The 55,608-nt window shown below is 64.7% G+C and carries 53 protein-coding genes, 1 tRNA gene and 1 pseudogene (2 of these 55 running past the window's edge); 23 read left to right on the top strand and 32 right to left on the bottom strand.

What is annotated here, in order from left to right; genetic code table 11:
- The 3 genes in view from A6723_RS20720 to A6723_RS20710 are tightly spaced (at most 11 nt apart) and all read right to left on the bottom strand, a layout consistent with a single transcriptional unit that may run on beyond the window.
- Window positions 1–899, bottom strand: the 5' portion of a protein-coding gene (locus A6723_RS20720; protein ID WP_054910767.1) for a lipoprotein-releasing ABC transporter permease subunit. Its footprint begins 349 nt before the window's first position; 899 of the gene's 1,248 nt are visible here — the first part of the coding sequence; it begins with the start codon at window positions 897–899; its stop codon lies off the left edge, out of view.
- A gap of 11 nt (window positions 900–910) precedes the next feature.
- A complete protein-coding gene (gene lolD / locus A6723_RS20715) occupies window positions 911–1,600 on the bottom strand; it encodes a lipoprotein-releasing ABC transporter ATP-binding protein LolD (RefSeq protein WP_024766679.1) in 690 nt (229 codons plus the stop codon).
- Entirely contained in the window at window positions 1,593–2,846 is a 1,254-nt protein-coding gene (locus A6723_RS20710; protein ID WP_045211653.1) for a lipoprotein-releasing ABC transporter permease subunit, read from the bottom strand. Before A6723_RS20710 ends, lolD begins: the two co-directional genes overlap by 8 nt.
- 124 nt (window positions 2,847–2,970) lie before the next feature.
- On the opposite strand from A6723_RS20710, the gene A6723_RS20705 reads away from it, so the two are divergent.
- Genes A6723_RS20705 through A6723_RS20695 form a run of 3 tightly spaced genes read left to right on the top strand, consistent with a single transcriptional unit; the run spans window position 2,971 to window position 4,594 of the window.
- Window positions 2,971–3,546 carry a PilZ domain-containing protein gene (locus A6723_RS20705; RefSeq protein WP_064979852.1) on the top strand — a complete coding sequence of 192 codons (576 nt, stop codon included), beginning with the start codon at window positions 2,971–2,973 and terminating at the stop codon, window positions 3,544–3,546.
- On the top strand, window positions 3,543–3,875 hold the full coding sequence (locus A6723_RS20700) for a hypothetical protein (RefSeq protein WP_054911329.1): 333 nt from the start codon (window positions 3,543–3,545) through the stop codon (window positions 3,873–3,875). The genes A6723_RS20705 and A6723_RS20700 overlap by 4 nt, the downstream gene beginning before the upstream one ends.
- Complete coding sequence (locus A6723_RS20695) at window positions 3,872–4,594, top strand: glycerophosphodiester phosphodiesterase (RefSeq protein ID WP_024766683.1); 723 nt, start codon at window positions 3,872–3,874, stop codon at window positions 4,592–4,594. Before A6723_RS20700 ends, A6723_RS20695 begins: the two co-directional genes overlap by 4 nt.
- Before the next feature lie 42 nt (window positions 4,595–4,636).
- Here the strand turns inward: A6723_RS20695 and sthA are convergent, their stop codons facing one another.
- From sthA to A6723_RS20675, 4 genes and pseudogenes are all read right to left on the bottom strand, one after another.
- Window positions 4,637–6,031, bottom strand: a complete 1,395-nt coding sequence (gene sthA / locus A6723_RS20690) for a Si-specific NAD(P)(+) transhydrogenase (RefSeq protein WP_024766684.1) — start codon at window positions 6,029–6,031, stop codon at window positions 4,637–4,639.
- A gap of 211 nt (window positions 6,032–6,242) precedes the next feature.
- Window positions 6,243–7,262, bottom strand: a complete 1,020-nt coding sequence (locus A6723_RS20685) for an FAD:protein FMN transferase (RefSeq protein WP_054911313.1) — start codon at window positions 7,260–7,262, stop codon at window positions 6,243–6,245.
- A 163-nt stretch (window positions 7,263–7,425) separates the two neighbouring features.
- Window positions 7,426–8,784 (bottom strand): annotated as a pseudogene (locus A6723_RS20680) (amino acid permease); the annotation flags it as partial.
- A 108-nt stretch (window positions 8,785–8,892) separates the two neighbouring features.
- On the bottom strand, window positions 8,893–10,359 hold the full coding sequence (locus A6723_RS20675; protein ID WP_037007634.1) for a glyceraldehyde-3-phosphate dehydrogenase: 1,467 nt from the start codon (window positions 10,357–10,359) through the stop codon (window positions 8,893–8,895).
- Window positions 10,360–10,499: 140 nt separating this feature from the next.
- Between A6723_RS20675 and mfd the strand changes: the two genes are divergently transcribed.
- The gene (mfd, locus tag A6723_RS20670) at window positions 10,500–13,964 is read left to right on the top strand and encodes a transcription-repair coupling factor (RefSeq protein WP_064979851.1); all 3,465 of its coding nucleotides are present in this window, start codon (window positions 10,500–10,502) and stop codon (window positions 13,962–13,964) included.
- Window positions 13,965–13,976: 12 nt separating this feature from the next.
- A complete protein-coding gene (locus tag A6723_RS20665) occupies window positions 13,977–14,636 on the top strand; it encodes a CsiV family protein (protein ID WP_054910430.1) in 660 nt (219 codons plus the stop codon).
- 135 nt (window positions 14,637–14,771) lie between these two features.
- On the opposite strand, the gene A6723_RS20660 is transcribed toward A6723_RS20665, so the two are convergent.
- From A6723_RS20660 to A6723_RS20645, 4 genes are read right to left on the bottom strand one after another with little or no spacing between them, the layout of a single operon-like run.
- Complete coding sequence (locus A6723_RS20660) at window positions 14,772–15,509, bottom strand: S-methyl-5'-thioinosine phosphorylase (RefSeq protein WP_054910431.1); 738 nt, start codon at window positions 15,507–15,509, stop codon at window positions 14,772–14,774.
- 9 nt (window positions 15,510–15,518) lie between these two features.
- The gene (nagZ, locus tag A6723_RS20655; RefSeq protein WP_054910432.1) at window positions 15,519–16,517 is read right to left on the bottom strand and encodes a beta-N-acetylhexosaminidase; all 999 of its coding nucleotides are present in this window, start codon (window positions 16,515–16,517) and stop codon (window positions 15,519–15,521) included.
- Between the two features lie 11 nt (window positions 16,518–16,528).
- A complete protein-coding gene (locus A6723_RS20650) occupies window positions 16,529–17,053 on the bottom strand; it encodes a L,D-transpeptidase (protein ID WP_054910433.1) in 525 nt (174 codons plus the stop codon).
- 57 nt (window positions 17,054–17,110) lie between these two features.
- Complete coding sequence (locus A6723_RS20645; RefSeq protein ID WP_054910434.1) at window positions 17,111–17,827, bottom strand: TetR/AcrR family transcriptional regulator; 717 nt, start codon at window positions 17,825–17,827, stop codon at window positions 17,111–17,113.
- Window positions 17,828–18,077: 250 nt separating this feature from the next.
- On the opposite strand from A6723_RS20645, the gene lexA reads away from it, so the two are divergent.
- Both lexA and sulA read left to right on the top strand, forming a co-directional pair.
- A complete protein-coding gene (gene lexA / locus A6723_RS20640; RefSeq protein ID WP_026079098.1) occupies window positions 18,078–18,692 on the top strand; it encodes a transcriptional repressor LexA in 615 nt (204 codons plus the stop codon).
- Window positions 18,693–18,705: 13 nt separating this feature from the next.
- On the top strand, window positions 18,706–19,179 hold the full coding sequence (gene sulA, locus A6723_RS20635) for an SOS-induced cell division inhibitor SulA (RefSeq protein WP_054910435.1): 474 nt from the start codon (window positions 18,706–18,708) through the stop codon (window positions 19,177–19,179).
- Between the two features lie 44 nt (window positions 19,180–19,223).
- Here sulA and A6723_RS20630 read toward each other — a convergent pair whose 3' ends face one another.
- The 6 genes from A6723_RS20630 to fadB form a co-directional block, all read right to left on the bottom strand.
- Entirely contained in the window at window positions 19,224–19,463 is a 240-nt protein-coding gene (locus A6723_RS20630; RefSeq protein WP_024766857.1) for a hypothetical protein, read from the bottom strand.
- A gap of 107 nt (window positions 19,464–19,570) precedes the next feature.
- Window positions 19,571–20,092: a DUF6586 family protein gene (locus tag A6723_RS20625; protein WP_054910436.1), complete on the bottom strand. Its 522-nt coding sequence runs from the start codon at window positions 20,090–20,092 to the stop codon at window positions 19,571–19,573.
- A gap of 67 nt (window positions 20,093–20,159) precedes the next feature.
- Window positions 20,160–22,766, bottom strand: coding sequence for a type I DNA topoisomerase (topA, locus tag A6723_RS20620; protein ID WP_054910437.1), 2,607 nt, complete (start codon window positions 22,764–22,766; stop codon window positions 20,160–20,162).
- A gap of 92 nt (window positions 22,767–22,858) precedes the next feature.
- Window positions 22,859–23,122: a DUF1653 domain-containing protein gene (locus A6723_RS20615; RefSeq protein ID WP_054910438.1), complete on the bottom strand. Its 264-nt coding sequence runs from the start codon at window positions 23,120–23,122 to the stop codon at window positions 22,859–22,861.
- 123 nt (window positions 23,123–23,245) lie between these two features.
- Window positions 23,246–24,421 (bottom strand): acetyl-CoA C-acyltransferase FadA, encoded by a 1,176-nt coding sequence (gene fadA, locus A6723_RS20610; protein ID WP_054910439.1) that lies wholly within the window; start codon window positions 24,419–24,421, stop codon window positions 23,246–23,248.
- Window positions 24,422–24,451: 30 nt separating this feature from the next.
- A complete protein-coding gene (fadB, locus tag A6723_RS20605; RefSeq protein ID WP_024766852.1) occupies window positions 24,452–26,599 on the bottom strand; it encodes a fatty acid oxidation complex subunit alpha FadB in 2,148 nt (715 codons plus the stop codon).
- A gap of 475 nt (window positions 26,600–27,074) precedes the next feature.
- On the opposite strand from fadB, the gene A6723_RS20600 reads away from it, so the two are divergent.
- Window positions 27,075–27,881 carry a hypothetical protein gene (locus A6723_RS20600; RefSeq protein ID WP_054910440.1) on the top strand — a complete coding sequence of 269 codons (807 nt, stop codon included), beginning with the start codon at window positions 27,075–27,077 and terminating at the stop codon, window positions 27,879–27,881.
- A gap of 5 nt (window positions 27,882–27,886) precedes the next feature.
- On the opposite strand, the gene A6723_RS20595 is transcribed toward A6723_RS20600, so the two are convergent.
- Window positions 27,887–28,321 (bottom strand): hypothetical protein, encoded by a 435-nt coding sequence (locus A6723_RS20595; RefSeq protein ID WP_054910441.1) that lies wholly within the window; start codon window positions 28,319–28,321, stop codon window positions 27,887–27,889.
- 81 nt (window positions 28,322–28,402) lie between these two features.
- Between A6723_RS20595 and A6723_RS20590 the strand changes: the two genes are divergently transcribed.
- Window positions 28,403–28,843, top strand: coding sequence for a universal stress protein (locus A6723_RS20590; protein ID WP_024766849.1), 441 nt, complete (start codon window positions 28,403–28,405; stop codon window positions 28,841–28,843).
- Between the two features lie 44 nt (window positions 28,844–28,887).
- On the opposite strand, the gene A6723_RS20585 is transcribed toward A6723_RS20590, so the two are convergent.
- Together A6723_RS20585 and A6723_RS20580 are read right to left on the bottom strand one after the other, a co-directional pair.
- Complete coding sequence (locus tag A6723_RS20585; RefSeq protein ID WP_054910442.1) at window positions 28,888–29,574, bottom strand: hypothetical protein; 687 nt, start codon at window positions 29,572–29,574, stop codon at window positions 28,888–28,890.
- Between the two features lie 62 nt (window positions 29,575–29,636).
- Window positions 29,637–31,550 carry an ATP-binding cassette domain-containing protein gene (locus A6723_RS20580; protein WP_054910443.1) on the bottom strand — a complete coding sequence of 638 codons (1,914 nt, stop codon included), beginning with the start codon at window positions 31,548–31,550 and terminating at the stop codon, window positions 29,637–29,639.
- 207 nt (window positions 31,551–31,757) lie between these two features.
- Here A6723_RS20580 and A6723_RS20575 point away from each other — a divergent pair, with 207 nt between their 5' ends.
- A complete protein-coding gene (locus A6723_RS20575; protein ID WP_054910444.1) occupies window positions 31,758–33,683 on the top strand; it encodes a transglycosylase SLT domain-containing protein in 1,926 nt (641 codons plus the stop codon).
- Between the two features lie 63 nt (window positions 33,684–33,746).
- Window positions 33,747–34,127: a lysozyme inhibitor LprI family protein gene (locus A6723_RS20570; protein WP_054910445.1), complete on the top strand. Its 381-nt coding sequence runs from the start codon at window positions 33,747–33,749 to the stop codon at window positions 34,125–34,127.
- Window positions 34,128–34,298: 171 nt separating this feature from the next.
- Here A6723_RS20570 and A6723_RS20565 read toward each other — a convergent pair whose 3' ends face one another.
- The 6 genes from A6723_RS20565 to A6723_RS20540 all read right to left on the bottom strand — a co-directional run bounded on the left by A6723_RS20565 (window position 34,299) and on the right by A6723_RS20540 (window position 42,119).
- On the bottom strand, window positions 34,299–35,108 hold the full coding sequence (locus tag A6723_RS20565) for an MOSC domain-containing protein (RefSeq protein ID WP_054910446.1): 810 nt from the start codon (window positions 35,106–35,108) through the stop codon (window positions 34,299–34,301).
- Between the two features lie 179 nt (window positions 35,109–35,287).
- On the bottom strand, window positions 35,288–36,217 hold the full coding sequence (locus tag A6723_RS20560) for a chemotaxis protein CheV (protein ID WP_024766843.1): 930 nt from the start codon (window positions 36,215–36,217) through the stop codon (window positions 35,288–35,290).
- Between the two features lie 113 nt (window positions 36,218–36,330).
- Complete coding sequence (gene yegS, locus A6723_RS20555) at window positions 36,331–37,254, bottom strand: lipid kinase YegS (protein WP_054910447.1); 924 nt, start codon at window positions 37,252–37,254, stop codon at window positions 36,331–36,333.
- Window positions 37,255–37,356: 102 nt separating this feature from the next.
- The gene (locus tag A6723_RS20550) at window positions 37,357–38,916 is read right to left on the bottom strand and encodes an FGGY-family carbohydrate kinase (RefSeq protein ID WP_054910448.1); all 1,560 of its coding nucleotides are present in this window, start codon (window positions 38,914–38,916) and stop codon (window positions 37,357–37,359) included.
- 25 nt (window positions 38,917–38,941) lie between these two features.
- The gene (locus A6723_RS20545) at window positions 38,942–40,519 is read right to left on the bottom strand and encodes a glycerol-3-phosphate dehydrogenase/oxidase (RefSeq protein ID WP_054910449.1); all 1,578 of its coding nucleotides are present in this window, start codon (window positions 40,517–40,519) and stop codon (window positions 38,942–38,944) included.
- 4 nt (window positions 40,520–40,523) lie between these two features.
- Window positions 40,524–42,119 (bottom strand): FAD-binding oxidoreductase, encoded by a 1,596-nt coding sequence (locus A6723_RS20540; RefSeq protein WP_054910450.1) that lies wholly within the window; start codon window positions 42,117–42,119, stop codon window positions 40,524–40,526.
- 156 nt (window positions 42,120–42,275) lie between these two features.
- Here A6723_RS20540 and A6723_RS20535 point away from each other — a divergent pair, with 156 nt between their 5' ends.
- Window positions 42,276–43,304: an AraC family transcriptional regulator gene (locus A6723_RS20535; protein ID WP_054910451.1), complete on the top strand. Its 1,029-nt coding sequence runs from the start codon at window positions 42,276–42,278 to the stop codon at window positions 43,302–43,304.
- A gap of 211 nt (window positions 43,305–43,515) precedes the next feature.
- Here the strand turns inward: A6723_RS20535 and glp are convergent, their stop codons facing one another.
- Both glp and moaB read right to left on the bottom strand, forming a co-directional pair.
- Window positions 43,516–44,730: a gephyrin-like molybdotransferase Glp gene (gene glp, locus A6723_RS20530; RefSeq protein ID WP_054910452.1), complete on the bottom strand. Its 1,215-nt coding sequence runs from the start codon at window positions 44,728–44,730 to the stop codon at window positions 43,516–43,518.
- A complete protein-coding gene (gene moaB / locus A6723_RS20525) occupies window positions 44,727–45,266 on the bottom strand; it encodes a molybdenum cofactor biosynthesis protein B (protein ID WP_054910453.1) in 540 nt (179 codons plus the stop codon). The genes glp and moaB overlap by 4 nt, the downstream gene beginning before the upstream one ends.
- Before the next feature lie 70 nt (window positions 45,267–45,336).
- Here moaB and mobA point away from each other — a divergent pair, with 70 nt between their 5' ends.
- The 3 genes from mobA (at window position 45,337) to A6723_RS20510 (ending at window position 46,448) form a co-directional block, all read left to right on the top strand.
- Window positions 45,337–45,924 carry a molybdenum cofactor guanylyltransferase MobA gene (gene mobA, locus A6723_RS20520; RefSeq protein ID WP_054910454.1) on the top strand — a complete coding sequence of 196 codons (588 nt, stop codon included), beginning with the start codon at window positions 45,337–45,339 and terminating at the stop codon, window positions 45,922–45,924.
- A 91-nt stretch (window positions 45,925–46,015) separates the two neighbouring features.
- The gene (locus A6723_RS20515) at window positions 46,016–46,237 is read left to right on the top strand and encodes a YgdI/YgdR family lipoprotein (RefSeq protein ID WP_017519306.1); all 222 of its coding nucleotides are present in this window, start codon (window positions 46,016–46,018) and stop codon (window positions 46,235–46,237) included.
- A 134-nt stretch (window positions 46,238–46,371) separates the two neighbouring features.
- Window positions 46,372–46,448, top strand: a tRNA-Pro gene (locus A6723_RS20510).
- Window positions 46,449–46,562: 114 nt separating this feature from the next.
- Here the strand turns inward: A6723_RS20510 and A6723_RS20505 are convergent.
- The 3 genes from A6723_RS20505 to A6723_RS20495 are packed head-to-tail and all read right to left on the bottom strand — an operon-like array spanning window position 46,563 to window position 48,316.
- The gene (locus A6723_RS20505; RefSeq protein WP_054910455.1) at window positions 46,563–47,438 is read right to left on the bottom strand and encodes an NAD(P)-dependent oxidoreductase; all 876 of its coding nucleotides are present in this window, start codon (window positions 47,436–47,438) and stop codon (window positions 46,563–46,565) included.
- A gap of 52 nt (window positions 47,439–47,490) precedes the next feature.
- Window positions 47,491–47,730, bottom strand: coding sequence for a glutaredoxin family protein (locus A6723_RS20500; RefSeq protein ID WP_054910456.1), 240 nt, complete (start codon window positions 47,728–47,730; stop codon window positions 47,491–47,493).
- A gap of 28 nt (window positions 47,731–47,758) precedes the next feature.
- On the bottom strand, window positions 47,759–48,316 hold the full coding sequence (locus tag A6723_RS20495) for a TetR/AcrR family transcriptional regulator (protein ID WP_024765068.1): 558 nt from the start codon (window positions 48,314–48,316) through the stop codon (window positions 47,759–47,761).
- Window positions 48,317–48,493: 177 nt separating this feature from the next.
- Here A6723_RS20495 and A6723_RS20490 point away from each other — a divergent pair, with 177 nt between their 5' ends.
- The 3 genes from A6723_RS20490 (at window position 48,494) to A6723_RS20480 (ending at window position 51,463) form a co-directional block, all read left to right on the top strand.
- Window positions 48,494–49,090, top strand: coding sequence for a glutathione S-transferase family protein (locus A6723_RS20490; protein WP_054910457.1), 597 nt, complete (start codon window positions 48,494–48,496; stop codon window positions 49,088–49,090).
- 59 nt (window positions 49,091–49,149) lie between these two features.
- Window positions 49,150–50,016, top strand: coding sequence for an MBL fold metallo-hydrolase (locus A6723_RS20485; RefSeq protein ID WP_082450841.1), 867 nt, complete (start codon window positions 49,150–49,152; stop codon window positions 50,014–50,016).
- Window positions 50,017–50,191: 175 nt separating this feature from the next.
- On the top strand, window positions 50,192–51,463 hold the full coding sequence (locus A6723_RS20480) for an OprD family porin (RefSeq protein ID WP_054910458.1): 1,272 nt from the start codon (window positions 50,192–50,194) through the stop codon (window positions 51,461–51,463).
- A gap of 138 nt (window positions 51,464–51,601) precedes the next feature.
- On the opposite strand, the gene A6723_RS20475 is transcribed toward A6723_RS20480, so the two are convergent.
- The gene (locus A6723_RS20475; protein WP_054910459.1) at window positions 51,602–52,810 is read right to left on the bottom strand and encodes an ammonium transporter; all 1,209 of its coding nucleotides are present in this window, start codon (window positions 52,808–52,810) and stop codon (window positions 51,602–51,604) included.
- Window positions 52,811–53,203: 393 nt separating this feature from the next.
- Between A6723_RS20475 and A6723_RS20470 the strand changes: the two genes are divergently transcribed.
- The 5 genes from A6723_RS20470 to A6723_RS20450 all read left to right on the top strand — a co-directional run.
- The gene (locus A6723_RS20470; RefSeq protein ID WP_045211754.1) at window positions 53,204–53,521 is read left to right on the top strand and encodes a YqjD family protein; all 318 of its coding nucleotides are present in this window, start codon (window positions 53,204–53,206) and stop codon (window positions 53,519–53,521) included.
- 15 nt (window positions 53,522–53,536) lie between these two features.
- Complete coding sequence (locus A6723_RS20465; protein ID WP_089285716.1) at window positions 53,537–53,917, top strand: phage holin family protein; 381 nt, start codon at window positions 53,537–53,539, stop codon at window positions 53,915–53,917.
- Window positions 53,914–54,258 carry a hypothetical protein gene (locus A6723_RS20460; protein ID WP_054910461.1) on the top strand — a complete coding sequence of 115 codons (345 nt, stop codon included), beginning with the start codon at window positions 53,914–53,916 and terminating at the stop codon, window positions 54,256–54,258. Before A6723_RS20465 ends, A6723_RS20460 begins: the two co-directional genes overlap by 4 nt.
- Before the next feature lie 82 nt (window positions 54,259–54,340).
- Window positions 54,341–55,507 carry an EAL domain-containing protein gene (locus A6723_RS20455; protein ID WP_054910462.1) on the top strand — a complete coding sequence of 389 codons (1,167 nt, stop codon included), beginning with the start codon at window positions 54,341–54,343 and terminating at the stop codon, window positions 55,505–55,507.
- 69 nt (window positions 55,508–55,576) lie between these two features.
- On the top strand, window positions 55,577–55,608 hold the 5' end (the start) of the coding sequence (locus A6723_RS20450) for a deoxyguanosinetriphosphate triphosphohydrolase (RefSeq protein ID WP_054910463.1). Its footprint extends 1,300 nt past the window's final position; only the first 32 of its 1,332 coding nucleotides appear in the window; its start codon is at window positions 55,577–55,579; its stop codon lies beyond the right edge, outside the window.

Genomic DNA, 55,608 nt, shown 5'->3' with positions numbered 1-55,608 from the left:
CGTTTGTCAGCCACCACCATGATCAGTGTGGCGATGATGTTGAAGGCGGCGACCGCAACGATCAGCAACAACAGCAGGCCGATCATGGTCTTTTCCATCTTCATCGCACTGAACAGGCTGCCCTGGGTGTGAGTCCAGTCCACCGAGCGGTAGTCGTCGCCCAACTGTTTGGCGATGGCCGCACCGACTTCCGGCGCCTGGAACAGGTCTTTCAGGGCGATGCGCACACTCTGTACCTGGCCCGGTTGCCAGCGCAGCAGGCTGGCGGCGTCGTCTACGTGGATCAGCGCCAGGGTGCTGTCCAGCTCGGCGCCGACCTTGAAGATACCGACCACGTTCAGGCGCTGCATGCGCGGGGTGATTCCGCCGGGCGCCGTGCTCGGCTCCGGCACGATCAGCAGCAGGCTGTCGCCGACATTGACGTGGAAGCGCCGCGCGGTGATCTCGCCGATCACCACGCCGAACTCGGTAGCCTTGAGGTCGTCCAGGCTGCCTCGAACCATGTGCTGGCCGATGATCGACACCTGGGTTTCCAGCGCCGGGTCGACGCCGTCCACCTCGATGGGCTGCATCATCCCCTTATAGGAGAGCATGCCGTCGACCTCGGTGTAGGGCACCGCGCCGACGATCTTCGGGTTCTGCTTCGCCACCTCGGCCACATGCTGCCAGTCGTCCAGCGGACCGCTGGTCTTCTGCAGCACGGCATGGGGGACCATGCCGAGGATCCGCGAGCGCATTTCCTTCTGGAAGCCATTCATCACCGAGAGCACCACAATCATTGCCAGCACGCCCAGGGCGAGGCCGATCATCGAGGTCAGGGAAATGAACGAGATGTAGTGGTTGCGCCGCTTGGCCCGGGTGTAGCGGGTGCCGATGAAGACGGACAGGGGTCTGAACATTCCGGTATCCCTCAGGCGGCGACCAGCCGACCCTCCTCCAGGCGCAGCACACGGTCCATCTGCTGGGCGAGGTGGGTGTCGTGGGTCACCACCAGGAAGGCGGTGCGCAGGGACTGCGACAGCTCCAGCATCAGCTCCTGGATACCGTGGGCGGTGTGCTGGTCGAGGTTGCCGGTGGGCTCGTCGAGCAGCACCAGCTTGGGCGTGTTGACCAGGGCGCGGGCGATGGCCACGCGCTGGCGCTCGCCGCCAGACAGCTCCGATGGCTTGTGGCTCAGGCGATGCCCCAGGCCCACGCGCTCCAGCAACGCCGTGGCGCGCTGACGTGCCTCGGGGATCGGCGTCTTGCCGATCAGCAGCGGCATGCAGACGTTCTCCAGCGCGGTGAACTCCGGCAGCAGGTGGTGGAACTGGTAGACGAAGCCCAGCGCGCGGTTGCGCAGCAGGCCGCGCTGCTTCTCGTTCAGCGCCGACAGTTGCTCGCCGGCCAGCCAGACGCTGCCCGTGCTGGGCGTATCGAGGCCGCCAAGCATGTTCAGCAGGGTGCTCTTGCCCGAGCCGGAGCTGCCGACGATGGCCACGCGCTCGCCGGGCAGCAGTTCCAGCTGCACGTTGGACAGCACTTCGACCGACTGCGGGCCTTCCTCGTAACGCTTGCCGAGGTCGCGGCAGCTCAGGACGGCCTGATCGTTGTTACTCATAACGCAATGCCTCCGCGGGCTGGGTGCGCGCCGCACGCCAGGCCGGATACAGGGTGGCGAAGAAACTCAGGATCAGCGCGGCGCTGCACACCAGGATCACGTCCTCGCTCATCAGTTGCGAGGGTAGGTAATCGATGAAATAGACGTCCGCGTTGAGGAATTTGTGGCCCAGCAACCGCTCCAGCAGGGCGATGGCCGAGCTGACGTTGAGCGCCGCGAGGATACCCAGCACGCCGCCGATGAAGGTGCCGATGACACCGATCACCGTGCCCTGGACCATGAAGGTCGCCATGATTTGCCCCGGCGTGGCGCCCAGGGTGCGCAGGATGGCGATGTCGGCCTTCTTGTCGGTGACGACCATCACCAGGGTGGAAATGATGTTGAACGCGGCGACCGCGACGATCAGCAACAGCAGCAGGCCGATCATGGATTTCTCCATGCGGATGGCCTGGTACAGGTTGCCGTGGCTGCGGGTCCAGTCGCGGGCGAAGTAGTCGTTGCCCTTCAGGGTGCGGGCAATTTCCCAGGCAGTGCGCGGCGCCTGGAACAGGTCGTCGAGCTTCAGGCGCAGGCCTTCGACCTGGCCTTCCTTGAGGCGGCGCATGCGCGCCGCGTCGTCGATGTGGACCATGGCGACGTAGCCGTCCAGCTCGCCGGCGCCGACGTGGAAGGTGCCGACTACGGTGAAGCGCTTCATGCGCGGGAACATACCCGCCGGCGTGACCGAGACTTCCGGAGCGATGAAGGTGACCTTGTCGCCCAGCTTCACGCCGAGGTTCTTCGCCGCCTTGTCGCCGATCAGGATGCCGAACTCGCCGGGCTTGAGGCTCTGCAGCGAACCTTCCTGGAAGAACTGGTCGATGATCGAGACCTTGCTCTCCTCGTTCGGGTCGACGGCGTTGATCAGCACCTTCTGCACTGTGCCGCCGGCGCTGAGCAGGCCCTGCATCTGAATGAAGGGCGCGACCTCCAGCACGTTGGGGTGCTGCGTCTTGATCTGCCCGGCGATGCCTTGCCAGTCGGAAATCGGCTGGTAGGACTCGACCGTGGCGTGGGGCACCATGCCCAGCACGCGGGTACGCATCTCATGGTCGAAGCCGTTCATCACGGACAGAACCACGATCATCACCACCACGCCCAGCGCGAGTCCGATCATGGAGGTGAGCGAAATGAAGGAAACGAAGTGGCTGCGGCGTTTGGCGCGTGTGTAGCGCGTTCCGATGTAGACGGAAAGTGGTCTGAACATGAGGGGCCGATTGAGAAGATGAAGAGTGCGTCGAGCGTCAGATCCTTCTGGCGTGCGACTTCCGTGTGGCGAGGCCGGGCAGGCGGCTTTACACTCAGACCATCACTGCCGCCGTGGGTTCGCCATGTCCACTCCAGACGCGGATAACCGCCGCGAATACTATCGTATTGAAGATACGCTCGCATTGGAATTTCGCCCGCTGCGCGAGGACGAAATCCAGTCGCAAGAAGTGCTTCAGGATGATTCCGCGCTGTTCAATCTGCTCAGCGACCTGCACCTGGCCGACTTCGAGTCGCAGCACCTGCTGCGTCATATTCACGAACGCGACCGCCCCCTGGCCAGCTATCTCAAGGTGATGAACAAGCGCATCGACCTGATCGCCCAGGCGCTCACCCAGAGCCTGCTCAGCGAGATCGGCCCGGCGCGCCGGGTGACGCTGTCCGAAGGCGGCATCAACTTCCGCGATGCCCAGCCGCTCCCGGTCGGCCAGGACCTGGCGCTGAAGATCGTCCTGCTACCCCACGGCCTGGGCCTGCTGCTGCGCGCGAAGGTCACCCACTGCCAACAGCAAGCCGAGGGCGACTACGAGATCGGCACCGAATTCGAGATGCTCGGCGACGCCCCGCGTCAGCTGCTGGCTCGTCACATCCTCCAGCGCCAGGCACTGGAGCGCCGGCAGGCCAAGGCCCGCGAAGAATGAAAAAACGCATCTGCTTGCGCTACCTGCTGCTCCTGTTGAGCCTTGTCACCCCGCTGCCACTGCTGGCCGATACCCTCTCGATACCCGTGGGCGACCAGGGCGATCCGCATATCGTGCTGCCGAACCGCGGCGAGAGCCAAAAGGCCGTGCTGGAACGCTTCGGATTGCCGGACGAGGAACACCCGGCGGTGGGCAAGCCACCGATCACCCGCTGGGACTACCGCGAATTCAGCGTCTATTTCGAGAGCGGGGTGGTGGTCGATGCCGTCCGCCAGCACCGCTCGCAGTACCTCAAGGACCTTTCACCGACTCCCAAGGAGCCCCAGTGACTCTGATCTATGGCCATCGCGGCGCCAAAGGCGAAGCACCGGAAAACACCCTGAACAGCTTCCTGCACTGCCTGGAGCACGGCGTGAAGCGTTGTGAGCTGGACCTGCACCTGTCCCGCGACGGCGAGCTGATGGTCATCCACGACCCGACGCTCAAGCGCACTACCGGTCGCCGCGGCAAGGTCTCCGAGCAACTGGCGGATGACCTGGTGACCATGGACGCCCGCGAAGGCGGCCCCGGCTGGTTGCGCCCCTGCCCGATCCCGCGCCTGGCGGAGCTGTTCGAGCGTTGCGAGTTCGAACACTGGCAGCTGGAAGTCAAAAGCGCGTCGAAGGATCGTGCCAGCCGCACGGTACAAGCGATCCACCAGTTGGTGGGCCGTTTCGGTCTGCGCGACCGGATTACCGTGACATCGAGCTCGCGCACGGTGCTGCGCGCGCTGGAGGAACTGGCGCCGGACCTGTCACGCGGGCTGGTGGCCGAATACGCCTGGCTCGACCCACTGAAGGTCGCCGCGCACTACGGCTGCGATCTGCTGGCGCTGAACTGGATGCTGTGCACCCCGGAGCGCCTGCTGAAAGCGCAGAAGCAGGGGCTGCATGTGTCGGTCTGGACGGTCAACGAGCCGGCCCTGATGCGCCGGCTCGCCGATTTTGGCGTGGATAGCCTGATCACAGACTTTCCCGGTTTGGCCACTGCCACGATCGGGAATCGCTGAGCAGGTTCCCCCCGACCGGCTCAGGCCGCCGGTCGGGGTATTTCAAAAAATCCGGTTCAGGCCGTCGAACGCCGCTACGCGGTAGGCTTCGGCCATGGTCGGATAGTTGAAGGTGGTGTTGACGAAGTACTTCAGGGTGTTCAACTCACCCGGCTGGTTCATGATCGCCTGGCCGATGTGGACGATCTCCGAAGCCTGGTCGCCGAAGCAATGCACGCCGAGGATCTCCAGGGTCTCGCGGTGGAACAGGATCTTCAGCATGCCTACCGGCTCGTTGGAGATCTGCGCGCGGGCCATGCCCTTGAAGAAGGCCTTGCCTACCTCGTAGGGAATCTTCGCGACCGTCAGTTCCTGCTCATTCTTGCCGATGGAGCTGATCTCCGGAATGGTGTAGATGCCGGTCGGCACGTCATTCACAAAGCGCCAGCCATCGTGCTCGACGATGTTGCCGGCGGCGGAACGGCCCTGGTCGTAAGCGGCGCTGGCCAGGCTCGGCCAGCCGATCACGTCGCCCGCGGCATAGATGTTCGAGACCGAAGTACGGTAGTTCTCGTCCGTCTCGATCTGGCCGCGACTGTTGACCTTGATGCCGATATTTTCCAGGCCCAGGCGATCGGTGTTGCCGGTACGGCCGTTGCACCACAGCAGGGCATCCGCCTTGATCTTCTTGCCGGACTTCAGGTGCAGGATCACCCCGTTGTCCAGGCCTTCCACGCGCTCGTATTCCTCGTTGTGACGGATCAGCACGTTGTTGTTGCGCAGGTGATAGCTCAGCGCATCGGAGATCTCGTCGTCGAGGAAGCTGAGCAACTGGTCGCGGGTGTCGATCAGGTCTACCAGCACACCCAGGCCACTGAAGATCGAGGCGTACTCGCAGCCGATCACGCCGGCTCCGTAGATGATCAGGCGGCGCGGGGTGTGGCTCAGCGAGAGGATGGTGTCGCTGTCGTAGACGCGCGGGTGATTGAAGTTGATGTCCGAGGGACGATACGGGCGCGAACCGGTGGCGATGACGAACTGGTCGGCCACCAGGCGCTCCACGGCGCCGCTGGGCGTCACGACTTCGACAGTGCGCTCATCGACGAAGCTGGCGGTGCCGTTGAACATGTCGATGCGGTTGCGCGCGTAGTAGCCGGTGCGCGAGGAAACCTGCTTGGAGATCACCCGCTCGGCGCTTTTCAGTACGTCCGGGAAGGAGAACCAGCGCGGCTCGCCGATCTGGCGGAACATCGGGTTGGTGTTGAACTCGATGATCTGCTTCACCGAGTGACGCAGCGCCTTGGACGGGATGGTGCCCAGGTGCGTGCAGTTGCCGCCGACCACGCGACGGCTGTCCACCACCGCCAGCTTGCGCCCGTACTTGGAGGCGTTCATCGCCGCCCCCTCGCCTGCCGGGCCCGTGCCGAGAATCACCACGTCGTAGTTGTAGACAGCCATGCGTACTCCTTCAGAACAGGCCGGGGCGCCCGCTTGGCGCTCCCGGCGAAGCCCCGGCACCACATGCGCCGAGGCGGATCGAAATCATTGGCGCAGCTTAGCCCTGCGGCAAAAGGCTGCACATTAGCGGTTGGTCGGCAGGTAGGCGAATTTTGCCGCCACTACAAGCCTTGCCCCTCACTGCGGGCCGCCATCATGCCCGCCGAAGCTTTCATTCAGGCGACGGAAACAGCGCTTCGAAGCGCGGCGTCGCGCGGGTCACGAAACCTTCGCCCTGGCGCACGATGAAGAAAGCTGCCAGCCCGTTGCGCTCGGCAAAGGTATAGCCCTCCTCCGGCCCCAGCACCATCAACAGGGTCGACAGGCCATCGGCCCGCAGCGCCTGTGCATCGGCCACTGTGACCGCCGCCAGCGAGTGCCTGACCGGCGTGCCGCTGCGCGGATCGAAGGTGTGCGAGTAGCGCTGCCCACCTTCCTCGAAATAATTGCGGTAGTCGCCCGAGGTGGACAGGCCGAAACCATCCACCGCCACCGAGCGCTCCACCTGCCGCTCGCGCTCGCCGCTGGGCACTTCCAGGGCAATGCGCCAGGGCGTGCCGTCCGGCTTGCGGCCCACGGCCCTGAGTTCTCCGGTGATCTCCACCAGATAGTCGGTCAGCCCTATCTCGGCCAGGCGCGCACTGACCTTGTCCACCGCATAGCCCGCAACGATGCTGTCGAAGTCCAACTGTGCATTGACGTCCTTGCACAGCTGCTCGCCCTCCAGGCGCAGATGCTGATGGCCAACGCGGGCGCGTTCACGCTGCAGATCGGCCGGGGCCGGTACCTGCTCGCGGCGCGACTGCGGGCCGAAGCCCCACAGGTTCATCAGCGGCTCGACGGTCAGGTCGAAGGCGCCTCCGCTCTGTTGCGACAGCTCCTCGCCATAGCGCCAGAGCTTGAGCATGTCCGCCGGCAAAGCCATACAGGCGCCGGCCGGCAGGGCATTGAAGCGGGAGACCACGGAATCGTCGCGGTAGGTAGAGAACTGCTCGTCGAGGCTGGCCAGAATCGTATCGACCTCCGCCTTGAGCTTCGCAGCGTCCGGCGCCTTGCCGGTGGGCACGTATTGCACCGTGTAGCTGCTGCCCATGGTCGGGCCGCCGAAGCGTTCGATGGACTGCCCGCAGCCAGTCAAGGTCGCGACCAGTAGCACGATCAACAGGCTTGCACGGGACAAGGTCTTCTCCATCAGCCGGCAGGCGCGCGGCGCCGGGCATTCTACCGCAAGCACCCCGCCGCACTGTTTCCGCTGTGGCAAAGGTGCATTACCAAAAGAAAACGGGAGCCGAAGCTCCCGTTCCTCAACCGGCTCAGGCGTCAGCCTTGGCCGGGGACTTGCGCTTGAACAGGAAATAGCAGGCGCCCATCAGCACGATCCACACCGGGATCGCATACACCGACACGTCGATGCCAGGGATCTGCAGCATGATGCCCAGGATGAACACCACGAAGGCCAGGCACAGCCAGTTGCCGAAGGGGTACCACAGCGCGCGGAAGAACGGCTGCACACCCTTGGCCGCCATGGCCTTGCGGAACTTCATGTGGGCCAGGCTGATCATCGCCCAGTTGATCACCAGCGCGGCGACCACCAGGGACATCAGCAGCTCCAGCGCCTGGTGCGGGATCACGTAGTTGACCACGACGCACGCCAGGGTGATGAAGGCCGACACGCCAATGGCCAGCAGCGGTACGCCACGGTCATCGACCTTGGCGAAGGCGCGCGGCGCGTCGCCCTGCTCGGCCAGGCCGTAGAGCATGCGGCTGTTGCAGTACACGCAGCTGTTGTAGACCGACAGCGCGGCGGTGAGCACCACGAAGTTCAGGATGTTCGCCGCGTACTCACTGCCCAGCAGCGAGAAGACCTTCACGAACGGGCTGCCGCTGTAGGGGTCACCAGCGCTGTTGATGCTCTGCAGCAGGGCATCCCACGGGTACAGCGAGAGCAGCACGGCCAGGGCGCCGATGTAGAAGATCAGGATTCGATAGATGACCTGGTTGATCGCCTTGGGGATCACCTTCTTCGGCTCGGAGGCTTCGGCGGCGGTGATACCGACCAGCTCCAGACCACCGAAGGAGAACATGATGATCGCCAGGACCATGATCAGCCCCTTCCAGCCATTGGGGAAGAAGCCGCCGTGGGCCCACAGGTTGCTCACCGAGGCCTGCGGGCCGCCGGTGCCGCTGACCAGCAGCCAGACGCCGAGCAGGATCATGCCGATGATGGCGACGACCTTGATGATCGCGAACCAGAACTCGGTTTCGCCGAAAGCCTTCACGTTGAACAGGTTGATGGCGTTGATCAGCACGAAGAACACGGCCGCCGTCGCCCAGGTCGGGAAGTCCGGCCACCAGAACTGGATGTACTTGCCGACCGCGGTCAGCTCCGACATGCCCACCAGGATGTACAGCACCCAGTAGTTCCAGCCCGACATGAAGCCGGCGAAACCACCCCAGTACTTGTGCGCAAAGTGGCTGAAGGAACCGGCGACAGGCTCCTCGACGATCATCTCGCCCAGCTGGCGCATGATCAGGAACGCGATGAAGCCGCCGATGGCGTAGCCGAGGATCATCGACGGGCCGGCGGATTGCAGGACGCCGGCCGAGCCCAGGAACAGGCCGGTACCGATGGCGCCGCCGAGGGCGATCAGCTGGATGTGGCGGTTCTTCAGACCGCGCTTCAGCTCGCCTTCATGCAGATGTTGTCCATCCATTTGAAGTCTTTCCAGGTTCAGGAATTGGCAGATTTTATTGATGATTATGGTGGAGCCAGTAACGAAAAACGGGAGCCCGAGAGCTCCCGTTTATCTAGACCGCCTGGATCAGCGCGGGAAAGCCGGCGGGTTCACGCCAGCCATGTCTTCCATCACGCGGACGACCTGGCAGCTGTAGCCGAACTCGTTGTCGTACCACACGTACAGGACGACGCGGTTGTCGTTGGCGATGGTCGCTTCGGCATCGACGACGCCCGCGTGGCGAGAGCCGACGAAGTCGGTGGAGACCACTTCCTGGGAAGCAACGAAGTCGATCTGCTTCTGCAGGTCCGAGTGCATGGCCATCTGGCGCAGGTACTCGTTGATCTCTTCGCGGGTGGTGGCCTTTTCCAGGTTCAGGTTCAGGATCGCCATGGAGACGTTCGGCGTCGGAACGCGGATGGCGTTGCCGGTCAGCTTGCCCTTCAGAACCGGCAGAGCCTTGGCGGCAGCAGTCGCGGCGCCAGTTTCGGTGATCACCATGTTCAGCGGCGCAGCGCGGCCACGGCGGCTGCCCTTGTGGAAGTTGTCGATCAGGTTCTGGTCGTTGGTGAACGAGTGAACGGTTTCGACGTGGCCGTTGACGATGCCGTACTGGTCGTTGACGGCTTTCAGCACCGGCACGATGGCGTTGGTGGTGCAGGAAGCGGCGGAAACGATCTTGTCGTCAGCGGTGATATCGCCATGGTTGATGCCATGCACGACGTTCTTCAGCGCGCCCTTGCCCGGAGCGGTGAGGATCACGCGGTCGATACCCGGGCACTTCAGGTGCTGGCCCAGGCCTTCGGCGTCACGCCACTTGCCGGTGTTGTCGACCAGCAGGGCTTTCTTGATGCCGTACTGGGTGTAGTCGATCGACGCCGGGTCGTTGGAGTAGATCACCTGGATCAGGTTGCCGTTGGCAGTGATGGTGTTGTGTTCTTCGTCGATGGTGATGGTGCCATCGAACGGACCATGCACGGAGTCGCGACGCAGCAGGCTGGCGCGCTTGACCAGATCGTTCTCGGCGCCCTTGCGGACGACGATGGCGCGCAGGCGCAGGCCGTCGCCACCACCGGTCTTCTCGATGAGGATGCGCGCCAGCAGGCGGCCGATACGACCGAAGCCGTACAGGACGACGTCGGTGCCTTCGCGAGCGCCGCCGTTCTGCTTGCCGACCACGTCGGCCAGCTCGTCCTTGGTGAACTGCTCGATGCTGCGACCGTTACCTTCGGCCTTGAACTTGGCAACCATCTTGCCCAGGTCGACGGAAGCGGCGCCCAGCTTGAGCTCGCTCATCGCCTTGAGGATCGGGAAAGTGTCGTGAACCGACAGCCCGCCTTCTTCGGCCAGGCGGTGACGGGCGAAACGGTGCGCTTTGAGAATCGCGATCACCGAACGGTTGATCAGGCCACGGCCGTAGATCGAGGTCACCACGTTGTTGTTACGGTAGAGTTGGCCGATCAGCGGAATCATGGCTTCCGCGAGGGCTTCACGATCGATCCACTCACCGAGACACTGGTCGGGCTTCTGGGTCACGGGCAATACCTTCCACATGTAGGAGAAGAAAAAAGGGGCTACATTATGACGGCGTGAACAATCGCCGGCAATCCGCAGCGGTCGTATGACTGACATCCGTCAATCGGGATAGTTACAATCCGACCGGTCAAATCCCTCGACCGGAGCCACGAACGCCCGTGTCCGTATTGCGTATCCCTAAATTGCCGACAGCTGCCGGCAAGCAATCCTGGGGCAACCTCCCCGGGGCCGCCCTGAGCCTGGCCATCGCTGAAGCGGCCGGCCCAGCCAAACGTTTCACCCTGTTGCTGACCGCCGACAGCCAGAGCGCCGAGCGCCTGGAGCAGGAGCTGCGCTTCTTTGCGCCAGACCTGCCGGTTCTGCAGCTGCCGGACTGGGAAACCCTGCCTTACGACGTCTTCTCGCCGCACCAGGACATCATCTCCCAGCGCGTCGCCGCCCTTTATCAACTGCCCGAACTGCGCCGCGGCGTGCTGGTGGTGCCCATCACCACCGCCCTGCACCGTCTGGCGCCGGCCAAGTTCCTGCTTGGCAGCAGCCTGGTGCTGGACGTCGGCCAGAAGCTTGACGTCGAGCAGATGCGCAGCCGCTTCGAGGCCGCCGGCTATCGCTGTGTAGATACCGTCTACGAACACGGCGAGTTCGCCGTGCGCGGCGCGCTGATCGACCTGTTCCCCATGGGCAGCGAACTGCCCTACCGGATCGACCTGTTCGACGACGAAATCGAGACGCTTCGTACCTTCGATCCGGAAACCCAGCGCTCCATCGACAAGGTGGAGAGCATTCGCCTGCTGCCGGCGCGCGAGTTCCCGCTGCGCAAGGAAGCGGTGACCGGCTTCCGCGGCCGCTTCCGCGAGCGCTTCGACGTCGACTACCGCCGTTGCCCGATCTACCAGGACCTGGCCAGCGGCCTGACACCTGCCGGCATCGAGTACTACATCCCGCTGTTCTTCGAAGATGGCGAGACATCGACGCTGTTCGACTACCTGCCCCAGGACACCCAGGTGTTCTCCCTGCCGGGCATCGAAACCGCCGCCGAGCAGTTCTGGACCGACGTACGCAACCGCTACGAAGACCGCCGCTACGACCCGGAGCGCCCGCTGCTGCCGCCCGCTGAAGTCTTCCTGCCGGTAGAGGACTGCTTCGCCCGTCTGAAGAACTGGCCGCGCGTGGTGGTCAGCCCCGAGCCCATCGAGACCGGCGTCGGACGCGAGCGCTTCCCTGCCGAGCCGCTGCCGGAGCTGGCCATCGAGGCCAAGGCCACCGAGCCGCTGGCGCGCCTGCGCCAATTCATCGAGCAGTTCGACGGACGCATCCTCTTCACCGCCGAATCCGCCGGCCGCCGCGAAGTGCTGCTGGAACTGCTGGCGCGGCTGAAGCTGCGCCCGATCGAGGTCGAAGGCTGGCCGGGCTTCCTGGCGCACAAGGACCGCCTGGCGATCACCATCGCACCGATGGACGAAGGCCTGCTGCTGGACGCCGACAAGGGCCAGCCGGGCATCGCCCTGGTGGCCGAGAGCCCGCTGTTCGGCCAGCGCGTCATGCAGCGTCGGCGCCGCGAGAAGACCCGCGACGGTGGCGAGAACGTCATCAAGAACCTCACCGAGCTGCGCGAAGGCGCGCCGGTGGTGCACATCGACCACGGCGTCGGCCGCTACATGGGCCTGATCACCCTGGAGATCGACGGCCAGAACGCCGAATTCCTCGCCCTGCAATACGCCGATGAAGCCAAGCTTTACGTGCCGGTGGCCAACCTGCACCTGATCGCCCGCTACACCGGCAGCGACGATGCCCTGGCGCCGTTGCACAAGCTGGGTTCGGAAACCTGGCAGAAGGCCAAGCGCAAGGCCGCCGAACAGGTCCGCGACGTCGCCGCCGAACTGCTCGACATCTATGCCCGCCGCGCCGCGCGCAAGGGCTACGCCTTCAAGGACCCGCAGGTCGACTACGCCACCTTCTCCGCCGGCTTCCCCTTCGAGGAAACCCCGGACCAGCAGACCGCCATCGAAGCGGTGGTCGCCGACATGCTCTCGGAAAAGCCGATGGACCGCCTGGTTTGCGGCGACGTGGGCTTCGGCAAGACCGAAGTGGCCATGCGCGCGGCCTTCGTCGCGGTGCACAGCGGCAAACAGGTCGCCGTGCTGGTGCCCACCACCCTCCTCGCCCAACAGCACTACAACAGCTTCCGCGACCGCTTTGCTGACTGGCCGGTAACGGTCGAGGTGATGAGCCGCTTCAAGTCCGCCAAGGAAGTCGAAGGCGCCGTAGGTCAGCTCGCCGAGGGCAAGGTCGACATCGTCATCGGCACCCACAAACTGTTGCAGGACGATGTGAAGTTCAAGAACCTCGGCCTGGTCATCATCGACGAAGAGCACCGCTTCGGCGTGCGCCAGAAGGAGCAGCTCAAGGCGCTGCGCAGCGAGGTGGACATCCTCACCCTCACCGCCACGCCGATCCCGCGCACACTGAACATGGCGGTCGCCGGCATGCGTGACCTGTCGATCATCGCCACGCCACCGGCGCGCCGGTTGTCCGTGCGCACCTTCGTCATGGAAGAGCAGAAGTCGGTGATCAAGGAAGCCCTGCTGCGCGAACTGCTGCGCGGCGGCCAGGTGTACTTCCTGCACAACGAAGTGAAGACCATCGAGAAGTGCGCCCGCGACCTGGCGGAGCTGGTTCCCGAAGCGCGCATCGGCATCGGCCACGGGCAGATGAACGAGCGCGACCTGGAACGGGTGATGAGCGACTTCTACCACAAGCGCTTCAACGTGCTGGTGGCCTCGACCATCATCGAGACCGGCATCGACGTGCCCAGCGCCAACACCATCCTCATCGAGCGCGCCGACAAATTCGGCCTGGCCCAGCTGCACCAGCTGCGCGGCCGGGTCGGCCGCAGCCACCACCAGGCCTACGCCTATCTGCTCACCCCGCCACGCAAGCAGATGACCCCGGACGCCGAGAAGCGCCTGGAAGCCATCGCCAACGCCCAGGACCTCGGCGCCGGCTTCGTGCTGGCCACGCATGACCTGGAGATCCGCGGCGCCGGCGAACTGCTCGGCGATGGCCAGAGCGGGCAGATCCAGGCGGTGGGCTTCACCCTCTATATGGAAATGCTCGAGCGCGCGGTGAAGGCAATCCGCAAGGGCGAGCAGCCAAACCTGGAACAGCCGCTGGGCGGCGGCCCGGACATCAATCTGCGCGTGCCGGCGCTGATCCCGGAAGACTACCTGCCGGACGTCCACGCCCGCCTGATCCTCTACAAGCGCATCGCCAACGCCGCCGACGAAGACGGCCTGCGCGAACTGCAGGTGGAAATGATCGACCGATTCGGCCTGCTGCCAGAGCCGGCGAAGAACCTGATCCGTCTGACTTTGCTGAAACTGCAGGCGGAAAAGCTCGGGATAGTGAAGGTAGATGCCGGGCCCCAGGGAGGCCGGGTAGAATTCGCCGCCGATACCTGCGTCGACCCGCTGGTGCTGATCAAGATGATCCAGAGCCAGCCCAATCGGTACAAATTCGAAGGGGCCACCCTCTTCAAGTTCCAGGTGCCCATGGAGCGCCCGGAAGAACGGTTCAACACGCTGGAAGCGCTGCTCGAGCGCCTCACGCCACAGACTCACTAAGGATTCCGTGCAATGCGCCTGTTCCAACCCCTGCTGCTGTCGCTGGCACTGCTGTCGCCGGCGGCCTTTGCCGAGCCTTACCAGGTAGAGCTGATCCTCTTCCAGCAGTCCGGCGACGTCGTGCTCGCCAGTCGCCCCGCCCCGGATGACTGGGCCAAGGGTGCGCAACCGCCCGGCCCGGACAGCTCGCGCCCTACCGCCATGGACGCCCAGGTCGCCAAGCTCAAGCAGAACGAAGGCTTCCAGGTGCTGATGCACAAGGCCTGGCGCCAGGAAATCGATGCCAACCCGGTGAAGGTTTCCCTGACCGAGGGCGCCCAGCGTGACAGCCACTTCCCGGTGGAAGGTACCGTCACTCTCAGCCAACAACGCTTCGTGAACACCCAGACTGATTTCTGGATCAACCAGTTCGGCCAGGACGGCCTGCTCGCCGCCAGCCAGCACATGGTCCAGGAAGCCAGCCTGAAGAACAGCGTGCTGACCTACCTCGACCACCCGAGCCTGGGCATGTTGATTAAAGTGACCCCGCTCAACGCCAAGCCGGCCGCCGCCCCACCGCCGGGCATGGAAGACGAGGCGCCGACCGGCCCGGACGCGCCGCAGCAGCCTGCGCCTGCCGCTCCGGCAGACAGTGGCTTCGACGCCCCGCCGCCGGCCCAGCCCGCGCAATAAAGAAAAAGCCCGGCAATCGCCGGGCTTTTTCTTTTGCTCTTCGTAGGAGCGAGCTTGCTCGCGAACCCGCAAGGCGCGGTGCCAAGCGGTTCGTGAGCAAGAACTAGGCGTCCCCCTCGCTCCTACAGTATTGGCTCAGCTCACCAGAACGCGCCCCAGCACCTCGCGCACCTTGCCGATGCCTTCGTGCAACGCCTGCTCGATCTCGGCCATAGTGATGATGCCGCTGGACTTGCCCGCCGCCGGATTCACCACCAGCGACAGGCAGGCATATGGCAAGTCCAGCTCACGTGCCAGCGCGGCTTCGGGCATACCGGTCATGCCGACGATGTCGCAGCCGTCGCGCTCCAGCTTGGCGATCTCCGCCACGGTTTCCAGGCGCGGCCCCTGGGTAGCCGCGTAGACACCATGACTGCTGTACGCATAACCCAACGCCTGCAGTGCGACGATCAGCTTCTGGCGCAGCGGCTCATCGTAGGGGTGGCTGAAGTCGATATGGGTGACATGGTCAATGTCACCGGCGAAATAGGTGTGCTCGCGCCCCCAGGTGTAATCGACGATCTGGTGCGGCACACACAGGTGACCACTCCCCATCGCAGCATGGATGCCGCCCACGGCGTTCACCGCGAGCACAGCCTGGGCGCCAGCCTGCTGCAGCGCCCAGAGGTTGGCGCGGTAGTTCACCTGATGCGGCGGGAAACGGTGCGGATGGCCGTGGCGAGCGAGGAACAGCACCTCGCGGCCGGCGAACTCGCCGCGCTGAACGGCCGCCGAGGGGGCACCGTAGGGCGTCTCCAGCTCGATGGCATCCTTCAGGGTCAACCCTTCCAATTGGGTCAGGCCGGTACCGCCGATGATGGCGTAGACAGTCATGGCAAATCCTTAGTCGATCAGTTGTGCGGCACGCAGTTCGCCGACGGCTTGTTGCCAACGCGGCAGTTGCTTGTATTCGATGCCCGGCCAGGCTTTGGCACGCATGCGTTCAAGGCGCTGCGGCGCGCTGACCTTCAGGCGCTGCAGGGCACTCAGGGCCAGCTCGGCGGAGGCGCGGTCATTGCACACCAGCCCCATGTCGCAGCCGGCACTCAGGGCGGCCTCGATGCGGTTGGCGGCATCGCCGACCACATGAGCGCCGGCCATGGACAGGTCATCGCTGAAGATCACGCCGTCGAAGCCCAGTTCGCCGCGCAGGATGTCCTGCAGCCAGCGACGGGAGAAGCCGGCTGGATTCGGGTCGACCTGCGGGTAGATCACGTGGGCCGGCATCAGCGCATCCAGCTCGCCGGAAAGACGCTGGAACGGCACCAGGTCCACGGCGCGGATCTGCTCCAGCGTGCGCTCGTCCTCGGGAATCCCCACATGGGAATCGACTTCCGCCCAACCGTGGCCGGGGAAGTGCTTGCCGGTAGAGGCCATGCCGGCGGCGCGCATACCACGAATGAACGCACCAGCCAGCGCAACGGCACGCTCCGGATTGCCTTCGAAGGCGCGGCTGCCGACGACGGCGCTGCGCTGGTGGTCCAGATCCAGCACCGGAGCGAAGCTCAGGTCGAGCCTCACCGCCAGCACCTCGGTCGCCATCAGCCAGCCGCACTGCTCGGCCAGTCGTTCGGCGTTGGCGTTATCGGCGATGGCACGCATGGCCGGCAGACGCAGGAAGCCCTGGCGCAGGCGCTGCACGCGGCCACCTTCCTGGTCCACCGCGAGCAGCAAATCGGGGCGCACCGCACGGATGGCGGCCATCAACTCGCGCACCTGGCGCGGAGACTCGATGTTGCGGGCGAAGATGATCAGGCCGCCGACTTCCGGCTGGCGCAGGATCTGGCGGTCCTCGGCGGTTAGCCAGGTGCCGCCGATGTCGAGCATCAGTGAGCCTTGCATGTACATTCCTTTCAATTCAAGTGCGCCACGCGCCACTCGGGACAGGCGGCCTCTTCGATTCGGACCCGGCAATGGAGGGGAACCCTGGGAAAGAGTTCCAGCAGGTCGTCGTTGCGCAGGCGGATACAGCCATGGGACAGCGGCGTGCCCATGGGCTCGCAGTCCGGCGTACCGTGCAGGTAGATGTAGCGGCGGAAGGTATCGATCTTGCCCAACCGGTTGCGCCCCGGCTCGCAGCCACTGAGCCAGAGAATTCGCGAGAGGATCCAGTCACGGCCGGGAAACTCATCGTGAAGAGCGGCCGTCCAGGTCTCGCCAGTCCAGCGGCGCCCTTTCAGCACCGCACCTTTGGGCAGCCCCTCGCCGATGCGCGCGCGAATCTGGTGCAAGCCGCGCGGCGTGCAGCCGGAACCGTTGCATTCGCCCCCGCCGTTGGCGGCGCTGGATACAGGAAAACGCACGACAAGGTGCCCCGCGGCAAAGCCGTAGAGCATCTGGTCAGCAAGGGAGATATGCAGAAGATCGAGATCAGCCATGGCCGGCTACTGTAGCCGATCAGGCCGATACAGCCCAGCGCAAGGCCGGGCCCTGGATCAAACCTTGGCGGGTGCCGGCGCGCTGCTGGATTTGGTGCGCGGCTTGAGCTGGGCGCCAGCCAGCGAAGGATCGCTGACGCCGCTGTCGGCGCGCATCCCGGCGGCCAGGAACGGCACCATCAGACGCATCACCTGCTCGATCGAAGTATTCACCCCGAAATCGTTCTCGGCCATGGCGCGCAACGCCTTGATGCCGGACATGCTGAACACCGCAGTACCCAGCATGAAGTGCACGCGCCAGAAGAGTTCCAGCGGCGGCAGACGCGGCGCGGACTCGTTCACCAGCAGCATGTAGCGGCGGAACACCTTGCCATAGACCTCTTCGAGGTACTTGCGCAGGTGCCCCTGGCTCTGGCTGAACGCCAGGCCCAGCAGGCGCATGAAGATGGACAGGTCATTGCCGCTGCGCGGCTTGACGGCCATGGCCTGGACCACGAGCAGTTCAAGCAGCTCTTCCAGCGTGGCACGCGGCGCATCGGGCTTGGCCTGACGGCGATCCAGCTCCTTCTCGAGACTGGCGCAGAACGGGCCGAGGAAGCGCGAGAAGACCGCCTGGATCAGCGCCTTCTTCGAGCCGAAGTGGTAGTTCACCGCCGCGAGGTTCACCCCCGCCTTGCTGGTGATCAGACGCAAGGAGGTTTCGGCGAAGCCTTTCTCCGCGAACAGCTGTTCCGCAGCATCCAGGATGCGTTCGACGGTTTCCGACTGGGCCATGGCTACTCCGCCTGACAAACACTTGTTTGAAACATACGTTTCAGCGTCTTCTATTGTCAAGCAAAGTGCGATGGATTGTTACCAATATCATGGCAATGCGACGAGAGACCTATGTACAGCAAGACGCCTGCCAGCGTCCAAAGGTTACATGCACGAACGTTCCACCAACAGCCTCGCCCAATAAAAGCATTGCCAGCCCGCCATCACTGTATATAATTCCAGGCACTGTATAAAAAGCCAGAGTATGGACATGCTGAAGCTCACGCCGCGCCAAGCCGAGATCCTCGCCTTCATCAAACGCTGCCTGGAAGCCAACGGCTATCCGCCCACCCGCGCGGAGATCGCCCAGGAACTCGGCTTCAAGTCGCCCAACGCCGCCGAGGAGCACCTGAAAGCCCTCGCCCGCAAAGGCGCCATCGAGATGACCCCGGGCGCCTCCCGCGGCATCCGCATCCCCGGCTTCGAGCCCAAGGCCGCTGCCAATGACGACGAACTGCCGATCATCGGCCGCGTCGCTGCCGGCGCGCCGATCCTCGCCGAGCAGAACGTCGACGACACCTGCCGGATCAACCCCACCTTCTTCAATCCGCCGGCGGACTACCTGCTGCGCGTACGCGGCCAGAGCATGAAGGACGTCGGCATCATGGACGGCGACCTGCTCGCCGTGCACGTCACTCGCGAGGCGCGCAACGGCCAGATCGTGGTCGCTCGCCTGGGTGAAGAGGTCACGGTGAAGCGCTTCAAGCGCGAAGGCAGCAAGGTCTGGCTGCTCGCCGAGAACCCGGAGTTCGCCCCCATCGAGGTGGACCTCAAGGAACAGGAACTGGTCATCGAAGGCTTGAGCGTCGGCGTGATCCGTCGCTGAACAGGAGACAACCATGCAGTACCCGCAGCCACAGAACCTGCCGCAACTCCCGCTGTTCCAGGAAGCACTCTGGGCGAGCGGTACTGCTCCCCTGCTCCCTGAACTGCTGGAGGCCGAACCGGTTGCCGACGATAGCGCCTTCAGCGAGATTGCCCTGCGCGGACTACCCGGCCAGTGCCTGACGCTGCTGGCGCCGATGCTCCGTGGACTCAGCGAGGAAAGCGATTCCCGCTGGCTGACACTGATCGCCCCACCCTCCAGCCTGACGCCGGACTGGCTGCGCAAGGCCGGCCTGAACCGCGAACGCATCCTCCTGCTGCCCGCCCGCGACCAAGCTGCAGCACAGGCCCTGGCCTGCGAAGCGCTACGCCTGGGCAACAGCCACACTGTGGTGAGCTGGCTGAATCTCAGCGAAAACGCGCGCAGGCAGCTTTCCCGCGCTGCCGTTGCCGGCCAGGCGCAGAGCCTGAATATTCGTCTGGGATGAACTGAACAAGAAGCCTCACCGCGAGCGCGGTGAGGCGGCAGAACTCAGTGCAGGACGCGCGGACCTTCGTCGTCCATGCCCATGTCGCCACCTTCGGCGAGACGACCAGCCATCTGCACACCGACATTGAACATCGCCTTGGCGATCTCGATGTGCTGGCCCTGCAGGAAGCCCTTGGCATCGGCGGAGAACTCCAGGGTCACCAGCGCCTCCTCCTCGTCCGCGCGACGCAGCACAATGCGCCCGTCAGGCAGCTCGACAATTTCCAGAAATGAGGTTGGCATAGCGAAGTTCTCCACAGCAGAACGCGTAGTGTAACAGCCACACCCACTACGCCCTAGCCAAAGCGCGCATCGGCCGACCAGAAGGCCGGCACAGTGTGAAGCGGGAATCAGAGCTCGGTGAGCGAAGCGCGGAAACGCAGCACCAGATCCTTCAGGGCTCTGCGCCAGGCTTCCAGCTCTTCATTGCCCAGTTCGTGCGGCGTCTCGTCGTCGACATTCACTGCCTGGATCAGCGGTTGGGTCGGATCGACCTTGGCTTTCTTCGGCTCGCTCGGGGGCTGGAACAGCGCAGCATAGGCGGCCAGCAGGCAACCCAGCCAGGCTTCGGGCGATTGCGCCAGCTCGACCATTTCGGCCAGCTCCGGGCTTGGAGCGGCGGCCAGCACCTCGGCATTCAGCAGCATATCGACGCGCGGCGCACCGGCCTGGGGCAGGCGGTAGTAGCCGGCGATCTCATGGGCCACGCCCAGCACGGCACCATAGAGATGGAACAGCGCCGATTCGCGCTCGGCCTGAATGCGCGCCTGGGCATTCATCGCACGCGCCGTTTCGGCGCTGCGCCAGGCTTCCAGGGCAAGGCCGGCGAAGAACAGCTTCTGGTTGGTGCGGGTATAGAGTTCGTTCGCCATGACCGGGCCCTCTGCAGTCGACTTCGGCAGTATAAGCACGCCCCGCCTCAGCGGGGCGCGCCTTCCATCAGCGCTTGTCTTCGACCTTCCACTTGCCGCCGTCGAAGAAAGCACGCCAGCCGGTGGGCTTGCCGTCGACTTCGGACTGCACGTACTGCTCCTTGGTCTTGCGGCTGAAGCGGATCACCGCCGGGCGGCCATCCGGGTCTTTTGCCGGCGCGGCGAGCAGGAAGTGGTACTTCGGATCCAGCTCGTCCTTGTGCGGCAGCAGTTCGGCCACCAGCGGAGCACGGGTCTCGCGGTTCTTCGGGAACTGGCTGGCGGCCAGGAACAGGCCGGAAGCGCCGTCACGCAGTACGTAGATGTCGTCCACCTTCTCGCACTTGAGTTCCGGCATGCGAATGGCGTCCATCTTCGGCGGTGCAGGCTCGCCATTCTTCAGCAGCTTGCGGGTGTTCTTGCAGGTCGGGTTGGTGCAACCGAAGAACTTGCCGAAGCGGCCGGTCTTGAGCTGCATCTCGCTGCCGCACTTGTCGCATTCAAGGCTCGGGCCTTCGTAACCCTTGATGCGGTACTGCCCCTCTTCGATCTCGTAGCCGGCGCAATCCGGGTTGTTACCACAGATGTGCAGCTTGCGCTTCTCGTCGACCAGATAGGCATCCATCGCGGTGCTGCAGATCGGGCAGCGATGCTTGCCACGCAGCACGCGGGACTCGGATTCGCCCTCGTCATCCGCGGCGATCTCGTCGCCCGGAATCAGGTTCACGGTCGCCTTGCAGCGCTCTTTCGGCGGCAGGCTGTAGCCGGAGCAGCCGAGGAACACGCCGGTGGAGGCAGTACGGATCATCATCGGCCGGCCGCACTCGCGGCAGGGGATGTCGGTCAGAGTCGGCTGGTTGGCGCGCATGCCGTCGTTGGAGGCTTCGGCCAGGTCGAGCTTCTTGCGGAAGTCGCCGTAGAATTCGTCCAGCACATTTTTCCAGTCGCGCTCGCCCTGGGCCACGTCATCGAGGTTCTCTTCCATGCCGGCGGTGAAGCCGTAGTCCATCAGATTGGAGAAGCTCTCGTTGAGACGGTCGGTGACGATGTCGCCCATCTTTTCCGCGTAAAAGCGGCGGTTGTGGGTAGTGACGTAGCCGCGCTCCTGGATGGTGGAGATGATCGCAGCGTAGGTGGACGGGCGACCGATGCCGCGCTTTTCCAGCTCCTTGACCAGGCTGGCTTCGGAGAAGCGTGCCGGAGGCTTGGTGAAGTGCTGGCTCGGGTCGAGCTTGAGCAGCTTCATCGCGTCGCCCTGGTTCATGACCGGCAGGACGTCGTCCTCGCCCGGCTTGCTCTGCTGCGGCAGCACCTTGGTGTAGCCATCGAACTTGAGGATGCGGCCCTTGGCACGCAGCTCGAAATCACCGGCAGCGGCGCTGACGGTGGTGGACAGGTACTCGGCCGGCGGCATCTGGCAGGCCACGAACTGGCGCCAGATCAGGTCGTACAGGCGCTCGGCGTCGCGCTCCATGCCCGACAGCTGGGTCGGACGCAGGTTGACGTCGGAAGGACGAATCGCTTCGTGCGCTTCCTGGGCGCCTTCCTTGCTGGAGTAGAAGTTCGGCTTGGCCGGCAGGTATTTCTTGCCGAACTCGCTGTCGATGAAGCCGCGCACCATATCGATGGCGTCGGCCGACAGGTTGGTCGAGTCGGTACGCATATAGGTGATGTAGCCGGCTTCGTAGAGACGCTGGGCCATCATCATGGTCTTCTTCACACCGAAGCCCAGGCGATTGCTCGCGGCTTGCTGCAGGGTGGAAGTGATGAACGGTGCCGAGGGCTTGCTGGAGGTCGGCTTGTCCTCGCGCTTGGCGATGCTGTAGCTGGAAGCCTTGAGCTTCTCCAGGGCAGCCATGGCCTGTGCTTCATTGAGCGGCTTGAAGGCTTCGCCCTTCTCGCGCACCACTTCGAAGCGAACCTTGTCGTTCTTCGGCGTGCCGAGGTCGGCATGCACTTCCCAGTACTCTTCCGGGACGAAGGCGCGGATCTCGCGCTCGCGCTCCACAACCAGCTTCACCGCCACCGACTGCACACGGCCGGCGGACAGGCCACGAGCGATCTTCGCCCACAGCAGCGGGGAGACCATGTAGCCCACCACGCGATCGAGGAAGCGGCGCGCCTGCTGGGCATTCACGCGATTGATATCCAGCTCGCCGGGCTGGGAGAAGGCCTCCTGGATGGCCTTCTTGGTGATTTCGTTGAAGACCACGCGCTTGTAGCGCGAGTCGTCGCCACCGATAGCCTCGCGCAGGTGCCAGGCAATGGCCTCCCCTTCGCGGTCCAAGTCGGTTGCGAGATAGATGGTGTCGGCGTCCTTGGCCAGGCGGCGCAGTTCCTCGATCACCTTTTCCTTGCCGGGCAGGATCTCGTACTTGGCCTTCCAGCCGTGCTCCGGGTCGACGCCCATGCGGGTGACGAGCTGGCGCTTGGCCTTCTCCTTCGGCGACAGGGCCGGCGCTTCGGAAGCGGTCTTGCGCGCTTTCGCCGCAGGCTCCTTCGACGCGGACGAGCCGCTGGTGGGCAGGTCGCGGATGTGGCCGATGCTCGACTTCACCACGTACTGGTTGCCCAGGTACTTGTTGATGGTCTTGGCCTTGGCCGGTGATTCCACGATGACCAGCGATTTACCCATGGATCGGAAGATTCCTGCGTCGAAAAGATGAATTTACAAGGAGGGAGGCGCTTGGAGCGGCACCGCTATATATAGTGGCGGTCGCGCCAAGGTCAAGCTTGGGTTTCGCCGGACGGGCCGGTCTGGAGACCCAACGGATCATCTTCGGCGCTGATCAGAGCGAATCGCGGAACCTTCTCGCCATTCACTTCCACCGCCTCGGTGAACATGCTCAGCGGGCGTACCCAGAGACCGAATTCGCCGTAAAGCGCCTGGTAGATCACCAGGTCTTCCTCGGTCTCCGAATGCCGGGCGACGCCGAGCACGCGGTACTGCTGTCCCTTGTAGTGTCGATACAATCCGGGCTGCAAGTGCATGTCGGTTCTCCCTCCGCCGGCCAAAAGGCGGCGATTGTGCTGATTGCGCGGCCGCCGGGCAATCCCCACCCGACAAAAACGAAAGCCGGGGCACAAGGCCCCGGCTCTCCCATCAACGAAAGCTTAGACGCGTTCGAAGACGGTGGTGATGCCCTGACCGAGGCCCACGCACATGGTGGACACGCCCAGGGTGCCACTGTTCTGCCTCATCACGTTCAGCAGGGTGCCGGAGATACGCGCACCAGAGCAGCCGAACGGGTGACCCAGGGCGATGGCGCCGCCGTGCAGGTTGACCTTCTCTTCCATCTTGTCGAGGATCTTGAGGTCCTTCAGCACCGGCAGGGCCTGTGCGGCGAAGGCTTCGTTGAGCTCGAAGAAGTCGATGTCGTTGATGGTCAGGCCGGCGCGCTTGAGCGCCTTGTTGGTCGACGGAACCGGGCCGTAGCCCATGATCGCCGGATCAACGCCCGCCACGGCCATGGCGCGAACCACGGCCATCGGCTGTACACCCAGGTCCTGGGCGCGCTGGGCGCTCATGACGATCATGCAGGAAGCGCCGTCGGTGATCTGCGAGGAAGTACCCGCGGTCACGGTGCCGCCCTTGGGGTTGAAGGCCGGCTTCAGGGCGGCCAGGCTTTCCAGGGTGGTTTCCGGACGGATGGTTTCGTCGAAGTCGAAGATCTTCAGGAAGCCGTTCTCGTCGTAGCCTTCCATCGGGATGATTTCGTCTTTGAACTTGCCTTCCTGGGTCGCTTTCCAGGCCAGCTGGTGCGAACGCACGCCGAACTTGTCCTGCGCCTCGCGGGTGATGCCGTGCATCTTGCCCAGCATCTCGGCGGTCAGGCCCATCATGCCCGACGCCTTGGCGGCGTACAGGGACATGTGCGGGTTCGGATCGACGCCGTGCATCATGCCGACGTGGCCCATGTGCTCCACGCCACCGATGACGAAGACGTCACCGTTGCCGGTCTGGATCGCCTGCACGGCGGTGTGCAGGGCGCTCATGGACGAACCGCACAGGCGGCTGACGGTCTGGCCGGCGCTGGTGTGCGGGATCTGGGTCATCAGCGACGCCATGCGCGCGATGTTCCAGCCCTGCTCCAGGGTCTGGTTCACGCAGCCCCAGATCACGTCCTCGACTTCCGCCGGGTCGATCTTCGGGTTGCGCTCCAGCAGCTTGCTGATCAGGTGCGCGGACATGTTCTCCGCGCGGGTGTTGCGGTGCATGCCACCCTTCGAACGGCCCATCGGGGTGCGGCCGAAGTCGACAATGACGGCGTCTCTCGGATTCAGGCTCATAAATTCACTCTCGCTCTATTCGTTGCGCACTCAACCGAAGAACTTCTGGCCGTTCTTGGCCATTTCACGCAGCTTCGCGGTCGGGTGGTACAGCGCACCCAGGTCGGCGTACTTGTCGGCCAGTGCGACGAATTCGGCCACACCGATGGAGTCGATGTAACGCAGGGCACCGCCACGGAAGGGAGGGAAGCCGATGCCGTAGATCAGGCCCATGTCGGCCTCGGCAGCGGTCTCGACGATGCCGTCTTCCAGGCAGCGCACGGTTTCCAGGCACAGCGGGATCATCATGTAGTTGATGATGTCCTCGTCGCTCAGCTCGCGCTGTTCGGTGACGATGGACTTCAGCAGCTCATACGCCTGCGGGTCGGTGACTTTCTTCGGCTTGCCGCGCTTGTCGGTCTCGTAGGCGTAGAAGCCCTTGCCGTTCTTCTGGCCCAGGCGGTTGGCGTCGTACATCACGTCGACGGCAGTCTTGCCTTCCACGGCCATGCGGTCCGGGAAGCCTTCAGCCATCACGTCACGGCCATGGTGGCCGGTATCGATGCCGACCACGTCGGACAGATAGGCCGGGCCCATGGGCCAGCCGAACTTCTCCATGATCTTGTCGATACGCACGAAGTCCACACCGAAGCCCAGCAGCTTGGAGAAGCCGCCGAAGTACGGGAACAGCACGCGGTTGACCAGGAAGCCGGGGCAGTCATTCACCACGATGGGGTTCTTGCCCATCTTCTTGGCGTAGGCCACGGTGGTGGCGACGGCGACGTCGCTGGACTTCTCGCCACGGATGACTTCTACCAGCGGCATCATGTGCACCGGGTTGAAGAAGTGCATGCCGACGAAGTTTTCCGGACGCTTGAGCGCCTTGGCCAGCAGGTTGATGGAGATGGTGGAGGTGTTCGACGCGAGGATCGCATCTTCCTTCACTACGCCTTCAACTTCAGCCAGAACGATCTGCTTGACCTTCGGATTCTCGACCACGGCTTCGACGACGATGTCGACGTTGCCGAAGTCGCCGTAGGACATGGTCGGGCGAATGGCGTTCAGTGCCTCGGCCATTTTCGCCGGCGTCATGCGGCCTTTCTCGACGCGCTTGCCCAGCAGCTTCGAGGCCTCGTTCAGACCCATCTGGATACCCTCTTCGCGGATATCCTTCATCAGGATCGGAGTGCCCTTGGAAGCGGACTGGTAGGCGATGCCGCCACCCATGATGCCGGCGCCCAGTACGGCAGCCAGTTTCACGTCCTTGGCGATCTCGTCGTACTGCTTGGCCTTCTTCTTCAGGTCCTGGTCGTTCAGGAACAGGCCGATCAGGCTCTGCGCAACCGAGGTCTTGGCCAGTTTCACGAAGCCCTGGGCTTCGATTTCCAGCGCTTTGTCACGACCGAAGTTGGCGGCTTTCTGGATCGACTTGATCGCTTCGACCGGAGCCGGGTAGTTCGGGCCGGCCTGGCCAGCAACGAAGCCCTTTGCGGTCTCGAAGGCCATCATCTGCTCGATGGCGTTCAGCTTGAGCTTTTCCAGCTTCGGCTGACGGCGGGCCTTGTGGTCCAGCTCGCCGGCGATGGCGCGCTTGACCAGGTCCAGAGCGGCGGCTTGCAGCTGCTCGGGAGCCACGACGGCATCGACGGCGCCGACTTTCAGCGCGTCTTCAGCCTTGTTTTCCTTGCCCGAGGCAATCCACTCGACCGCGTTGTCGCAGCCGATGATGCGCGGCAGGCGAACGGTGCCGCCGAAGCCTGGGTAGATACCCAGCTTCACTTCCGGCAGGCCGACCTTGGCGGTGGCGCTCATGACACGGAAGTCGGCCGCCAGGCACATTTCCAGACCGCCGCCCAGAGCGATGCCATTGATCGCGGCTACGGTCGGAACGTTGAGGTCTTCGAAGTCGCTGAAGATCTTGTTGGCTTCGAGGTTGCCGGCCAGCAGCTCTTCGTCAGGCAGCTTGAAGTTGTCGACGAACTCGGTGATGTCGGCGCCGACGATGAACACGCCTTTGCCGCTGGTCACGATCACGCCCTTGACGGACGCATCGGCCTTGATGGTATCGACTGCTTGGCGCAGTTCATTCAGGGTGAGTCGGTTGAACTTGTTGACGGACTCGCCCTTGAGGTCGAAATTCAGTTCGACGATGCCGCTCTCAAGAGCCTTAACCGTGATGGCTTTACCTTGGTAAATCATCAACTGATCTCCACGCTAGGGAAGCTTGAAATCACACGTCGGACACCGTGTATCGGGACGGCCCGGCAGTCGCCGAGGATAGTCCCAAAGCTTGCGGCACACCCGCCGACGCGATAGCCGGGGCGTTCTGATCGAGTCGCTGCGCAGGGCAAACGCTCGATTCATACGCCCGTTTGATTTGGGTGCGCCCACCTTCTAGCAAAAGCCAATGCTTGTCAATCGGCGAGACGTAACAGTCGCAAAGCGGCCGGGGCGTCTGGGCCGGAGCATTCAGCGCAGTCCTGATACCCCATTCATCACGCCTATCATGACAATTGCTACCTGGCACCACCGTCCCGACAGCCACTGTTCAAACCCCATGGCCCGCGCTAGAGTCGGGCGCAATGGCGATCTGCCTCCTGCCAACGCTGGCGGACGCCTGGAACCTGTGCAAAACAAAACAACAAGAAGCCCATGGCTCCAAGGAGTTGGAACGATGTCCAGCCGTCCGCTCGTGCGTCTGCTGTCCGCGCTCGCGCTCACCGCCCTGCCCCTCATCGCTGCCGCCGACACCGCCAGCGACCTGCTCAATGTCCACCAGACGCGCCTGGCCGCCCAGCGCAGCCTTGGCGATTTCTTCATGTTCAACGCGATGGAAGGCGACCAGAAGTACGCCAAGATGGTCGACGCCTCGTCGCAGAGCGCGACTGACGCCCTGGGCAAGCTGGGGGAAATGCCCGGCAACGAATCGAAGAAACTCAGAAGCGAGCTGCAGGATGAATGGAAAGCCTACGCGGCTCAGTTGCACACCCTCACTGGCGCACTGGACAAGAGCGGCTACACCGACCTGCAACCGGTGGCCGACCTCGCCGCACAGAACCGCAAGCTGCTGGACACCGCCGAGCAGCTCTACGCGAAGATTCAGGAAGAAAGCGGCAGCAAGGTCCCGCCGCTGACCCAGCAGACCCGTGAGCAGAGCCTGCTGATGCAGGACATCGCGGTGGATTACGCCTCGCGCAATGCCTCGGTGGGCGCCAGCTTCTTCGGCGGCGGCGAGGAACGCCCGCTGGACGACCTCGCCAACCGCTTCGCGATCAACCTGGTGAAGCTGCAGCAGGCGCCACAGACCACTCCGGAGATCGGCCAGGAGCTGCGCGGCGTGGCGATCAAGTGGCGCTACATCGAAAAATCGCTGCAGAACTACAACCAGAACAGCGTGCCGTTCCTGATCAACAAGTACTCCGACCGCATCATTGAAGACCTGGAGAAGGTCTCCGGCCTTTATGCCGCGCAGCAGAGCTGATCGCTTCAGGCATGCTGCTTGAGGAAGGTCGCGACACGCTCAAGATCGCTGCTGTCGCCCCGCTCGCCCCAGTACAGCGCCAGGAACTGGGGCGTGGCCTCGACCATGTAGACATCCTTCGGCAGGCTGGCCAGCGCCTGGGCCAGCTCAGCCGGGGCGCTCGCCTCGCGCCAGCGGTCCAGCCAGACACCCGGCTCGCTCTGCCAGTAGCACCAGGCATCGCGGTTCCTGCCGCGCGCGCGGTGGTACTGGGCGCACTGGCGCGGCGGCTGCCGTTCCAGCCAGTGCGGCCAGTCCTGCTGCGCCATCTGCATGGCCAGGCCCAGGCGCCGCGCCTGCAGGCGCAAGTCCATCTGCCCGCGCTGGCCGCGCGAAGGAATCAGCCAGGTCAGGGGGCTGAGCACCAATGCGATAAGAAGAATTACCATCCACGTGGTCATATCGGGTATACCGGTCAAACAGGTCAAGCACGGCCGTTAGGGCCATACTGATAATTATCGAGTCCCCCGGAGGAGACGCTCATGCCCTACCAACACATTCTGGTCGCCGTCGACCTCACCGAAGAATGCGACCCGGTGATGAAGCGGGCGGTCGCGCTGGCCAAGGCCAATGATGCCCGGCTCTCGGCGGTGCATGTGGTCGAGCCCATGGCCATGGCCTTCGGTGGCGACGTGCCGATGGACCTATCGATGCTGCAACAGCAGCAGTTCGACCAGGCCAAGGAACGCCTACACCAGTTCACCCTCACCTACGCCGAAATCACCAGCTCCCAATGCCACCTGGTCTACGGCCAGCCGCGCCAGGAAATCCACCGCCTCGCCGATGAGCAGGACTGCGACCTGATCGTCGTCGGCAGCCACGGCCGCCACGGCCTCGCCCTGCTGCTGGGCTCCACCGCCAACGACGTGCTGCACGGTGCGCCTTGCGACGTTCTCGCCGTGCGCCTGCAGAAAACCAGCTGAGCCAACTCGAGTGAGGCAGCGGGCCCTGCGGGGCCCGCTTCGTTTCAGGCCCCGAGCATGTCCCCGCTCATCAACAGCGGGCGCACCTTCTGCAACTGCGCCTCAAGCGAATAGCTCATGCTCGACGCCATGGAGAAGAAGCTGAGGAAGGCCTTCAGGTTCGAGTCACCGTCGCAGGTCTCATGAATGCGCTGCCAGAACGCCTGGTTGACCAGCTGCAATTGCTGGAACTGCTTCACCAGCCCCTTCAGCTCCCAATCCGCATGCCGCCCTTCGCGGAAATTGAAGTACTGCCGCATCAGGTAGAGCGACACCGCGCGCAGGATGAACTCCTGGTTACTGGCGAACGGCAGGTGCTGCTGCGCCATCGGCTTGAGCCGGCCCAATAGCGGGCAGGCGCTGGTCGCCATGATCACGCCGAGCAGCGCCCGCAAGCCCTCTTCCAGACCGGCATGCTTGACGTATTCGCGCTCCGGCGTACGCACCTGCACCGACACTTTCTTGAACGCCGGCAAACCACGGAAATCCTCGATCACCCGGTGCAGGTCCACTGCTGCGGGGCAGTGGCTGTGCTGCGCCGGGTTCAGCGGGCAGTTGCTGCAACGGTTGTAGTCCAGGCGCGTCCAGCGCGGCGCCTGGGCGGCGATCTGCGCGTCGTACTGACGCTCCAGTTCGATGCGATAACTGAACTCGTGCTCATCATCCAGGGTGATGCGGTACTCGATTGCCATTCGGCCATTCCTAGCAGTCTTTGATCAGCGATATGCACGGGCACATCGCCGGACCGACCGGATTATTCTTCCAGTTCGGCCCAGCGCTCGATCAGCCGGTCCAGCTCTTCCTGCAGGGAGCTCAGGCGCGCCAGGGCGGCCTGGGTTTCGCCCTGCGGGCGCTGGTAGAAATCCGGCGACGCGGTTTCTTCCTGCAACGCTGCCATCTCGCCCTCCAGGGCCTCGATCTGCCCGGGGATGGCTTCCAGCTCGCGCTGCAATTTGTAACTGAGTTTCTTCTTCGGCGCGGCATCGACCGGCGTACCAACCGCTGCCACCGGCTGCTCGACAACGGCGGCAGCAGCGGGCTTGTCACTCTTCTCTTCACCTACACCGAGCAACTTGGGCGAGCCGCCCTGGCGCAGCCAGTCTTGGTAACCGCCGACGAATTCGCGCACGCGACCTTCACCTTCGAACACCAGGGTGCTGGTGACCACGTTGTCGAGGAAGGCCCGATCGTGGCTGACCATCAGTACGGTACCGTCGAAGGTCAGCAGCACTTCTTCGAGCAGTTCCAGGGTTTCCACGTCCAGGTCGTTGGTCGGTTCGTCCAGCACCAGCAGGTTGGCCGGCTTGCTGAACAGCTTCGCCAGCAACAGGCGTGCCCGCTCGCCACCGGAGAGCGCCTTCACCGGAGTACGGGCGCGCTGCGGGGAGAACAGGAAGTCGCCCAGGTAGCTGAGGACGTGGCGATTCTGCCCGTTGATCGTGATGAATTCGCGACCTTCGGCAATGTTGTCGATGACGGTCTTTTCCGGCTCCAACTGGTGACGCAACTGGTCGAAATAAGCCACTTCCAGTCGGGTGCCTTCCTTGACGCTGCCGGAAGTCGGCTGCAGGTCGCCCAGCAACAGCTTGAGCAGGGTGGTCTTGCCGGTACCGTTGGCGCCCAGCAGGCCGATGCGGTCGCCGCGCTGCAGCACCAGGGAGAAATCACGAATCAGCGCCGGGCCGCCCGGGTGAGCGAAGCCAGCGTTCTCGACGACGATGACCTGCTTGCCGGACTTTTCCGCAGTCTCCAGCTGGAAACTTGCCTTGCCCTGGCGCTCACGGCGATCGGCACGCTCGTTGCGCATCGCCTTCAGCGCTCGCACACGGCCTTCGTTGCGGGTACGACGGGCCTTGATGCCCTGGCGAATCCACACTTCCTCCTGGGCCAGGCGCTTGTCGAACAGTGCGTTGGCTGCCTCTTCCGCAGCCAATTCCTGCTCTTTATGCACGAGGAAGCTGGCGTAGTCGCCGTTCCAGTCGATCAGGTGGCCGCGATCCAGTTCGAGGATACGGGTGGCCACGGCCTGCAGGAAGGCACGGTCGTGGGTGATGAACAGCACGGCGCCGGGGAAGTCGGCCAGGGCATTTTCCAGCCAGGCGATGGCACCGATGTCCAGGTGGTTGGTCGGCTCGTCCAGCAGCAGCAGGTCGGGCTCGGCCACCAGCGCCTGGGCCAGCAGCACGCGGCGACGCCAGCCACCGGAGAGCTCGGCGAGGGTCTTGTCGGCCGGCAGTTGCAGGCGCGTCAGCGTGGTGTCCACCAGTTGCCCCAGGCGCCAGCCGTCGCGGGCCTCCAGCTCCTGCTGGACGCGCGCCAGCTTGTTCAGGTCCTCTTCGCTTTCGATGTGCATGCTCAGGTGGTGATAGCGCGCCAGCAGCTCGCCCACCTCGGCCAGACCTTCAGCGACCACGTCGTAGACGGTGCGGTCGTCGGCGCGCGGCAACTCCTGCGGCAGCTCGCCGATCTTCAGCGCCGGGGCGCGCCAGATGTCGCCGTCGTCGGGCTTCTGCTCGCCCTTGACCAGCTTGAGCATGCTCGACTTGCCGGTACCGTTGCGGCCAATGACGCACACCCGCTCACCCCGGGCGATCTGCCAGGACACCTTATCCAGCAGCGGAGTGGTGCCAAAGGCGAGGGACACGTCGGTGAACTTGAGCAGGGTCATTGGGTATCTCCACAAACAGGGCGCGCAGTTTAAGGGAAAGCGCGGAAAAGTCAGAGGGTCGCGCGCAAACTCGCGCGGCGAGACAGGCGTCCGCCTTCGCGCGATGCATCTGTGGTGGCGCTTTCGCCGCCCTCGCGCAACAGGCTAAGCTACAGGGCAGCGGGCGCGCGTCATCCAGCGCCCACCGATCATCTTCCCGGAAGAGCCATGCGCGGTCGCCTTTTCTCACTGTTCTCCTGCCTGATCCTCAGCCTGTCCGCTTCGACAGCCAATGCAGCGTCCCTGCCCCAGCAGCGCCAGATGTACGACGAGGCGCAGAAGGCACTGGCGCGCAATGACAGCGGCCCGTATTTCCGCTACCAGTCGGCATTGGCCGATTATCCGCTGCAGCCGTACCTGGCCTATGACGAGCTGACCAGCCGTCTGAGAAGCGCCAGCAACGCCGAGATCGAGCGCTTCATCGAGCAGCACGGCGACCTGCCGCAGATCAACTGGCTGAAGCTGCGCTGGATGCGCCAGCTGGCCGATCAGGGCGACTGGAACACCTTCGTCCGTTATTACGACCCGAAGATGAACTTCACCGAACTGGACTGTCTCTACGGCCAGTATCAGCTCGGCCATGGCAACAAGGCCGAGGGCTATGCCACCGCCGAGAAGCTCTGGCTGGTCGGCAAGCCGCAGCCCGACGCCTGCGACACTACCTTCGCCATGTGGCAGGCCGATGGCCAGCTCACCGAGGAGAAGGTCTGGAAGCGCCTGAAGCTGGCCGCCGAGAAAGGCAACTACAGCCTCGCCACCGTGCTCTCCAAACGCTTGCCGACCCTCGGCAGCCAGGGCGCACTGATGGTCAACGTGGCGCAGAACCCCGCGCAGCTGAGCCAGACCACCCGCTTCAGCGCCCGCGACCACGCCACCGCCGACGTCGTCGGCCTCGGCCTGCGCCGCCTGGCCAAGCAGGACCCGGAAAAAGCCATCACCCTGCTGGACTACTACAGTTCGGTGCTGCCCTTCTCCAGCGACGAGAAGGTCTCCATCGCCCGCGAGATCGGCCTGAGCCTGGCGCGCCGCTACGATCCGCGCGCCCTGCCGATGATGGTCAAGTACGACCCGCAGCTGCGCGACGACACTGTCACCGAATGGCGCCTGCGCCTGCTGCTGCGCCTGGGCCGCTGGGAAGAAGCCTACGAACTGACCCGCGCGCTGCCGCCGTCGCTGGCCGAGACCAACCGCTGGAAGTACTGGCAAGCACGTTCGCTGCAACTGGCGCAGCCGCAGAACAAGCAAGCCGTCAGCCTGTACAAGCCGGTGGCCGACGAGCGTGACTTCTATGGCTTCCTCGCTGCCGACCGGATCAACGCACCGTACCAACTGAACAACCGGCCGGTATCGCCGGATGCCGGGACGATGCAGCGGGTGCGCAATGCGCCGAGCACCCGCCGCGCGCTGGAGTTCTACGCCCGCGGCGAGATCATCAACGCCCGCCGCGAGTGGTACCACGCCGCCCGTCACCTGAGTCACGACGAATTGCTGGCCCAGGCCAAGATCGCCTACGACATGCAGTGGTACTTCCCGGCGATCCGCGCCATCAGCCAGGCCAAGTACTGGGATGACCTGGATATCCGCTTCCCCATGGCCTACCGCAACACGCTGGTGCGCGAGGCGCGCAACCGCGGCCTGCATTCCAGCTGGGTGTTCGCCATTACCCGCCAGGAAAGCGCCTTCATGTCCGATGCGCGCTCTGGCGTCGGTGCCACCGGCCTGATGCAACTGATGCCGGCCACCGCCAAGGAAACCTCGCGCAAGTTCGGCATCCCGCTGGCCTCGCCGCAGCAACTGATAGTGCCGGATGTGAACATCCAGCTCGGCGCCGCCTACCTGAGCCAGGTTCACGGCCAGTTCAACGGCAACCGCGTGCTCGCCACCGCCGCCTACAACGCCGGCCCCGGACGCGTAAGGCAATGGCTGAAGGATGCGCGCCACCTGGCCTTCGACGTATGGGTGGAGACCATTCCGTTCGACGAGACCCGTTCCTACGTGCAGAACGTGCTGTCCTACGCGGTGATCTACGGACAGAAGCTCAATGCGCCACAACCCATCGTCGACTGGCACGAACGCTTCTTCGACGAGCTCTGATCCACCTACCGCCCGGCACCCGCCGGGCGGTTTTCATTCCCTCAAGGAAAAAAGGAAATTTCCATGCGCAAGACCGTTCTCTCCCTCTCCATCCTTGCCGCAGGCCTGCTCAGCGCCGACCTCGCCCTCGCCGCCTGCGAGAAGCCGCGCAACGCCTTCGACAGCGTGTATTGCCTGAGCACCGAGTACGCCCAGGTAGACCGCGAGCTGAACAATGAATTCGGCACCCTGCGCAAGATGCTCAACGACGGCCAGAAGGCCGCGCTGAAGAAGAGCCAGATCGCCTGGATCAAGGACCGCGACGCCCAGTGCAGCTACGAGCGCGACGGCGGTTACTTCGTCAACCTGCAGTGCGCAGTGGACAAGACCAACGAGCGTCTGGCCGTGCTGCGCGAGCGTGAGCGCGAGTGTCAGAGCACCGGTTGCGTCGACAGCAAGCTGTAAGGCGCTGACGGCGAACAACCGTGAAGGTTGTTCGCCCTGCGGTTACCTGCAGGAGCGAGCTTGCTCGCGAAAAGTTTCCGGCGGCACAAGCGGCAGGCGGATTCGCGAGCAAGCTCGCTCCTGCACGTTGGGGCCAGGCGCGCAACCCTACGCGTGATGTGACTATGCGCCCTATTCCAGAACTTCTACTTCCATACCCACGCGCAGTGTTCCGCTGTTCAGGGCGATCAGGTTCTCGCCGAACAGCGCCTCGCCATTGACGTTGCGATAACCCAGTAGCGTGGCCAGCGGTTCACGGGCGGCGTCGCGCTCGCCAGTATGTGGGTCGATGGTGGTGAGGATGCAGCGCGCGCAGGGCTTGGCCACCTTGAAGGTGACGTCGCCGATGCGGATGCGCTTCCAGCCGTCTTCCGCAAACGGTTCGGCGCCAGTTACCACCAGGTTCGGGCGGAAGCGCAGCATCTCCAGCGGGCGGCCAACCTTCGTCGACAGGTCGTCCAGCGAGCCCTGGCCGATCAGCAGCAGGGGGAAGCCATCGGCGAAGTGCACGTGCTCGCCGGGCTCGGCGTAGGCGGTGTCCACCTGCCGCGCACGCTGCTCGGGCATCTGCACCAGGCGCACATCACGCTCGAGGAATGCGCTCAGCCACTGCGCGGCGGCATCGCCGGCATCCGGCACCTGCAGCATGTCGCGCCAGATCAGCACGCCGCGCAGGTTGTCATCGCGCCCCGGCACTTGCACCAGCAGGTCGTCCATGCCCGGTGCACGCAGGCGCAATGCCTGGAAATCGTCCTGCCAGCGCGCCTCGATACGGCCCATCTGCGGCAGCAGGCGCTGGGTGAGGAAGCGCCCATTGGCGGAGTCGACCACCATCCAGCGTCGATCCCCTTCCAGGCCCAGGGCGTCCAGGCGGACGGACTCCAGGGGCTCGTAGGCAGTGGATTTGACCGGGTAGCGGTAGAGCTCGCTGAGGCTGTACATCGGAGGCTTCCTTTCGTGCAGGCGAAAGCGACCTTATACGGTGTGGAGCCAACGTCTAGCAATGGCAGCAACCGCGCAGGAACCAGGTATCGCCTGGTTCCTGCTTGCAAACGCCTTTCGTCTGAGGCATCGGCGTCAAGCGGTTCGCGAGCAGGCTCGCTCCTACAGGGAGATCGGAGCTAGGCGGGAACTTTCTGCAGGCGGCGGCGTACCACCTCCACCAGCTGGTCCGGCTGGAACTTGGAGAGGAAGTCGTCGCAGCCGACTTTCTTCACCATGGCGTCGTTGAAGCTGCCCGACAGCGAGGTGTGCAGCACCACGTAGAGGTCACGCAGGCGCGGGTCGTTGCGGATCTCGGTAGTCAGCCGGTAGCCGTCCATTTCAGGCATCTCGGCGTCGGTGAAGATCATCAGCAGCTTCTCTTCCATGTCCAGGCCTTCATCGGCCCAGCGCTTGAGCTGCTGCAGCGCGCGCAGGCCGTCGGTCGCCACATGCAGGCGCAGACCGAGCTGGCCAAGGGTATCGCGCAGCTGGGAGATGGCGACACTGGAGTCGTCCACCACCAGCACTTCGCGGCCACGGGTCTGGCTGAGCAGCGTGTCGTCCAGGCGGTCGCTGGAGACACGGGTGTTCATCGGCACGATCTCCGCGAGCACCTTCTCCACGTCGATGATCTCCACCAGGCGGTCTTCCACCTTGGTGATCGCGGTCAGGTAGTGCTGGCGGCCGGCGCCACCGGGCGGCGGCTGGATTGACTCCCAGTTGAGGTTGAGGATGCGCTCCACCCCGCCCACCAGGAACGCCTGCACCGAGCGGTTGTACTCGGTAACGATGATGGTGCTGTTGGCATCCGGGGTCAGCGCGCGCATGCCGATGGCGCGCGACAGGTCGATCACCGGCAGCGTCTGGCCGCGCAGGTTGATCACCCCGCAGATCATCGGGTGGCGCTGCGGGATCAGCGTCAGGCGCGGCAGCTGCAGGACTTCCTGCACCTTGAACACGTTGATCGCGAACTGCTGCCGCCCGGCGAGACGGAAGACCAGGATTTCCAGGCGGTTCTCGCCTACCAGTTGGGTGCGTTGATCGACAGTGTCGAGAATACCGGCCATGCCTGCTCCAGATTCGGAATGAGTCGTGCGGGAGAGCTATCGGCCGTATCGGCACCAACAAGATACTGGCCGAGCGCCATCATGCACGACTTGTCCGGTTCGGACCAGCGCGATCAGCCTTGTTCGGCAGCGAGCCGCCCAGTGGACGAGAGCAGCGGCGAGTCTGCCGGCAGGTGCATGGCGAGCGCTGCCGGGCGCACCTCGAAGCGCAGCTTGCTGCCCTCCAGCGGCTCACCGTCGAGATTGACGTCCAGGCCCTCGCGGGCTTCGACCTCGACCCAGGGTAGGCGCGCCCGGATGAAGACGTCCTGGGTGCCGAACCCGCTGCTGCCCAGCAAGGCGCCCAGCGTACCGACCATGTCCTGCGGGGTGGGCAGGATGCTCACGTCCAGCAGCCCGTCATCCGCCGTGGCCTGCGGGCAGAGCACATGTCCGCCGCCGGCTTGTCGGCCATTGCCGATGCCCAGGGCGAGGAATTCGCCTTCCCACTCGAAATCCGGTCCGGTAAAGCGCCCCTGGGCCGCATGGACTTCAGAAAAGCGCGTCAGACCGGTCAGCAGGTAGGCTGCGCCGCCGAGCAGCTTCTTCAAGTCTTCCGGGGTGTTGGCGGTGACCTTCGAACCGAAGCCACCCGTAGCCATGTTCAGGAAGAACTGCCCGTCGACCTCCCCCAGATCGATAGGGCGCGGCAGCACGTCCAGCAAGGCCAGCGCAGCCGCGGGTTCAAGCGGAACGCCGGCGGCGCGGGCGAAGTCGTTGGCGGTGCCCAGCGGCAAGATGGCCAGGCTGGCCTTGCCGCCGGCCTGGACCAACGCCTCGGCGACGTCGCGCACGGTGCCGTCGCCACCGCCGGCGATCAGCGTGGTGTATCCCGCCGACAGGCCCTCCTCCACCAGCCGCCGAGCATCACCGCCCTCCCAGGTCACCCTGACATCCAGCTGGCGCCCCGCTTCGCGCGTGGCCAGCACGGCGGCACGCACTTCGTCGTTGGCGGCTTGCTTGCCGTGCAGGATCAGCAGGGCCCTGGGCTGGGTCATGGTCGGCTTCCTCGCGAGTAGTCCATTGAGCGTCAACTAATGGACCCAGAGTAGCGCGGGAAAATTTCCTCGCTTTTCATCACTGAATCGGGAATGGGCGGTTCAGGCCGGGTAGCCGGTGATCTCCCGAATGCTCTGGTACAGCGGCTTGAGCTGCTTGTACATGCGCTGGTAGACCTCGTTGTACAGCCGCTCGTAGGTCCGCTGCGCATCGGGGCGCGGGTGGAAGACGTCGCCAACGCGGGTCATGGCGGCGATGGCGCTGGCGAAGTCCGGATAAAGCTTCAGCCCCACCGCGCAATCGATCGCCGCACCCAGGCCGGAGGCTTCGTAGACGTGCGGGCGCTCCGCCGGCAGGCCGAAGATGTCGGCAGTGAGCTGCATCGCCGCGTCGCTCTGCGAGCCGCCACCAGCCACGCGCAGGCGCTGAATACGGGTGCCGGAGCGTTTCTCGATGCGCTCCTTGCCCTGGCGCAGCGCGTAGGCCAGGCCTTCGAGGATGGCGCGGTAGATGTGCGCGCGGGTGTGCACGTCGCCGAAACCGATGATCGAGCCCTTGGCCTCCAGGCCCGGCTCACGGATGCCCGGCGTCCAGTAGGGTTGCAGCATCAGGCCCATGGAGCCGGCCGGCACGCTGTTGACCAGTTCGTCGAAGAGTTTCTCCGGCTCGATGCCCAACTCCTCGGCACGCTGCATCTCGCGCAGGCCGAACTCGCGCTTGAACCAGCTGACCATCCAGAAGCCGCGGTAGATCATCACCTCGGTGTTGTAGTGATCGGGAATCGCCGCCGGGTACGGCGGGATCAGCGGGATGGTTTCCAGGTAGCGCGAACGGGTGGTGTTGATGGTCGCGGTGGTGCCGTAGGACAGGCACGCCACGGTCGGGTCGATGGCGCCCGCGCCGAGTACTTCGCAGGCCTTGTCGGCGCCAGCGGCGATCAGCGGCAGGCCTTCGGGAATACCGGTCAGGCGACTGGCCTCGGCGGTGATCTCGCCCAGTTTCTCACCGGGCTTGTACAGCTCCGGCAATTGCTCGGGGCGCACGTCGATCGCCTGCCACTTCCAGTCCCGCGGCGCAGCCCAGGCGAGCTTCTTGTAGTCGAACGGCAGGTAGGCAACGCTGCAGGCCACCGAGTCCACGTAACGCCCGCACAGGCGCTGGGTGAGGAAGCCCGAGAGCAGCAGCAGCTTGTGGGTGCGCTGGTGGATGTCCGGCTGCTGCTGGGCCACCCAGTTCGCTTCGGCCTGGGTGCGGAAGTAGTCCACCGCGCCCTGCGCGCCCACCAGCTTGAACAGCCAGCCCCAGGGCCCCCTGATCGGATCGCCCAGCTCCGCGCGGCGCTGGTCCAGCCAGATGATCGCCGGGCGCAGGGCCTGGCCGGCGTCGTCGACGTGAATCACCGTGCCGCGCTGGGTGGTCAGCGACACGCCACGGATGCGGCTGCGGTCGATGTCGACACTGGCCCACAGGCGCTTGCACGCCTCGCCCAGCTGCTCCCAGTAATAGTCCGGGTGCTGCTCCGCCCAACCGGGCTGCGAGGAGAAATACGCTTCCAGCTCGACCTTGCCCTTGCCCACCAGATTGCCCTGGAGATCGAAGAGCAGCGCGCGCACGCTCTGAGTGCCGTTGTCGATGGCCAGCAGATAGTTGTTGTTATTCATGGGGCTCTTGGTCATGGAGAGTCGGTCAGTGCGGAAGGCTGTAGCTGCGGCGCCACAGCTCCAGGTAGTCCTGTTCTTCGTGTTTCCAGCGCGCGTCGTCCCAGCCCAGGCGGCGCTGACACAAGGCGCGAATCCTCGGCAACTCGGCAGCGCCACCATCGGCCAGCAGCAGGCCAATACGGGTGCGACGCAGCAGCAGGTCGTCCAGGTGCAGCACCAGTTCGCCTTCCGCAGCCCAGGCCAGTTCGGCCCAGAGCGAATCGGTATGGCCGATACACTCGCTGCCCACCTCGTTCAGAAGGCGCGCCAGTTCCGGCAAGGAGCGCCCATGGCGCCCGCGCAGGCGGCGCTGCTGAGGAGGAATGAGGCCCGGCAGGACGACGTCCTCGACAGCCGCGAAGACGTGGTCCGGCGCAGTTTCCAGCTGGCGCTCCAGCATTGGCGCACAAGCGGCAAGCACCTCCAGCGCCAGCAGGCGGAAGGTCGTGAGCTTGCCGCCAGCAAGAGTCACGCACCCGGGTTCGACCCACAGCGCATGCTCGCGCTTTTCATCCGACGGCTTGAGCGAGGGGGCACCATCGCTGACCACCGGGCGTACACCGGCCCAGGTGGAGCGCACATCACCGGCGGTGATCTGCGCAGCAGGAAACTGCTGCGCGCAGGCGGCCAGCAGGTACTCCAGCTCTTCGCGGCTGATGGCCGCGTCATCGTCCAGGGTTTCCCGGTGATCCAGGTCGGTGGTGCCGACCACGGTCGCCCCTTCCCAGGGGAAGACAAAGACCGGACGCTTGTCCTGCCCGTGCATGAAGCTGAACGCATGGGTGACTGGCAGGCGCCAGGCCGGCAGCAACAGGTGGCTGCCACGCAGCGGGCGGATGTGCTCGCTGCCGTGCTTCTGCCGCAGCGCATCGGCCCAGGCGCCAGTGGCCAAGGCCACGGCGCGGCTACGGAAGGTGAAGCGCTCGCCGCTCTCGCGGTCCTCGGCAACCAGTCCCTGAACGCGACCGTCGCGGCGATCCAGTTCGATCACCTTCAAACCATTCAGTGCTTCGCCTCCCTCGGCTCGCGCTTCGCCCAGCACACGCATGACCAGGCGCGCGTCATCGGTTACCGCATCCTGGAAGCGGGTGCCGCCCAGCAGGCGATCTTCCTTCAGGCCCGGCGCCAGGTAGCGCAGTTCCTCCAGGCGATGAAACAGGTGATTGCGCCGCCCCGCCAGCGCGTCGTACAGCGACAGCAGGGTGCCGAACACCCGCGGGCCGGGGAAGCCCCCCTGGTAGTGCGGCATGATGAAGCTCAGCGGATCGACCAGCCCCGGTGCCTCGCCCAGCAGGCGCTGGCGCTCGCGCACCGAGTCACGGGTCAGGCCGAACTGGCCCTTGGCGATGTAGCGCAGGCCGCCGTGAACCATCTTCGAGGAGCGGCTGGAGGTGCCCCAGGCAAAATCGCGCTGCTCAACCAGCAGGCAGCGCCAACCGCGCCGTGCCGCTTCGCGCAGGATGCCGGCGCCGGTGATGCCGCCGCCGACCACGATCAGGTCCCAGTCGCGCGCCGCCAGCTCCGGCAGCGCCTGCGCGCGCCAGGCTGCGTTCCAGGCAGGCATGGGCTCAGTCCTGCAGCAAGGTGCCGGGGTTCAGCCGGCCGGAGGGATCGAAATGCCCGGCCAGCGCCTTGATCGCCGCCATGCCCAGCGGGCCCTTTTCCACCGGCAGGTAGGGCGCGTGGTCCTTGCCCACGCCGTGCTGGTGGCTGATGGTGCCGCGGTTCTGGGCGATGGTCTGGCTGGCGGCATGCTTGAGCTTGCGCCAGCGCTCGTGTGTCTGCGCATAGCTGGCGGCCGGGCGGAACACGTAGGTGGTGTAGATGCTCGAACCCTCGCCGTAGACGTGCGACAGGTGGGTGAACACGTGCACGCGCTCGCCCTCGGCGGCCAGGCCTTCGCGCAGGCTGGCCTCGATACGGTTGAGCAGGTTGTCGACGTTGGACCAGTCGGTGGCGGTTTCCAGGGTGTCCACCACGTAGCCGTTCTCCCACAGCGCCTCGCGCAGATAGGGGAAACGGAAGCGGTTCTGTGCCCATTTCTTGCCCAGCAGGGTGCCGGTGAACACGCCATCGAAGCCCTTGAGCAGCCGCCGCGCGGCGCGCAGCGACGTCGCGTTCTGCGCGCGGTCGCCGGTTACGCCGAAGGTCAGCATGCACTTGCCCTCGGCCGCGCCACGCATCTTCAGGTAGCGCTCCAGCCAGGCGATCTGCCCCGGATGGCCGGCCAGGGCCAGTTGAGTCGTGGTCTCGATTGCATTCGACAAGCGCAACATCGACAGCGGCACGCGCGCCTGCACCAGGGTGCGGATGCCTTCCAGCGCCTGCTCCCAGGACGGCAGGAACACCGCGTAGAAGCGCTCATCGTCGGCGATGCGCGTGACCCGCACCTTCACCGACGAGAGGATGCCGAAGCGGCCTTCGGAACCCATCACCACCTCGCGCAGGTCCGGGCCTGCGGAGGATGCCGGGAAGGTCGGGATCTCCAGGCTACCTGCGAAGGTTTCCAGTGTGCCGCCGGCGAACAGTTGCTCGATGCGCCCGTAGCGCAGCGACTGCTGGCCACTGGAGCGGCTGGCAACCCAGCCGCCGAGGGTGGAAAGCTCCCAGGACTGCGGGAAGTGGCCGAGGGTATAGCCACGGGCGCGCAGCTGGCTTTCCACCTGCGGGCCGTTGGCGCCGGGGCCAAAGGTGGCGATCAGGCTCTGCTCGTCCAGCTCCAGCAGGCGGCTCATGTGTTCCAGGGATACGGTGAGCACCGCCTTGTCGGAGGCCGGCGGGTTGATATGGCCGGCCACCGAGGTACCGCCGCCGTAGGGGATCACCAGGCAGTCCCAGAGCTCGGCGAACTTCAGCAGCTCGCGGATCTGCTCGGCAGTCTGCGGGTAGGCCACGCCATCGGGGAACACGCCGAACTCGCCTTCGCGCATCGCCAGCCAGTCCGGCAGGCTCTGGCCTCGGGCGTGCAGCAGGCGGTCGCGGGCTTCGCGCACCACCAGCGGATGCTCGGGCAGGCGCGAGGCCGGTACCTTGGCCAGTACCTGCTCCAGCGTCGCGTCCGGCAGCGTCAGGCCCGGGCCGACCAGTTCGGCGAGAAAACCGCGCCCGTTGTCGGGCAGTTCCACCACCGTCGTTTCTTCACCCCAGCCGTTCCAGCGTCGCATGCCCGCTCCTTTTATTCAGGGTCTCTGTCTGCAATTTCGATTGCTATTTCGGTGCCGCTTGATGGCTGCCTATACTAGCCAGCCGCCCTGCCCTGTCACTGTCGGATCAAGACAGGCGCAGTTGCCGATCGAGACACCAGAACAAGAACGAACGCCATGCATTCCCTCGGCTATACCTCCGTCCCTGCACTGCTGAAATACCTGCGCCACGCCGAGTCCCTCGGCATGGACCTGGACGTCGCCCTCAAGGCCGCGGGGCTTGAGCGCTCGCAACTGAGCGACAACAGCCAGCGCCTGCCCAGCGAGGCTCACGAACGCCTGCTGCAGCATCTCTGCGCGCATTCCGGCGACCCGCTGTTCGGCCTGCACTCCGCACGCTTCGTGCAGCCGGGCTCGTGGAGCGTGCTGGGCTACATCACCATGAACTGCGCCAACCTGGGCGAAGCCATGGGCCGCATCATTCCCTACGAGAAGCTGGTCGGCGACATGGGTGTCAGCCGCCTGGAGCCCGGCGAAGACCACATCAAGCTGATCTGGAATTGCCGCCACGAGGCCGCGCAGATCAGGCGGCACATGGTGGAGAACGTGCTGGCGTCCTGGCTGCTGTATGCGCGCTGGATCGCCGACACCAGCGGCTCGCCGCAGGAAGTCTGGTTCGAACACGCACAGCCCGAAGGTACCGATATCGCCGAGTACGAGCAGCTATTCGGCTGCCCGGTGCGTTTCGAGCAACCCTTCAGCGCCCTGCTGGTGCCCCTGCAACTGCTGAGCTATCCCCTGCGCCAGGCCGACGCCAACCTGCTGCGCACCCTGGAAGAACACGCCCTGGCCCTGATGGCCGAGCTGGACGACGACGAACCGCTGCCGCTGCGGGTGAAGAACGCCCTGCGCCTGCTGCTCAAGGATGGCCTGCCGCGCAAGGAGCGTGTCGCCGAACGTTTCGAGATGACGGTGCGCACCCTGCAGCGCCACCTGCAGCAGGCCGGCACCAGCTACCAGCAGATCCTCGACGAGCTGCGCCAGGAGCTGGCCGAGCACTACCTGGTACACAGCGACCTGCCGATCCAGGACATCGCCCAATACCTGGGCTTTACCGAGTCGCGCTCGTTCCACCGCAGCTTCAAGGGCTGGACCGACCAGACGCCGGGCGAGTATCGCCAGCAGCATAAAAAAACGCCGGTCTGAGACCGGCGTTTTTCATTGAGCGGGCGTGATTCCCTGCGTCCGCACAGTGGGTGGCTTTGCGCAGGAGCGGACTCCGTCTGCGATGGCAAACCGGCCGGCCCTGTCGGCCGAATCGCGGATGAACCCTCTCCTGCACCCCCATCGATAATCACAGGAAATCTGCAGGAGCGAGCAAGGACTGGGCGTGCCCCTCGTTCCTACAACAAACGTATCAGTCGAGGAGTTCGCTGAACGGAATGAAGGTCAGCCAATCACCCTCCGCCACCGTCGTCCCTTCGCGTACCTCTGCCAATCCTTCCGCCCAGGCCGCGCTGCGCAGCACGCCGGAACTCTGGTTGGCATAGGGCACTGCCCGGCCATTCTCCAGGCGCGCGCGAAGGTACTCGCGGCGGTTGCCCGGCTTGGTCCAGTTGAACCCGGCGGGCACCTGCAGGCGCAGCGGCTCGACCTTCTGCATGCCGAGACGGCGCTTCAGGTAGGGCCGCGCCAGCAGCGCGAAAGTCACCAGGGTGGATGCGGGGTTACCCGGCAGCCCGATCACCGGCACGCCCTGGTAGTGGCCGACGGTCAGCGGCTTGCCCGGCTTGATCGCCAGCTTCCACAGCGCCAGTTCGCCCGCTTCGCGCAGGGCCGCACCGAGGAAGTCCGCCTCGCCGACGGAGACGCCGCCCGTGGAGAGGATCAGGTCGACGTTCGACAGATCGGCCAGTGCGGCGCGGGTGCGTTCCAGGTCGTCTGGAAGGATTCCGGCATCCACCACCTCGCAACCGAAGCGCAGCAGCCAGGTGCGTAGCAGGTGACGGTTGCTGTTGTAGATCTGCCCCAGCGCCAGCGGCGTGCCCGGCTCAACCAGTTCGTCGCCGGTGGACAGCAGCGCCACGCGCGGGCGGCGGCGCACTTTCAACTCAGCGTGGCCGAGGGACGCGGCCAGGCCGATCTCGATGGGCCCGATGCGCGTGCCGGTCGGCAGCACGCAGTCACCCTTGCGGGTTTCCTGGCCCTGCGGGCGGATGTGCTGGCCGGCTTCCATTACTTCAAGGAAGCGCACACGGCCATCCTCCAGCACCTCGGCGTTCTCCTGCATTTCCACACAGTCGGCGCCTTGCGGCACCGGCGCGCCAGTGAAGATGCGCACGCAGGTGCCCGGTTGCAGCGGCTCACCGGCCTGGCCGGCAAAGATCTTCTGGCTTACCGGCAGCGCTTCGCCCTGCCAGTCGGCCAGGCGCAGCGCGTAACCGTCCATGGCACTGTTCGGCCAGGGCGGCAGGTCCAGGCCGGCCAGCAGCGGCTCGGCCAGCACGCGGCCATCGGCGTCGGCCAACGGCAAGGTTTCGCACTCGGAGATCGGAGACTGTTCGGCCAGCGCCAACAAGCGCGCCAGGGCGTCCTCGACCGGCAGCAGGCCGGGCTTGTCGCAGCAGCTCATCCGCGGCTCTCGCAGGGCGCCGCCTTCTTCAGGTGCGGCACGAAGTTGCAGGGACGATGACTGGCGTCCAGTTGCTCGCCGAGGATGCCGTCCCAGGCAGTGCGGCAGGCGTTGGTGGAGCCCGGCAGGCAGCAGACCAGGGTGCCGTTGGACAGACCCGCGAGCGCGCGGGACTGCACGGTGGAGGTGCCGATGTCGGCCACGGAAATCTGCCGGAACAGCTCGCCGAAACCGTCCACCACCTTGTCCAGCAGGCAGGTCACGGCTTCCGGGGTGCTGTCGCGGCCGGTGAAGCCGGTACCGCCAGTGATCAGCACGACCTGCACCTCGTCCTCGGCGATCCAAGTCGCGACCTGGGCGCGGATGCGATAGAGGTCATCCTTGAGCAGTACGCGAGCGGCGAGGTTGTGGCCGGCGGCCTTAAGACGGTCGACGAAGAGCTGGCCGGAGGTGTCGCTCTCCAGGTTGCGGGTATCGCTGACGGTAAGGACGGCGATGTTCAGCGGGACGAATGGCTGCTCGGCCTTGTGGCTCATGATGAGGGCCCTTGCTTGTGAGGTTGGAATGCGCGGTGTTATATCACAGGCCCGCCCTGGAGACCCTGACATGCCACAAGCCCCGCTACCCCGCTGTTCCGTCCTGATTCTCGCCGGAGGACGCGGCCAGCGCATGGGTGGCCAGGACAAGGGCCTGCTGGACTGGCAGGGCAAGCCGCTGGTGAGCTACGCCGCTGCCCTGGCCCGCCCGTACAGCGACGACCTGATCATCTCCTGCAACCGCAACGCGAACGTCTACGCGGGCTACGCCGACCGCCTGGTACAGGACGACAGCCCGGACTTCCCCGGCCCGCTGGCCGGCATTCGCGCGGGTCTCGCCACCGCCCGTCATACACATCTGCTGGTGCTGCCCTGCGATGCGCCGCTGCTGGACGCCGAGTTGCTGGAGCGCCTGCTGCTCGCATCGGCTGAAGCGCCGGACGTCGTGCACATGCTGCGCTGCGGCACGCAGTGGGAGCCGCTGTTCAGCATCATTCCCGTGGCGATGCGCGAACCGATAGAACAGGCCTGGCACCAGGGCGACCGCAGCCCGCGCCATGTGTTCTCGAACCTGGGGCTGCAGGCAGTGGATTGCCCGGCGAACGACCCGCGACTGGCCAATCTCAACACGCCAGAGCTGCTCTATCACGCACGATAGCGACGTATTCGAAAATTTTCCGGGAACTATGCCAAGAAGCACCCTGTCAGACTTTTCGTACCTTTATGTTCGCTCATCAGGAGATTCACTAATGAACAAACGGATGCTTCCCGCCTTCCTGCTCGCCCTGGGCTTCGGAGTGCTCGCTGGTTGCTCCACTCCGTCGGTCATCACCCTGAACGATGGTCGCGAGATTCAGTCGGTCGACAAACCCAAGTACGACGAAGAATCCGGCTTCTATGAGTTCGAACAGCTGGATGGCAAAACCGCCCGCGTGAACAAGGATCAGGTACGGACCGTCAAGGACCTCTGATTCGCCCGGCGGTGAAAACGCCCCGCAGCCCCTGACCGGTCTGCGGGGCGTTCGCGTTTTACCGGGGGGCGAAAAATATTTTTCGCTAACCCCTTGTGCGTCAAAAGTTTTTCGGTAGAATGCGCGCCATCAAACGGAGCGTAGCGCAGCTTGGTAGCGCGTCTCGTTCGGGACGAGAAGGTCGCTGGTTCGAATCCAGTCGCTCCGACCAAATCCCGAAAAACCCGCCTAACGGCGGGTTTTTTATTGCCTGCGATTTTTCATGCAGACCAATCTTCAGGCACAAAAAAGCCCGTCCAGCCGGACGGGCTTTTTCATGGGCGAATCAGAGCTGCCCGGACTTGCGCAGCGCCACCTGCGATAGCGCGCTCCAGTCCAGATCGCCATCGCCGTGGGCAATGGCTTCGAGCAGGTTGTCACGCAGGACGCTGGCGAACGGCAGCGGCACGCGCTGCTCCTGCCCGGCCGACAACGCCAGCCCCACATCCTTGAGGCCCAGCACCAGGCGGAACGCCGCCGGATCGAAGCGCTGCTCGGCGATCAGGGCGCCATAGTTGCGGTACACCGGCGCGTTGAACAGGGTGTTGCCCATGATCTCCATGAACTCGCCCGGCGCCACCCCATAGGTTTTCACCAGCGCGGTGCTCTCCCCCATCGCTTCGATGGCGCTGGCAATCATGAAATTGCCGGCGATTTTCACCGCAACGGCGCGCAAAGGGTCGTCGCCCAGCGGCCAGGTCTTCTGTCCCAGCACATCAAGGACCGGCTGCGCCTTGGCGATAGCCGTCTCGGGGCCGGCGACCAGGATGTTCAGCTTGCCGGCGGCGGCAACGTCGGTGCGACCAAACACCGGCGCAGCAACGAACTCGACGCCCTGTTCGCGGTGCAGCTCCACCAGTTCGGTGACGAGGGCGGTGGACAGCGTGGCCATGCTCAGGTGCACCAGCCCGGCCTTGGCCGAGGCCAGGGCGCCGCTGTCCAGCAGCACGGCGCGGGTGGAGTTGTCGTCGGCCAGCATGGAAATCACCAGCTCGACGTCGAAAGCCTGCACAGGCGTGGTGGCGGCAACGGCACCCAGCGCCACCAGGGGCTCGGCAGCAGCTGGCGAACGGTTCCAGACAACGACCTGGTGGCCGGCCTTGATGAGGTTTGCAGCCATGGCAGCACCCATGCCGCCCAATCCGAGAAATCCGATCTTCATTGCTATGCGCCTCGCATCAGTTGATTGAGGAGAGGAAAAGCCGCCAAAGGCATCAGCGGCGGAGGAAAGTGGCGACCTGTTCGGCGTCGAAGGGCCAGTTCAGCTCGGCGCCGGAATCGCAGCGGCGCAGCACGGGAATGCTCAAGCCGTATTGCTCGACCCATTCCTCGCGATCGGCAATGTCCACCAACTCGACCAGCAGGCCGTGTTCGACAAAGGGCATCAACACGGCTTCGGCCACTTCGCAGAGATGGCAGCCGAGGGTGCCGAAGAGTTGGCATTCCGGGGGCATGTGAGGCTCCAGGGTTGGCGGCATGGGTTCAGACTCCGGCGTGCTTGAGCAAGGTATCGGCCATGGCGCGGGCTTCTCGCCCTTGCTGCGCCGGGCCCTGCATATGCGCCATCACCAGCACGCCCTCGAGCAGGTATTGCAGTTGGCGGGCCAGAGCCTCCGGCTCCGCAGCACCAAGGCGCATCAGTTGGGCGGCGAAGAAGCGGCCGAGGAAAGCCTTGTGCTCAGCGGCCTGCTGGTGGATGGGGTGTTCGCGGTTGTGGAATTCGCCCGCGGCGTGGATGAAGGCGCAGCCGCAGAAGTCCGGGCTGTCGAGCACCTCCTGCAGGCCGTCGAAGATCGCCAGGATCGACTCGCGCGGCGCGAGGATGCGTCCGGCCACCTCCATGCGCTCGACCATGCGGGCGTGGCGCTCTTCCAGCGCCGCCATGATCAGCTCGTCCTTGGACTTGAAGTGCTTGTACAGCGTCATCTTCGCCACGCCCGACTCGGCAAGGATGCGGTCGATGCCGGTGGCGTGGTAGCCCTCGCGGTAGAACAGGTCCTGGGCGGTGGTGAGCAGCAGCTCGCGTTTGCTGGATGCCATGGCATTACCTCCTGACCCGACATTATGCGCGAGGCTCGGCGCCCATGGGGAGCCGGAGCGTTGCAGGGAGGGCCGCGCAAGTGCCGATTGGTGGACGGTCATTTTGCTTGAACTATACAGACCTGTCTGTCTAATATCTATTCCGCCGTCCCCACAACAATGCACAGGGCTCTCGCCATGAAACTCCACGACGTCGCGCTTTCCGGTAACTGCTACAAGGTTCGTCTGTTCCTCGGGCTCATCGGCCACAAGGCTGAACTGGTGCCAGTGGACCTGCAGGGCGGCGCGCACAAGCGCCCGGCCTTCCTGGCAATCAATCCACGCGGCCAGGTGCCCGCGCTGGAAGACGGCGAACTGCGCCTGGGCGACTCCCACGCCATCCTGGCCTACCTCGCGCGGCAGTACGGCGAGCCGCACTGGCATCCCCAGGACGCCATGACCCAGGGGCGAATCGCCAACTGGCTGAGCTTCTCAGCCAACGAGGTGCAGCACGGCCTGGCCCTGGCACGGGTGATCCAGCTGTTCAAGCGCCCCGGCGACCTGGCTATGGCGCAGGCCAAGGGCCGCCATGCGCTGGAACTGCTGGACGCGACGCTGGCCGACCACCGCTGGCTGGCGCAGACGGAGAAGCCGAGCATCGCCGACATTGCCGTCTACCCCTACGTCGCCCTGGCGCCGGAAGGCGGGCTCGAGCCATCCGGCTATCCCTATGTGCAGGATTGGCTGGCCCGCGTGCGCGCCCTGCCCGGCTACGTCGCACAACCCGCCCTCTGAATCTGCGCGCCGCCGCGAACCTGGCGGCGCCCTTCTCCGCTCCACGAAAGGAAACTTCGATGCGTCTGCCATCCCTGCTGCTGGCCGGGCTGTTCGCCCTTGCCTGCCTGAACAGCCAGGCCGCCGACCTGCGCTTCTCGCTGATCCGCACCTCCGGTGTCACCACCCTGGATGCATTCACCGTGGCGGGCGGCGACTGGACACAGAAGGTCCCGCTCAACCACACCGCAGTATTGATCCAGCACCACGCGGCAACCCTGCTGTTCGATACCGGACTGGGCAGCCAGGCGGACGCGCAGTTCAAGCAGGACATGCCCTGGTGGGACAAGCCACTGTTCCAGTACGAAGGCCTGAAACCAGCCCGCGAGCAGTTGCAGGGCAGCGGCATCCGCATCGACCGGATCATTCTCTCCCATGCCCACTGGGACCACGCCTCCGGCCTGTCCGACTTCCCGGACGTGCCGGTCTGGGCAACCTACGAGGAAATCAACTATGCCCACATTGCCCAGCCTCCGGCGGTATTCCCCAGCCAGTTCCGCCATCCGGTGAAATGGGTGCCGTTCCAGTTCGAATCCGGCCCCTTCATGGGCTATGAGCGCAGCCTCGACCTGTTCGGCGACGGCAGCCTGGTGCTGGTACCGATGCGCGGCCATACGCCCGGCTCGGTCGGCCTGTTCATCACCCTCGATGACGGGCGGCGCTTCTTCTTCAGCGGCGATACCACCTGGCGCCTGTCCGGCTTCACCGGCCCCCGCGAGAAATTCTGGGTCAGCCGCAGACTGGTGGACAGCGACCGCGACCAGACCCTGGCGGAAGTGGCCCGTGTGCACGAACTGATGCTTGCGTATCCAAAGTTGACCGTCGTGCCGGCCCACGATGCCCAGGTGCAGGACAAACTCGGCTACTACCCCCGCTGGATCGACTGAAAGCCACGCCAGCCGCCACTCGGCGCTTCAATAGCCAGCTCACTAATCAGCGACTAAGGTCTAAGGGTCGTCAACATTCGGTAATGATTTAGTAGGTAGGCTGTAACAGATCGACATGCCGGCCCGATCCACCGGTATCACCGAACTGCCCCAAGCGCTCGAGGAGACAATAACAATGAGCAAGACCCCGATCGCCCGTGCCGTGGCTTTGTCCACGCTGGGTACCAGCTTTATCCTTCCGACACTCGCCCACGCTGACTTCATCAAGGACAGCAAGGCCACCGTCGAACTGCGCAATTTCTACTTCAACCGCGACTTCCGCCAGGACAGCCCCACCCCTGCCCAGAACAAGGCCGAGGAGTGGGCCCAGGGCTTCATCCTCAAGTACGAGTCCGGCTACACCGACGGCACCATCGGCGTTGGCGTCGATGCCCTGGGCACCCTGGGCCTGAAACTCGATTCCTCGCCTGACCGCAGCGGTACCGGCCTGCTGCAGCGCTCGCGCAGCGACGGCCGCGCCGAGGACAGCTACGGGGACCTGGGCATCACCGCCAAGCTGCGCGCGTCCAAGAGCACCCTGAAAGCCGGCACCCTGCTGCCGAAGATGCCGGTGGTGCAGTACAACGACACCCGCCTGCTGCCGCAAACCTTCAGCGGCTTCGCCCTGAACTCCGCGGAACTCGACGGCCTGACCGTCGATGGCGGCCGCCTCTACCAGGTGAACCAGCGCGACTCCTCCGACTACGAGGACATGACCATCACCGGTGGCGGCAAGCGCAACATCAAGCTGGGCGATGCCACCACGAGTAACAAGTTCCTGTTCGGCGGCCTCACCTACAAGTGGACCGACAGCCTCAGCACCAGCTACCACTACGGCGGCCTGGAAGACATCTACAAGCAGCACTACCTGGGCCTGATCCACGTATTGCCGATCGCCGACAAGCAGTCGCTGAAATCCGACATCCGCTGGGCCAAGTCCGATGACGACGGCGGCAGCAACGTCGACAACAAGGCGCTCAACGCCATGTTCACCTATGCCCTGGGCTACCACGCCTTCGGCCTCGGCTACCAGAAGATGAGCGGCGACACCGGCTTCGCCTACATCAACGGTACCGACCCCTACCTGGTGAACTACATCCAGATCGGCGACTTCGCCAACAAGGACGAGAAATCCTGGCAGGCGCGCTACGACTACAACTTCGCCGGGCTCGGCATCCCCGGCCTGACCTTCATGACCCGCTACGTGAAGGGCGACAACATCGACCTGATCACCACCGACGGCGAAGGCAAGGAATGGGAACGCGACACCGACATCGCCTATGTCTTCCAGGACGGCCCGCTGAAGAACCTGGGCGTGAAGTGGCGTAACGCGACCATGCGCACCAACTACACCAACGATTACGACGAGAACCGTCTGATCGTCAGCTACACCATGCCGCTCTGGTAACCCTCGCGGCATGACGAAAAAGCCCGGCAGATGCCGGGCTTTTTCTTGCTCTTTTGTAGGAGCGAGCTTGCTCGCGAACCTCTCTACCGCCACTCCGGCGCGAAGCGTTCGCGAGCAAGCTCGCTCCTACAATATCCTTCAGTCCTGGCTGAGCGCCCCGATCTTGTGGATCGACAGGTCGGCGCCGTAATACTCCTCTTCCTTCGTCAGGCGAATTCCCACTGCCGACTTAACCAGGCCGTACACCAGCAGACCACCGGCGAAGGCCACAACAACTCCCAGCAATGTGCCGATCGCCTGACTGGCAAGACTCACACCGCCCAAGCCGCCGAGCGCCTGCTGCCCGAAGATCCCGCAGGCGATGCCGCCCCAGGCGCCGCACAAACCGTGTAGCGGCCAGACACCGAGCACGTCGTCGATCTTCCAGCGCACCTGGGTCGCGGTAAATGCCCAGACGAACAGCGCGCCCGCCACCATGCCAGTGGCCAGGGCGCCGATGGGATGCATCAGGTCGGAACCGGCACAGACTGCGACCAGCCCGGCCAGCGGGCCGTTGTGCAGGAAGCCCGGATCGTTGCGGCCAACCAGCAGCGACGCCACCGTGCCGCCGACCATCGCCAGCAGTGAGTTCACCGCCACCAGGCCGCTGGCGCCGGCCAGCGACTGAGCGCTCATTACGTTGAAGCCGAACCATCCGACGATGAGAATCCAGGAGCCCGCCGCCAGGAATGGAATGTTCGACGGCGCGAAGGCCACCAGGCGCCCTTCGCGATAACGGCCATTGCGCTGCCCTAGCAGGACCACCGCCGCCAGCGCCAGCCAGCCGCCAAAGGCGTGCACCACCACGGAACCGGCAAAATCATGGAAGGCCGCACCGAACTCGGCCTTGAGCCAGTCCTGGAAGCCGAAGTTGCCGTTCCAGATCAACCCTTCGAAGAAGGGATAGACGAAGGCGACGATCAGCGCGGTCGCCATCAACTGCGGGCCGAACTTTGCCCGCTCGGCGATGCCGCCCGAAATAATCGCGGGAATCGCTGCAGCGAAGGTCAGCAGGAAAAAGAACTTCACCAGCGCGTAGCCGTTTTCGTGCGTCAGCTGCGCCGCCGGCTGCAGAAAGGTCACGCCGTAGGCGATCCAGTAGCCGACGAAGAAGTAGGCCAGGGCCGAAATAGCGAAGTCCGAGAGAATTTTCGACAACGCATTGACCTGGTTCTTCAGGCGCACCGTGCCAACTTCCAGGAAGGCGAAGCCCGCGTGCATGGCCAGCACCATGACCGCGCCCATCAGGAGGAACAGCGTGTTGGAGCCGTGGACCAGCGTCTCTACGGCACTATTGAGGTTTTCCATCGCTACAGGCAGCCCCGGAGGTCAAGGGGAAAGCACCAAAACGGCTCGCGGCGACCCTGCGCCGCACCACGCTGAAGCAGTGATGCACCGCAGAAGAGCCGAGCGCTGAACCAGATTGGCCCACAGGCCATCCGACCAGCTTCGCAATTTCCTGTACTTCCTTATGTTTTTCAGTGATTTGAGCTCAGTTTCCGCGCCGTTCAAGGCACCGGAAACGCCCCGCCGTGGGGCGCTCTGCTCTCCATGCGCACCAGAGAAATGCAAGCGTCATACCACCCAACAGCTAGGCTTCATCTCGCACGCAAGAGCGGCCCCGTGGTGAATTTATGAGAAACTTTCCTCCGCCCCCGAGGTTCGAAAACTAGGAACCTCAACCCGCACAAGGAGCATCACATGCCTCGCAAGACCGCAGTGAACGCCGCCAAGGATGAACTCCTGGCCGAATTCCAAGCCCTCGTCAGCGACACCGAGAAACTCCTGCAGAGCTCTGCCGACTTGGCCGGCGCCGAAGCCGACCAGATGCGCGCGCAGATCCACGAGAGCCTCAAGCGTGCCCGCGATGCGATCTACTCCACCAAGGACTCCGTGCGCGACCAGGGCAAGGCTGCCGTGGACGCCACCGAAGACTACGTCGGTGATCACCCCTGGCAGGCCGTGGGTATCGCCGCCGGTGTCGGCTTCCTTCTCGGCTTGCTGGTCAGCCGGCGCTGACCGATGAGCGACGGAATGGACGCCGGGCCGAAGTCCTCGGCCAACTCTCCTTCCCTGCGGCGCTTCGGCGCCGCAGCCCTCGGGCTGCTGCACGGCCACGTCGAACTGTTGGGCATCGAGCTGCAGGAACAGAAGACCCGTACCGTGCAGATGCTCCTGATGGCCGGCCTCGCACTGGTCTTCGCCTTGCTCCTGCTGGTTGCGCTGTCGGTGCTGGTGTTGATTGTCTTCTGGGACAGTTACCGCCTGCAGGCCGCCATCGGCCTGTGCCTCTTCTATGTCGGCGGCAGCCTGCTCTGCGCTTGGCGCCTGCACCTCTTGGTCACCGACGAAGGCTCGCCCTTCAGTGCCACCCTCGATGAACTGGCCCGCGACCGGGAGCGCCTGTTGCCATGAGCGAAATGCCGGACGCCCGCAACCTGACCCGGGCCGAACTGCGCAAGGCCATCGTCCGCCTGCGCCTGGAAATGCAACGCCAGCAGCTTCGTCAGGAAGGTGAATTGCTGCTGCAACCCCTGAAACAGGCTCGCCATGTCGGCCAGAGCTTACGCGGCGGCCTGGGCGGCAATATCCCGCTGTGGGGCGCCGGCGGCGCCGCAGCCCTCGCACTGCTGTTCGGTCGCAAGCGCCGCTGGATACGGCTGCTGCGCCTGGGGATCGCCCTGGCGCCAGTCATCCTGCAGATGCGCAGGAAGCCCGACCATCAGGACCCTCCCGCGCCGTCGACTCATCTCTGACGTCCATACTGGCCACATTCTTGCAATGTGACACGCAGCAGCGCTCCCGCGCTTTCCTGTCACGCCACTAAGGATGTGTCCCTTGATCGACGGGCAACCCATCGCCTGCTTCCAGCCATTCATCGACACCGCGACCGGCCTGATCGCCGGTGTCGAGGCGCTGGGGCGGTTGCGCCAGGACAACGGTGACCTGCAATCGGTCGGCCCGCTGTTCTTCAACCCGCGAGTCGGCCTCGCCGAACTGCGCCGCCTCGACCGGCAGATCCGCGATGCCGCCCTCGCCCGCATCCATGAGGCGCCCAAGGACTGGTTCCTCAGCCTGAACATCTCGCCGCGCTGGATCAGCCGCCTGCGCCCGAACCAGCCACTGCCCAGCCTCAAGCAACTGCAACAGCAAGGCGTGCCGCCCGAACGGGTGGTCTTCGAGATCACCGAGTTGGGCGGTGCCCACCAGCGTCTGCCCGAAGTGGTGGCGCGCTATCGAGACGCAGGTGCGCGTATCGCCATCGACGACTTCGGTGCCGGTTACTCGCAGTTGGATCGCGTGCTGGCGCTGCAACCGGACATTCTCAAACTGGACATGCGCCTGTTCCAGGAGGCAGCCCGCGGCGGTCCCAGCGGCGAGGTAGTGAAAGCCCTGGCGCAGATGGCCGAGAAGACCGGCTGCTGGATCATCGCCGAGGGCGTGGAAACCGAAGAGGAAATGGACTTCGCCCTGGAGTGCGGTGCGCGCTACGTGCAGGGCTACCTGTTCGCCAAGCCTGCGTTGGAGTTTCCCGCCAGCGATGCCTTCCGTGATGCCTTTGCCCAGCGCCGCGACCACTACGTGAATCGCAAGCTGCAGGAGCGCGCCAACCTCATCCAGTTGCGGCAACAACTCTCCGAGCTGATGAACATGCTGCGCCCCTGGGCCGAAGGCGGCGCCATGCTCAGCAGCCTGCCGCCGGCGCCGGAGTCCTTCAGCCGCCTGCTGCGCATCTACCAGTGCGACCGCCACGGCACCCAAACCTCGCCAAACCTTGAGTGGAACGGCCTGTTCTGGAAGGAAAACCGCCGCTACCTGGGACACAACTGGTCCTGGCGCCCGTACTTCTACCAACTGCTCGCCGAGGGCTGGGAGGAACGTCGCCTGACACTCTCCAACACCTACCGCGACGCCACCACCAACCAATACTGCATGACTGCCGGGCAATTCATCGACCAGGGCCGACGGCTTCTACTCATCGACATCGACGCCGAAGGTCTCTAGCGCCACGATTGAGATTGCCGGCACGAACGGCTAGCGTTGCCGGTAACTCTCTCGATTGCGGAATGACGAATGGACTGGCACACCCTGCTCCCCCGAGAACG

This window comes from Pseudomonas sp. AU11447 (assembly GCF_001672555.2).
Lineage (GTDB): Bacteria > Pseudomonadota > Gammaproteobacteria > Pseudomonadales > Pseudomonadaceae > Pseudomonas > Pseudomonas nitroreducens.
This window is presented reverse-complemented; position numbering and strand designations above follow the sequence as displayed.

Bases quoted from the DNA above. Each gene is read 5' to 3' on its own strand.
- lolD (WP_024766679.1), bottom strand. From the start codon at position 1,600: ATGAGTAACAACGATCAGGCCGTCCTGAGCTGCCGCGACCTCGGCAAG.
- A6723_RS20710 (WP_045211653.1), bottom strand. From the start codon at position 2,846: ATGTTCAGACCACTTTCCGTCTACATCGGAACGCGCTACACACGCGCC.
- A6723_RS20705 (WP_064979852.1), top strand. From the start codon at position 2,971: ATGTCCACTCCAGACGCGGATAACCGCCGCGAATACTATCGTATTGAA.
- A6723_RS20700 (WP_054911329.1), top strand. From the start codon at position 3,543: ATGAAAAAACGCATCTGCTTGCGCTACCTGCTGCTCCTGTTGAGCCTT.
- sthA (WP_024766684.1), bottom strand. From the start codon at position 6,031: ATGGCTGTCTACAACTACGACGTGGTGATTCTCGGCACGGGCCCGGCA.
- A6723_RS20685 (WP_054911313.1), bottom strand. From the start codon at position 7,262: ATGGAGAAGACCTTGTCCCGTGCAAGCCTGTTGATCGTGCTACTGGTC.
- A6723_RS20675 (WP_037007634.1), bottom strand. From the start codon at position 10,359: ATGTGGAAGGTATTGCCCGTGACCCAGAAGCCCGACCAGTGTCTCGGT.
- A6723_RS20665 (WP_054910430.1), top strand. From the start codon at position 13,977: ATGCGCCTGTTCCAACCCCTGCTGCTGTCGCTGGCACTGCTGTCGCCG.
- A6723_RS20660 (WP_054910431.1), bottom strand. From the start codon at position 15,509: ATGACTGTCTACGCCATCATCGGCGGTACCGGCCTGACCCAATTGGAA.
- nagZ (WP_054910432.1), bottom strand. From the start codon at position 16,517: ATGCAAGGCTCACTGATGCTCGACATCGGCGGCACCTGGCTAACCGCC.
- A6723_RS20650 (WP_054910433.1), bottom strand. From the start codon at position 17,053: ATGGCTGATCTCGATCTTCTGCATATCTCCCTTGCTGACCAGATGCTC.
- A6723_RS20645 (WP_054910434.1), bottom strand. From the start codon at position 17,827: ATGGCCCAGTCGGAAACCGTCGAACGCATCCTGGATGCTGCGGAACAG.
- lexA (WP_026079098.1), top strand. From the start codon at position 18,078: ATGCTGAAGCTCACGCCGCGCCAAGCCGAGATCCTCGCCTTCATCAAA.
- sulA (WP_054910435.1), top strand. From the start codon at position 18,706: ATGCAGTACCCGCAGCCACAGAACCTGCCGCAACTCCCGCTGTTCCAG.
- A6723_RS20630 (WP_024766857.1), bottom strand. From the start codon at position 19,463: ATGCCAACCTCATTTCTGGAAATTGTCGAGCTGCCTGACGGGCGCATT.
- A6723_RS20625 (WP_054910436.1), bottom strand. From the start codon at position 20,092: ATGGCGAACGAACTCTATACCCGCACCAACCAGAAGCTGTTCTTCGCC.
- topA (WP_054910437.1), bottom strand. From the start codon at position 22,766: ATGGGTAAATCGCTGGTCATCGTGGAATCACCGGCCAAGGCCAAGACC.
- A6723_RS20615 (WP_054910438.1), bottom strand. From the start codon at position 23,122: ATGCACTTGCAGCCCGGATTGTATCGACACTACAAGGGACAGCAGTAC.
- fadA (WP_054910439.1), bottom strand. From the start codon at position 24,421: ATGAGCCTGAATCCGAGAGACGCCGTCATTGTCGACTTCGGCCGCACC.
- fadB (WP_024766852.1), bottom strand. From the start codon at position 26,599: ATGATTTACCAAGGTAAAGCCATCACGGTTAAGGCTCTTGAGAGCGGC.
- A6723_RS20600 (WP_054910440.1), top strand. From the start codon at position 27,075: ATGTCCAGCCGTCCGCTCGTGCGTCTGCTGTCCGCGCTCGCGCTCACC.
- A6723_RS20595 (WP_054910441.1), bottom strand. From the start codon at position 28,321: ATGACCACGTGGATGGTAATTCTTCTTATCGCATTGGTGCTCAGCCCC.
- A6723_RS20590 (WP_024766849.1), top strand. From the start codon at position 28,403: ATGCCCTACCAACACATTCTGGTCGCCGTCGACCTCACCGAAGAATGC.
- A6723_RS20585 (WP_054910442.1), bottom strand. From the start codon at position 29,574: ATGGCAATCGAGTACCGCATCACCCTGGATGATGAGCACGAGTTCAGT.
- A6723_RS20580 (WP_054910443.1), bottom strand. From the start codon at position 31,550: ATGACCCTGCTCAAGTTCACCGACGTGTCCCTCGCCTTTGGCACCACT.
- A6723_RS20575 (WP_054910444.1), top strand. From the start codon at position 31,758: ATGCGCGGTCGCCTTTTCTCACTGTTCTCCTGCCTGATCCTCAGCCTG.
- A6723_RS20570 (WP_054910445.1), top strand. From the start codon at position 33,747: ATGCGCAAGACCGTTCTCTCCCTCTCCATCCTTGCCGCAGGCCTGCTC.
- A6723_RS20565 (WP_054910446.1), bottom strand. From the start codon at position 35,108: ATGTACAGCCTCAGCGAGCTCTACCGCTACCCGGTCAAATCCACTGCC.
- A6723_RS20560 (WP_024766843.1), bottom strand. From the start codon at position 36,217: ATGGCCGGTATTCTCGACACTGTCGATCAACGCACCCAACTGGTAGGC.
- yegS (WP_054910447.1), bottom strand. From the start codon at position 37,254: ATGACCCAGCCCAGGGCCCTGCTGATCCTGCACGGCAAGCAAGCCGCC.
- A6723_RS20550 (WP_054910448.1), bottom strand. From the start codon at position 38,916: ATGAATAACAACAACTATCTGCTGGCCATCGACAACGGCACTCAGAGC.
- A6723_RS20545 (WP_054910449.1), bottom strand. From the start codon at position 40,519: ATGCCTGCCTGGAACGCAGCCTGGCGCGCGCAGGCGCTGCCGGAGCTG.
- A6723_RS20540 (WP_054910450.1), bottom strand. From the start codon at position 42,119: ATGCGACGCTGGAACGGCTGGGGTGAAGAAACGACGGTGGTGGAACTG.
- A6723_RS20535 (WP_054910451.1), top strand. From the start codon at position 42,276: ATGCATTCCCTCGGCTATACCTCCGTCCCTGCACTGCTGAAATACCTG.
- glp (WP_054910452.1), bottom strand. From the start codon at position 44,730: ATGAGCTGCTGCGACAAGCCCGGCCTGCTGCCGGTCGAGGACGCCCTG.
- moaB (WP_054910453.1), bottom strand. From the start codon at position 45,266: ATGAGCCACAAGGCCGAGCAGCCATTCGTCCCGCTGAACATCGCCGTC.
- mobA (WP_054910454.1), top strand. From the start codon at position 45,337: ATGCCACAAGCCCCGCTACCCCGCTGTTCCGTCCTGATTCTCGCCGGA.
- A6723_RS20515 (WP_017519306.1), top strand. From the start codon at position 46,016: ATGAACAAACGGATGCTTCCCGCCTTCCTGCTCGCCCTGGGCTTCGGA.
- A6723_RS20505 (WP_054910455.1), bottom strand. From the start codon at position 47,438: ATGAAGATCGGATTTCTCGGATTGGGCGGCATGGGTGCTGCCATGGCT.
- A6723_RS20500 (WP_054910456.1), bottom strand. From the start codon at position 47,730: ATGCCCCCGGAATGCCAACTCTTCGGCACCCTCGGCTGCCATCTCTGC.
- A6723_RS20495 (WP_024765068.1), bottom strand. From the start codon at position 48,316: ATGGCATCCAGCAAACGCGAGCTGCTGCTCACCACCGCCCAGGACCTG.
- A6723_RS20490 (WP_054910457.1), top strand. From the start codon at position 48,494: ATGAAACTCCACGACGTCGCGCTTTCCGGTAACTGCTACAAGGTTCGT.
- A6723_RS20485 (WP_082450841.1), top strand. From the start codon at position 49,150: ATGCGTCTGCCATCCCTGCTGCTGGCCGGGCTGTTCGCCCTTGCCTGC.
- A6723_RS20480 (WP_054910458.1), top strand. From the start codon at position 50,192: ATGAGCAAGACCCCGATCGCCCGTGCCGTGGCTTTGTCCACGCTGGGT.
- A6723_RS20475 (WP_054910459.1), bottom strand. From the start codon at position 52,810: ATGGAAAACCTCAATAGTGCCGTAGAGACGCTGGTCCACGGCTCCAAC.
- A6723_RS20470 (WP_045211754.1), top strand. From the start codon at position 53,204: ATGCCTCGCAAGACCGCAGTGAACGCCGCCAAGGATGAACTCCTGGCC.
- A6723_RS20465 (WP_089285716.1), top strand. From the start codon at position 53,537: ATGGACGCCGGGCCGAAGTCCTCGGCCAACTCTCCTTCCCTGCGGCGC.
- A6723_RS20460 (WP_054910461.1), top strand. From the start codon at position 53,914: ATGAGCGAAATGCCGGACGCCCGCAACCTGACCCGGGCCGAACTGCGC.